Origin of the sequence: Shinella sp. HZN7, from assembly GCF_001652565.1 — a bacterium.
In the GTDB taxonomy this organism is placed as follows: Bacteria; Pseudomonadota; Alphaproteobacteria; order Rhizobiales; family Rhizobiaceae; genus Shinella; species Shinella granuli.
Map to the genome: position 1 here is coordinate 3542547 of NZ_CP015736.1, position 56054 is coordinate 3598600.

54 protein-coding genes and 1 pseudogene (1 of these 55 only partly in view) are annotated in these 56054 nt (G+C 65.8%); 30 read left to right on the top strand and 25 right to left on the bottom strand.

The window, feature by feature from the left end; translation table 11 throughout:
• Positions 1-206 carry the final stretch of an MFS transporter gene (locus shn_RS17040; protein ID WP_064331473.1) on the top strand. 1390 nt of this gene lie to the left of the window's left edge, so only the last 206 of its 1596 coding nucleotides appear in the window; its start codon lies off the left edge, out of view; its stop codon occupies positions 204-206.
• 53 nt (positions 207-259) lie between these two features.
• Here the strand turns inward: shn_RS17040 and shn_RS17045 are convergent, their stop codons facing one another.
• A complete protein-coding gene (locus tag shn_RS17045) occupies positions 260-1210 on the bottom strand; it encodes a LysR family transcriptional regulator (RefSeq protein WP_064331474.1) in 951 nt (316 codons plus the stop codon).
• 85 nt (positions 1211-1295) lie between these two features.
• Between shn_RS17045 and shn_RS17050 the strand changes: the two genes are divergently transcribed.
• The 9 genes from shn_RS17050 to shn_RS17090 are packed head-to-tail and all read left to right on the top strand — an operon-like array spanning position 1296 to position 10620.
• The gene (locus tag shn_RS17050) at positions 1296-2162 is read left to right on the top strand and encodes a dioxygenase (RefSeq protein WP_064331475.1); all 867 of its coding nucleotides are present in this window, start codon (positions 1296-1298) and stop codon (positions 2160-2162) included.
• A complete protein-coding gene (locus shn_RS17055; protein WP_064331476.1) occupies positions 2159-3217 on the top strand; it encodes a maleylacetate reductase in 1059 nt (352 codons plus the stop codon). The genes shn_RS17050 and shn_RS17055 overlap by 4 nt, the downstream gene beginning before the upstream one ends.
• A gap of 39 nt (positions 3218-3256) precedes the next feature.
• Positions 3257-4537, top strand: coding sequence for an ABC transporter substrate-binding protein (locus tag shn_RS17060; protein ID WP_064331477.1), 1281 nt, complete (start codon positions 3257-3259; stop codon positions 4535-4537).
• A 52-nt stretch (positions 4538-4589) separates the two neighbouring features.
• Positions 4590-5309, top strand: a complete 720-nt coding sequence (locus shn_RS17065; RefSeq protein WP_064331478.1) for an ABC transporter ATP-binding protein — start codon at positions 4590-4592, stop codon at positions 5307-5309.
• Positions 5306-6025, top strand: coding sequence for an ABC transporter ATP-binding protein (locus tag shn_RS17070; protein WP_064331479.1), 720 nt, complete (start codon positions 5306-5308; stop codon positions 6023-6025). The genes shn_RS17065 and shn_RS17070 overlap by 4 nt, the downstream gene beginning before the upstream one ends.
• Positions 6012-6875, top strand: a complete 864-nt coding sequence (locus shn_RS17075; RefSeq protein WP_064331480.1) for a branched-chain amino acid ABC transporter permease — start codon at positions 6012-6014, stop codon at positions 6873-6875. Before shn_RS17070 ends, shn_RS17075 begins: the two co-directional genes overlap by 14 nt.
• 10 nt (positions 6876-6885) lie before the next feature.
• Positions 6886-7965 carry a branched-chain amino acid ABC transporter permease gene (locus tag shn_RS17080; RefSeq protein ID WP_064331481.1) on the top strand — a complete coding sequence of 360 codons (1080 nt, stop codon included), beginning with the start codon at positions 6886-6888 and terminating at the stop codon, positions 7963-7965.
• Positions 7958-9721, top strand: a complete 1764-nt coding sequence (locus shn_RS17085; protein WP_064331482.1) for an FAD-dependent monooxygenase — start codon at positions 7958-7960, stop codon at positions 9719-9721. Before shn_RS17080 ends, shn_RS17085 begins: the two co-directional genes overlap by 8 nt.
• On the top strand, positions 9721-10620 hold the full coding sequence (locus shn_RS17090) for an intradiol ring-cleavage dioxygenase (RefSeq protein ID WP_064331483.1): 900 nt from the start codon (positions 9721-9723) through the stop codon (positions 10618-10620). The genes shn_RS17085 and shn_RS17090 overlap by 1 nt, the downstream gene beginning before the upstream one ends.
• A 97-nt stretch (positions 10621-10717) precedes the next feature.
• Here shn_RS17090 and shn_RS17095 read toward each other — a convergent pair whose 3' ends face one another.
• Positions 10718-11617, bottom strand: a complete 900-nt coding sequence (locus shn_RS17095) for a LysR family transcriptional regulator (RefSeq protein ID WP_064331484.1) — start codon at positions 11615-11617, stop codon at positions 10718-10720.
• Between the two features lie 150 nt (positions 11618-11767).
• Between shn_RS17095 and shn_RS17100 the strand changes: the two genes are divergently transcribed.
• Positions 11768-12457, top strand: coding sequence for a hydrolase (locus shn_RS17100; protein ID WP_064331485.1), 690 nt, complete (start codon positions 11768-11770; stop codon positions 12455-12457).
• A gap of 132 nt (positions 12458-12589) precedes the next feature.
• Here shn_RS17100 and shn_RS17105 read toward each other — a convergent pair whose 3' ends face one another.
• The 3 genes and pseudogenes from shn_RS17105 to shn_RS17115 form a co-directional block, all read right to left on the bottom strand.
• Positions 12590-13522, bottom strand: coding sequence for an MYG1 family protein (locus shn_RS17105; protein WP_064331486.1), 933 nt, complete (start codon positions 13520-13522; stop codon positions 12590-12592).
• A 164-nt stretch (positions 13523-13686) separates the two neighbouring features.
• Complete coding sequence (locus shn_RS17110; protein ID WP_064331487.1) at positions 13687-14889, bottom strand: NAD(P)/FAD-dependent oxidoreductase; 1203 nt, start codon at positions 14887-14889, stop codon at positions 13687-13689.
• Between the two features lie 22 nt (positions 14890-14911).
• A pseudogene (locus tag shn_RS17115) lies at positions 14912-15873 on the bottom strand (2-hydroxyacid dehydrogenase).
• A gap of 215 nt (positions 15874-16088) precedes the next feature.
• Between shn_RS17115 and shn_RS17120 the strand changes: the two are divergent.
• The 9 genes from shn_RS17120 to shn_RS17160 all read left to right on the top strand — a co-directional run bounded on the left by shn_RS17120 (position 16089) and on the right by shn_RS17160 (position 23637).
• Positions 16089-16889, top strand: coding sequence for a creatininase family protein (locus tag shn_RS17120; RefSeq protein WP_064331488.1), 801 nt, complete (start codon positions 16089-16091; stop codon positions 16887-16889).
• A gap of 1 nt (position 16890) precedes the next feature.
• Positions 16891-17715: an ABC transporter ATP-binding protein gene (locus shn_RS17125; RefSeq protein WP_064331489.1), complete on the top strand. Its 825-nt coding sequence runs from the start codon at positions 16891-16893 to the stop codon at positions 17713-17715.
• Positions 17696-18550 carry an ABC transporter permease gene (locus tag shn_RS17130; protein ID WP_064331490.1) on the top strand — a complete coding sequence of 285 codons (855 nt, stop codon included), beginning with the start codon at positions 17696-17698 and terminating at the stop codon, positions 18548-18550. The genes shn_RS17125 and shn_RS17130 overlap by 20 nt, the downstream gene beginning before the upstream one ends.
• Before the next feature lie 5 nt (positions 18551-18555).
• Positions 18556-19770: an amidohydrolase family protein gene (locus shn_RS17135; RefSeq protein ID WP_064331491.1), complete on the top strand. Its 1215-nt coding sequence runs from the start codon at positions 18556-18558 to the stop codon at positions 19768-19770.
• Entirely contained in the window at positions 19767-21134 is a 1368-nt protein-coding gene (locus shn_RS17140) for an FAD-binding oxidoreductase (RefSeq protein ID WP_064331492.1), read from the top strand. Before shn_RS17135 ends, shn_RS17140 begins: the two co-directional genes overlap by 4 nt.
• Before the next feature lie 23 nt (positions 21135-21157).
• Positions 21158-22168, top strand: a complete 1011-nt coding sequence (locus shn_RS17145) for an ABC transporter substrate-binding protein (RefSeq protein WP_064331493.1) — start codon at positions 21158-21160, stop codon at positions 22166-22168.
• A gap of 70 nt (positions 22169-22238) precedes the next feature.
• Entirely contained in the window at positions 22239-22862 is a 624-nt protein-coding gene (locus shn_RS17150; protein WP_064331494.1) for a TetR family transcriptional regulator C-terminal domain-containing protein, read from the top strand.
• A gap of 5 nt (positions 22863-22867) precedes the next feature.
• The gene (locus shn_RS17155) at positions 22868-23248 is read left to right on the top strand and encodes a RidA family protein (RefSeq protein ID WP_064331495.1); all 381 of its coding nucleotides are present in this window, start codon (positions 22868-22870) and stop codon (positions 23246-23248) included.
• Between the two features lie 65 nt (positions 23249-23313).
• Complete coding sequence (locus tag shn_RS17160) at positions 23314-23637, top strand: 2Fe-2S iron-sulfur cluster-binding protein (RefSeq protein ID WP_064331496.1); 324 nt, start codon at positions 23314-23316, stop codon at positions 23635-23637.
• A gap of 8 nt (positions 23638-23645) precedes the next feature.
• Here shn_RS17160 and fabI read toward each other — a convergent pair whose 3' ends face one another.
• The 8 genes from fabI to shn_RS17200 all read right to left on the bottom strand — a co-directional run bounded on the left by fabI (position 23646) and on the right by shn_RS17200 (position 31812).
• A complete protein-coding gene (gene fabI, locus shn_RS17165) occupies positions 23646-24392 on the bottom strand; it encodes an enoyl-ACP reductase FabI (protein WP_064331497.1) in 747 nt (248 codons plus the stop codon).
• Positions 24393-24519: 127 nt separating this feature from the next.
• A complete protein-coding gene (locus shn_RS17170; protein ID WP_064331498.1) occupies positions 24520-25449 on the bottom strand; it encodes a bifunctional enoyl-CoA hydratase/phosphate acetyltransferase in 930 nt (309 codons plus the stop codon).
• A gap of 39 nt (positions 25450-25488) precedes the next feature.
• Positions 25489-26586 (bottom strand): ABC transporter ATP-binding protein, encoded by a 1098-nt coding sequence (locus shn_RS17175; RefSeq protein ID WP_064331499.1) that lies wholly within the window; start codon positions 26584-26586, stop codon positions 25489-25491.
• A gap of 2 nt (positions 26587-26588) precedes the next feature.
• Entirely contained in the window at positions 26589-27632 is a 1044-nt protein-coding gene (locus shn_RS17180) for an NAD(P)-dependent alcohol dehydrogenase (RefSeq protein WP_064331500.1), read from the bottom strand.
• Positions 27633-27649: 17 nt separating this feature from the next.
• Positions 27650-28462 carry a carbohydrate ABC transporter permease gene (locus tag shn_RS17185; RefSeq protein ID WP_064331501.1) on the bottom strand — a complete coding sequence of 271 codons (813 nt, stop codon included), beginning with the start codon at positions 28460-28462 and terminating at the stop codon, positions 27650-27652.
• Positions 28459-29322 carry a carbohydrate ABC transporter permease gene (locus tag shn_RS17190; RefSeq protein ID WP_064331502.1) on the bottom strand — a complete coding sequence of 288 codons (864 nt, stop codon included), beginning with the start codon at positions 29320-29322 and terminating at the stop codon, positions 28459-28461. The genes shn_RS17185 and shn_RS17190 overlap by 4 nt, the downstream gene beginning before the upstream one ends.
• Before the next feature lie 66 nt (positions 29323-29388).
• Complete coding sequence (locus tag shn_RS17195; protein WP_084438110.1) at positions 29389-30666, bottom strand: sugar ABC transporter substrate-binding protein; 1278 nt, start codon at positions 30664-30666, stop codon at positions 29389-29391.
• A gap of 201 nt (positions 30667-30867) precedes the next feature.
• Positions 30868-31812, bottom strand: coding sequence for an AraC family transcriptional regulator (locus shn_RS17200; protein ID WP_064331503.1), 945 nt, complete (start codon positions 31810-31812; stop codon positions 30868-30870).
• A 410-nt stretch (positions 31813-32222) separates the two neighbouring features.
• Here shn_RS17200 and shn_RS17205 point away from each other — a divergent pair, with 410 nt between their 5' ends.
• From shn_RS17205 to shn_RS17240, 8 genes are all read left to right on the top strand, one after another.
• The gene (locus shn_RS17205; protein WP_064331504.1) at positions 32223-32915 is read left to right on the top strand and encodes a GntR family transcriptional regulator; all 693 of its coding nucleotides are present in this window, start codon (positions 32223-32225) and stop codon (positions 32913-32915) included.
• On the top strand, positions 32912-33772 hold the full coding sequence (locus shn_RS17210) for an ABC transporter permease (protein WP_084438112.1): 861 nt from the start codon (positions 32912-32914) through the stop codon (positions 33770-33772). Before shn_RS17205 ends, shn_RS17210 begins: the two co-directional genes overlap by 4 nt.
• On the top strand, positions 33769-34557 hold the full coding sequence (locus tag shn_RS17215; protein ID WP_064331505.1) for an ABC transporter permease: 789 nt from the start codon (positions 33769-33771) through the stop codon (positions 34555-34557). The genes shn_RS17210 and shn_RS17215 overlap by 4 nt, the downstream gene beginning before the upstream one ends.
• A 27-nt stretch (positions 34558-34584) precedes the next feature.
• A complete protein-coding gene (locus shn_RS17220; protein WP_064331506.1) occupies positions 34585-35613 on the top strand; it encodes a PotD/PotF family extracellular solute-binding protein in 1029 nt (342 codons plus the stop codon).
• Positions 35614-35679: 66 nt separating this feature from the next.
• Positions 35680-36804, top strand: coding sequence for an ABC transporter ATP-binding protein (locus shn_RS17225; RefSeq protein ID WP_064331507.1), 1125 nt, complete (start codon positions 35680-35682; stop codon positions 36802-36804).
• Between the two features lie 14 nt (positions 36805-36818).
• Positions 36819-37514, top strand: coding sequence for an RraA family protein (locus tag shn_RS17230; protein ID WP_064331508.1), 696 nt, complete (start codon positions 36819-36821; stop codon positions 37512-37514).
• On the top strand, positions 37507-38229 hold the full coding sequence (locus tag shn_RS17235; protein WP_245337314.1) for an HpcH/HpaI aldolase/citrate lyase family protein: 723 nt from the start codon (positions 37507-37509) through the stop codon (positions 38227-38229). The genes shn_RS17230 and shn_RS17235 overlap by 8 nt, the downstream gene beginning before the upstream one ends.
• Before the next feature lie 27 nt (positions 38230-38256).
• Positions 38257-39873, top strand: a complete 1617-nt coding sequence (locus shn_RS17240) for a 5-guanidino-2-oxopentanoate decarboxylase (protein ID WP_064331509.1) — start codon at positions 38257-38259, stop codon at positions 39871-39873.
• Between the two features lie 85 nt (positions 39874-39958).
• On the opposite strand, the gene shn_RS17245 is transcribed toward shn_RS17240, so the two are convergent.
• The 6 genes from shn_RS17245 to shn_RS17270 form a co-directional block, all read right to left on the bottom strand.
• The gene (locus shn_RS17245; RefSeq protein ID WP_064331510.1) at positions 39959-40816 is read right to left on the bottom strand and encodes an ABC transporter permease; all 858 of its coding nucleotides are present in this window, start codon (positions 40814-40816) and stop codon (positions 39959-39961) included.
• Positions 40817-40818: 2 nt separating this feature from the next.
• Entirely contained in the window at positions 40819-41688 is an 870-nt protein-coding gene (locus tag shn_RS17250) for an ABC transporter permease (protein WP_064331511.1), read from the bottom strand.
• Positions 41689-41693: 5 nt separating this feature from the next.
• Positions 41694-42767, bottom strand: coding sequence for an ABC transporter ATP-binding protein (locus shn_RS17255; RefSeq protein WP_064331512.1), 1074 nt, complete (start codon positions 42765-42767; stop codon positions 41694-41696).
• Positions 42768-42861: 94 nt separating this feature from the next.
• Positions 42862-43938 carry an extracellular solute-binding protein gene (locus shn_RS17260; RefSeq protein ID WP_064331513.1) on the bottom strand — a complete coding sequence of 359 codons (1077 nt, stop codon included), beginning with the start codon at positions 43936-43938 and terminating at the stop codon, positions 42862-42864.
• A 182-nt stretch (positions 43939-44120) separates the two neighbouring features.
• Entirely contained in the window at positions 44121-45608 is a 1488-nt protein-coding gene (locus shn_RS17265; RefSeq protein ID WP_064331514.1) for an aldehyde dehydrogenase family protein, read from the bottom strand.
• 1 nt (position 45609) lies between these two features.
• Positions 45610-46713, bottom strand: coding sequence for a mandelate racemase/muconate lactonizing enzyme family protein (locus tag shn_RS17270; protein WP_064331515.1), 1104 nt, complete (start codon positions 46711-46713; stop codon positions 45610-45612).
• A 160-nt stretch (positions 46714-46873) separates the two neighbouring features.
• Between shn_RS17270 and shn_RS17275 the strand changes: the two genes are divergently transcribed.
• On the top strand, positions 46874-48394 hold the full coding sequence (locus tag shn_RS17275) for a PLP-dependent aminotransferase family protein (protein ID WP_064331516.1): 1521 nt from the start codon (positions 46874-46876) through the stop codon (positions 48392-48394).
• A 14-nt stretch (positions 48395-48408) separates the two neighbouring features.
• On the opposite strand, the gene shn_RS17280 is transcribed toward shn_RS17275, so the two are convergent.
• The 6 genes from shn_RS17280 to psrA form a co-directional block, all read right to left on the bottom strand.
• Entirely contained in the window at positions 48409-50025 is a 1617-nt protein-coding gene (locus shn_RS17280; protein WP_064331517.1) for a GMC family oxidoreductase, read from the bottom strand.
• A 398-nt stretch (positions 50026-50423) separates the two neighbouring features.
• Positions 50424-51263, bottom strand: a complete 840-nt coding sequence (phnE, locus tag shn_RS17285; protein ID WP_064331518.1) for a phosphonate ABC transporter, permease protein PhnE — start codon at positions 51261-51263, stop codon at positions 50424-50426.
• 9 nt (positions 51264-51272) lie between these two features.
• Positions 51273-52100 carry a phosphonate ABC transporter, permease protein PhnE gene (gene phnE / locus shn_RS17290; protein WP_064331519.1) on the bottom strand — a complete coding sequence of 276 codons (828 nt, stop codon included), beginning with the start codon at positions 52098-52100 and terminating at the stop codon, positions 51273-51275.
• Positions 52100-52921, bottom strand: coding sequence for a phosphonate ABC transporter ATP-binding protein (phnC, locus tag shn_RS17295; RefSeq protein WP_245337315.1), 822 nt, complete (start codon positions 52919-52921; stop codon positions 52100-52102). The genes phnE (shn_RS17290) and phnC overlap by 1 nt, the downstream gene beginning before the upstream one ends.
• Complete coding sequence (locus tag shn_RS17300) at positions 52918-53832, bottom strand: phosphate/phosphite/phosphonate ABC transporter substrate-binding protein (RefSeq protein WP_064331520.1); 915 nt, start codon at positions 53830-53832, stop codon at positions 52918-52920. The genes phnC and shn_RS17300 overlap by 4 nt, the downstream gene beginning before the upstream one ends.
• Positions 53833-53898: 66 nt before the next feature.
• Positions 53899-55026 carry an iron-containing alcohol dehydrogenase PsrA gene (gene psrA / locus shn_RS17305; RefSeq protein ID WP_245337316.1) on the bottom strand — a complete coding sequence of 376 codons (1128 nt, stop codon included), beginning with the start codon at positions 55024-55026 and terminating at the stop codon, positions 53899-53901.
• 95 nt (positions 55027-55121) lie between these two features.
• On the opposite strand from psrA, the gene shn_RS17310 reads away from it, so the two are divergent.
• The gene (locus tag shn_RS17310; RefSeq protein ID WP_064331522.1) at positions 55122-55988 is read left to right on the top strand and encodes a LysR substrate-binding domain-containing protein; all 867 of its coding nucleotides are present in this window, start codon (positions 55122-55124) and stop codon (positions 55986-55988) included.
• Positions 55989-56054: the final 66 nt, after the last annotated feature.

The following is a 56054-nucleotide window of genomic DNA, read 5'->3' on the forward strand; positions in this document are numbered from 1 at the left end:
GCGCCTATGGCTGGGGCGTGACGGAGGACGCGGCCGATCCGAAAATCTTCCTCGAATGGTTCTTCGTCGAATCCTGGGCCGAGCACCTACGCCAGCACCGCCGCATCTCCAAGGCGGACGCCGATCTCCAGGAGGACGTGCGCCGGCACCATAGGGGCGAGGAACCGCCCCGCGTCCGGCATCTGCTGGCCGCCGGAAGGCACTGATCAGCACGGCCGTTCCCGCCCCGGCAGCCTCGCCGCCCGTGTCGCGGGATCCTTCAAACGCCCCAGACGACCGCTTCCTCGTGCCGCTTGATGAGGTGCTTGAGCATGTCGAAACCGACCTGCACATGGCGGGCGAAATGATCGACCGCCGGCATGCGCGGCGCATCGGCACGTTTCAGGAGGCCGAGCGCGCGTTCGGGGTGAGGCACGTTGACGGGCAGCGCGGTGATCGACTTTTCATTGCGCTGGGCGAAGACGACGCCGTGCGGCAGCACGGTGAGCGCGTCCGTGCCCTTGAGGTAATTGATGACGCTGAACAGCGAGCCCCCCGTGTAGCGGATGCGCAGTTCCGTTGCGCCGAAGGAAAGCAGCATGCTGCGCAGGTCCGCGAGCAGCGGGCTGCCGGGCGGCGGCGCGACCCAGGGATAGTCCAGGAGATGCGAGGGCTGCAGCCGGCGTTTCAGCAGAAGCGGGTGCGTGACGCGGCAGGCGATGACGTTGCGGCCGGGAAGGATCTGCTGGAATTCGAGGCCGGAGCCCTCGTCGAGGATGTCGATCGGGCAGATGGCGAGATCGATCTGGTCGGCCTTCAAGGCGGCCCTGAGATCGGGGAAATAGCCGTAGATCTGGTCGATGCGCACGTCCGGGTGCCGGGTCTGGAAGGTCGCGATCATGCCTGAGATCAGCGCGTCCATGAAGAAGGGCGTGCCACCGATGCGCACCGTGCCGCCTTTGCCCACGCGAAAACTCTCGATCGTATCCGACGCCTTGCGCGAGGCGGCGAGCATGACCTGACCATGATCGGCGAGCGCCCGGCCGAGCGGCGTTGGCTGCAGCGGGCGGCGGCCTTTGACGAACAGCGGTTCACCGAGCCGTTTTTCCAGCATGGAGAGGGTGCGCGAGACGGCGGGCTGGGCAAGGCCCAGCAGCGCCGCGCCCTCGGTGACGCCGCCCGTCTTGACGACGGCGGCGAGCTGGATCAGGTGGCGCTCGTCTATCTTCATAACGATCCGTTATATTGTTCGGGAATAAAATCATCAATGCCACTGCGGCGCTTTGCTACCGTCTTCCCATGTTGGAGGACGAAGCATGGCGGGACCGATGGCATCCCCTGTCGACACCCTCACCTCGTCGGAGGTGTTTTCGCGGCGGCTTGCGGCCGCCGGCGACGGGCCGTTGCGGCAGGCGCTGATCGGCGCGGTCACCCACCTCCACGCCCTCATCCGCGAACTGAAGCCGACGCCGGCCGAGTGGCGCAACCTCATCGCCTTCCTGACGGAGGTCGGCCACGCCTCGGACGACCGGCGTCAGGAATGGGTGCTGCTGTCGGACCTGCTCGGCGCGACGGCCCTTGTCGAAGAGGTCAACGCCCACCGCCCGAAACAGGCGACGCCGGGCACGCTGCGCGGTCCCTTCTTCCGCGCCGACGTGCCCGCCCGCGCCCTCGGCAGCGACATCTCGCTCGACGGCGTTGGTGAACGGCTTTCCGTCTCCGGCCGCGTGCAGGATCTCGACGGAAAAGCCATAGCGGACGCCGAAATCATCACCTGGCAGGCCAACGCCGCCGGCCTCTACGAGAATCAACAGCCCGACCTGCAGCCGGAATTCAACCTGCGCGGCCTTTTCCGCACGGATGACGAGGGCCGTTTCCATTACCTCACCGTGCGGCCTGCCGGCTACGGCGTGCCGGAGGACGGACCGGTCGGCGCGCTGCTGCTGAAGGCCGGCCTGCCGCTGCGCCGCCCGGCGCATCTGCAATTCATGGTCACGGCGGCGGGCTTCGAGACGCTCGTCACCCATCTCTATGACGGCAGCGACCCGCACCTTGGCGAAGACCCGCTCTTCGCCGTCAAGCCGGAACTCGTCTGCCGCTTCGAGCGCATGGGGGACAAACCCTGCTGGCGGCTCGATTTCACCTTCGTGCTGGCGCGCGCAAAACAGGGAGCCAGGACATGACCCGCGATTTCGTCTACTCGACCAGCCCGGCGCATATCGTCTTCGGGTCTGGCAAGGCCGGAACGGTCGGCGAATGGATCGACCGCATCGGCTGCCGCCGCGCCCTCGTTCTCTCGACGCCGCACCAGCGGGCCGACGCCGAAAAGCTGTCGGAAACACTCGGGAGCCGCGCGGCCGGCATCTTCGCCGGGGCGGTGATGCACACGCCCGTCGAGGTGACGGAAAGGGCGATGGAGATCGTGCGCCAGACGGGGGCCGATTGCGTGGTTTCGCTCGGCGGCGGCTCGACGACGGGGCTCGGCAAGGCGATCGCCTACCGCACCGACCTGCCGCAGATCGTCATTCCCACCACCTATGCCGGCTCGGAGGTGACCCCGATCCTCGGCCAGACGGAAGGCGGGCGCAAGACGACGGTGCGCAGCGCCGCCATCCTGCCGGAAGTGGTGATCTACGATCCGGCGCTGACCCTCGGCCTGCCGGTCGGCATGAGCGTGACGAGCGGGCTCAACGCCATGGCCCATGCCGTCGAGGCGCTCTATGCCGAAGATCGCAACCCCGTCTCCTCTCTGATGGCCGCCGAGGGCCTGCGCGCCTTCAAGAGGAGCCTGCCGGCGATCGTGGCGACGCCCGAGGACGGCGAAGCGCGGGCGGAGGCGCTTTACGGCGCCTGGCTCTGCGGCACAGTGCTCGGCACCGTCGGCATGGCGCTGCATCACAAGATCTGCCACACGCTCGGCGGCACGTTCGACACGCCGCATGCCGATACGCACGCGATCATGCTGCCGCACACCGCAGCCTTCAACGCCGTCGCCGTGCCGGACCTTACTGCCCCGGTGGCGGAGATTTTCGGCGGATCGGTCGGCGGCGGGCTGTGGGATTTCGCAAGGGCGGCGGGCGCGCCGCTGGCGTTGAAGGACCTCGGGCTTTCGGAGAAGGATCTCGACCTTACCGCCGAGATCGCCACGCAAAACCCCTATCGAAATCCGCGCCCGATCGACCGTCCGTCGATCCGCGCTCTGCTGCAGGATGCCTGGGAGGGCAGACGGCCGGACTGACAACACCCCTCGGGAGGAGGGGAAACGGGAGGAGGACCCATGCTGACGAGACGCGATTTCCTGAAGACGACGGCCGCAGGCAGCGCCGCCGCCCTGACATCCGGCCTTGCCATGCCGGCATTGGCGCAGAACGCGCCGGTCAAGCTCGGCTATGTGAGCCCGCAGACCGGCCCGCTCGCCGCCTTCGGCGAGGCCGACAGCTTCGTCATCGACAGCTTTCTGGCGGTCGCGAAATCGAAGGGGCTGAACTACGAGATCGTCGTCAAGGACAGCCAGTCGAACCCCAACCGCGCGGCGGAAGTCGCCAAGCAGCTCATCGTCGACGACGAGGTCAACCTGGTGCTCGTCGCCTCGACGCCGGAGACGACCAATCCCGTCGCAACGACCTGCGAGGCGGAGGGCATGCCCTGCATCTCCACCGTCGCGCCCTGGCAGCCGTGGTTCATCGGACAGCAGGGCAATCCCGGCGATCCGGCCGCCTGGAAGCCCTTCGATTATGCCTATCACTTCTTCTGGGGGCTGGAGGACGTCATCGCCGTCTTCACCAACATGTGGGCGCAGGTGGAGACCAACCGCAAGGTCGGCGGCCTCTTCCCCAACGACGGCGACGGCAATGCCTGGGGCGACAAGACCGTCGGCTTCCCGCCCGTGCTGGAGAAGATGGGCTATGCCCTCAACGACCCCGGCCGCTACCAGAACATGACCGACGATTTTTCCGCGCAGATCAACGCCTTCAAGGCCGGCGAATGCGAGATCGTCACCGGCGTCGTCATCCCGCCGGACTTCACCACCTTCTGGAACCAGGCGCGGCAGCAGGGTTTCCTGCCGAAGGTCGCCTCGATCGGCAAGGCGCTGCTCTTCCCGCAGGCGGTGGAGGCGCTCGGCGCGGCCGGGCACAACCTTTCCTCCGAAGTCTGGTGGTCGCCGAGCCATCCGTTCCAATCCTCGCTGACGGGTGAAAGCTCGGCCGAGGTCGCCGCCGCCTTCACCAGGGCGACCGGCCGGCCGTGGACGCAGCCGATCGGCTTCGCCCACGCGCTCTTCGAACTGGCGGTCGATGCGATCAATCGCGCCGAGGACCCGACGGACGGCGATGCGGTGGCCGCCGCCATCGCCACGACACGGCTCGACACGCTGGTCGGCACCATCGCCTGGGACGGCGCGGGCCTGCCGCCCTTCGCGGCGAAGAACGTGGCCAAGACGCCACTCGTCGGCGGCCAGTGGCGGCTGAAGGACGGCGGCGGCTACGACCTCGTCATCACCGACAACAAGACGGCGCCGGCCATTCCCGTCGGTGGTTCGATGGAAGCGATCGCCTGAACGTGAGGAATGCCGGCGGTGCCCGAAAAGCCCGCCGGCCGGAGGATCAACCATGTCCCTGTTGCAGCTCGATGGCGTTTCCAAACGGTTTGGCGCGCTCACCGTCGCCGATGCGATCGGCCTTTCCGTGGCGGAAGGCGAGGCGCTCGGCATCATCGGCCCGAACGGCGCCGGCAAGTCGACGCTCTTCAACCTAATCACCGGCACGATTTCGCCCGACAGCGGCACGATCCGCTTTGCCGGCGCCGACGTCACCCGCACGCCGCCGATGGCGCGCTGTCTTGCCGGCATGGGGCGCACGTTCCAGATCCCCCAGCCCTTCGAGAAGCTGACCGTCTTCGAAAACCTGCTGGTCGCCGGCAGTTTCGGCGCACGACGCAGCGAAGCGGACGCCTACGGCCGCTGCGCCGGAATCCTTGAGGAAACCGGCCTTCTCGACAAGGCCAACGTGCCGGCGGGCGGCCTCACCCTGTTGCAGCGGAAGCGGCTGGAACTCGCCCGGGCGCTTGCCACCGAACCGCGGCTGCTGCTGCTCGACGAGATCGCCGGAGGGCTGACGGAGGGCGAATGCCTCTCGCTCGTCGCCACCATCCGCGCCATCCATGCCAGGGGCGTCGCCGTGATCTGGATCGAGCATGTGCTGCACGCGCTGACCTCGGTGGTGGAGCGGCTGCTGGTGCTGAATTTCGGCCGGGTGATCGGCGTCGGCGCGCCGGCCGAGATCATGGCCTCGCGCGCGGTGCAGGACATCTATCTGGGGATCGAGATATGACTGCCCTCCTCGAAACCAGGGGCCTGACCGCCTTCTACGGCGATTTCCAGGCGCTGTTCGGCGTCGACATCACCATTGCCGAAGGGGAAACCATCGCCATCATCGGCGCGAACGGCGCGGGCAAGACGACGCTGATGCGCGCCATTTCCGGCGTGCTCGGGAGCGATCCCGAAAGCATCGTCTGCCGCGGCGAGGCGATCGGCGCGCTTGCCGCACCCGACATCCTTGCCCGCGGCATCGCCATGGTGCCGGAGGGGCGGCGGCTGTTTCCCTCGCTGACGGTCGAGGAGAACCTGCTCGTCGGCGCCTATGGCAAGCGGCGCGGCGCCTGGACGCTGGGCGGCGTCTACGATCTCTTCCCGATCCTGAAGGAGCGGCGCAACACCCCGGCGACGGCGCTGTCCGGCGGGCAGCAACAGATGGTGGCGATCGGCCGGGCGCTGATGGCCAATCCGGACGTGCTGCTCTGCGACGAGATCAGCCTCGGCCTCGCCCCGGTCGTCGTGCGCGACATCTACGCCGCCTTCCCGCGCATTCGCGCGAGCGGTGCCGCCATCGTCATCGTCGAGCAGGATATCGGCCAGGCGCTGAAGGTGGCGGACCGAGTCTATTGCATGATGGAGGGGCGCGTCACCCTCTCCGGCCGGCCGGAAGAATTGAGCCGCGACGACATCCACGCCGCCTATTTCGGAGCGCCAAGCCATGAACATGCTTGATACCATCGTCCAGGGCGTGCTGCTCGGCGGGCTCTATGCGCTGTTCGCCGCAGGGCTCAGCCTCGTCTTCGGCATCATGCGGCTCGTCAACCTCGCCCATGGCGACCTCATCGTGCTCGCCGCCTTCCTGCTGCTGGTGCTGGTGAGCACCCTTGGGCTCAACCCCTTCCTCGCCGCCCTCATCGTCGCGCCGGTGATGTTCGCGCTCGGCTATGGGTTGCAGGAGGTGCTGTTCAACCGCACGCTCGGCAAGGACGTGCTGCCGCCGCTGCTCGTCACCTTCGGCCTGTCGATCGTCATCCAGAACGGCCTGCTCGAAGGCTTTTCCGCAGACAGCCGCCGCATCTCCGCCGGCCCGCTGGAGACGGCCTCGATGGGCCTCGGCCCTATCACTGTCGGCCTCATGCCGCTGATGGCCCTGCTCTCGGCGGTCGCCGTCGTCGTCGGGCTCAACCTCCTGATCTACCGCACCGCGCTTGGCCGCGCCTTCCGCGCCACCTCCGACGACACCGTAACCGCCGGCCTGATGGGCATCCGCCCGCGAAAGATCTTCGCGGTGGCGACCGGTCTTGCCATGGTGGTGGTGACGATCGCCGCGCTTTATCTCGGCACCCGCGCCAATTTCGACCCGACCGCCGGCCCGGCCCGGCTGATCTATGCCTTCGAGGCGGTGATCATCGGTGGCCTCGGCTCGCTCTGGGGCACGCTCGCCGGCGGCGTCATCCTCGGCGTGGCGCAAACGGTCGGCGCGTCGATAAACCCCGAATGGCAGATCCTGTCCGGCCATCTCGCCTTCCTCGCCGTTCTCCTGATCAAGCCGCGCGGCCTTTTCCCGCGCGCCGTCGACTGAGGTGTTTTCGATGTCCATCGCCATGCCCACCCTCAAGGTCGAGACCGGCTCGAAAGTCTCTTCGCTCGCGCTGCTCGTCGCCTTCGCCGTGCTGGCGCTCGGCCTCGCCGCGCCCTTCCTCGTCTCGCGCGGGACGGTGCAGGATTTGTTCTTCATCCTCACCATGCTGGTGCTGGCGCAGAGCTGGAACCTGCTGGCGGGCTATGCGGGGCTGATCTCCGTCGGCCAGCAGGTCTTTGTCGGTTTCGGCGCCTATGCCATGTTCGGCGCGGTCATCCTCCTCGGCGTCGATCCGCTGCCGGCGATCCTCATCGCCGGGGTGTTGTCCATGCTGCTCGCCATCCCCACCGCTTTCTTCACCTTCCGTCTTTACGGCCCCTATTTCGCCATCGGCACCTGGGTGGTGGCGGAGGTCGTGCGCCTCCTCTTCGCCCAGTGGAAGGCGCTCGGCGGCGGCACAGGCACCTCGCTGCCGCGCGAGGCGGTGCGCGACATGGCGGGCGTCTCGCTGCTCCGCGATCTCTTCGGCATGAAGCCGGCCGAGGCGAGCGACGCCATCACCTACTGGCTGGCGCTCATCCTTGCCGCCACCACCATCGGCTTCATCTATCGCCTCCTGCGCAGCAAGCAGGGGCTCGGCCTTGCCGCCGTGCGCGACAACGAACAGGCCGCCCGCGCCGTCGGCGTCGATGCGCGGCGCATGAAGGCGCTGGTCTACCTCGCCACCGCCTTCCTCACCGGCCTTGCCGGCGCGCTGATCTACGTGCAGAAGGCCCGCATCTCGCCGGACGCCGCCTTCTCCGTCACCGACTGGACGGCCTATGTCATCTTCATCGTCGTCATCGGCGGCATCGGCACCATCGAGGGACCGATCCTCGGCGTCGTCCTGTTCTTCCTTCTGCAGAACCTCATGGCCGATTACGGCTCCTGGTATCTCCTGATGCTCGGTCTTTCCGGCATCCTCGTCATGCTTTTCGCGCCGCGCGGTCTCTGGGGGGCCTTTTCCGACCGCACCGGCATCCATCTCTTTCCGGTCCGCCGCAAGCTCACGGGCGGCCCATCCATCCACCAGGGAGGTTTTCATGGCTGACATCACAACCGACGTTCTCATCATCGGCACCGGCCCGGCCGGTTCCGCCACCGCCGCGCTGCTTGCGAGCTACGGCATCGAGAACATGGTTATCAACCGCTACCGCTGGCTGGCCAACACGCCGCGCGCCCACATCACCAACCAGCGCACCATGGAGGTGCTGCGCGATCTCGGCCGCGAGGTGGAGGACGAGGCCTACATGTTCGCCGCCGAACAGGAGTTGATGGGCGAGAACGTCTTCTGCACGGCGCTGGCCGGCGAGGAGATCGGCCGCATGAAGAGCTGGGGCATGCATCCCGCTTCCCGCGCAGAGCATCAGCTCTCCTCGCCGAGCAAGATGAACGACCTGCCGCAGACCTTCATGGAGCCGCTGCTCTTCAAGACCGCCTGTTCGCGCGGCACGCAGGCGCGCATGTCGACGGAATATGTCAGCCATGAGCAGGACGCCGACGGCGTCACCACCACCTGCCTCGACCGGCTGACCGGCAAGACCCTGACCGTGCGCTCGAAATATCTCGTCGGCGCGGACGGCGGCAATTCGAAGGTGGCCGAGCATGCGGGCCTTTCCTTCGAGGGCCGCATGGGTGTCGCCGGCTCGATGAACATCCTCTTCGAAGCCGATCTTTCCCGCTATGTCGCCCACCGCCCCTCGGTGCTCTACTGGGTCCTGCAGCCCGGCGCCGATGTCGGCGGCATCGGCATGGGGCTGGTGCGCATGGTGCGGCCCTGGCACGAATGGCTGATCGTCTGGGGCTACGACATCAACCAGCCGGCCCCGCAGGTGGACGAGGCGCATGCGAAAAAGGTCGTGCGCGACCTCGTCGGCGTCGCCGATCTCGACGTGACGATCAAGTCGGTCTCCACCTGGACCGTCAACAACATGTATGCGACGACGCTTTCGAACGGCCGCGTCTTCTGCATGGGCGATGCCATCCACCGCCATCCGCCGTCGAACGGGCTCGGCTCCAACACCTCCATCCAGGACGCCTTCAACCTCGCCTGGAAGCTCGCCTTTGTGCTGAAGGGGCAGGCCGGCGAAGGGCTGCTGGCAAGCTACGACGCCGAGCGCGCGCCCATCGCCAAGCAGATCGTCACCCGTGCCAACAGGTCGATCGAGGAATTCGGGCCGATCTTCAAGGCGCTCGGCCTGCTCGATTCCATCGACCCTGTGAAGATGCAGCAGAACATGGACGCCCGCTGCAACGACACGCCTGCCGCCGAGGAACAGCGCGCCGCCATCCGCAAGGCGATCGCGGCGAAGGTCTACGAATTCGACGCCCACGGCGTGGAGATGAATCAGCGCTACCGTTCGCAGGCCGTGGTGACCGATGGCGAAGCCGAGCCCGCCTTCGAGAAGGACCCGGAACTGCATTTCCAGCAGACGACCTGGCCGGGCGCCCGCCTGCCGCATGCCTGGCTCTTTGCCGAGGACGGCCGGAAGGTTTCGACGCTGGACCTGACGGGCCGCGGCCGCTTCACGCTGCTGACCGGCATCGGCGGGCAGGGCTGGGTCGAGGCGGCGAAGGTGGTCGGCCGCGAACGCGGCGTCGAGATCGCCGCCCACATCATCGGCCCGCGCCAGCAATGGCAGGATTTTTCCGGCGACTGGGCCGCTCTCAGCGAGGTGCGCGACGGCGGCGTCGTGCTGGTGCGGCCCGACCACCACGTCTGCTGGCGGCGGGCGGAAGGGACGGACGATCCGGCCGGCGACCTGCGCCGGGTGATGGCCGCCGTACTTGGAAAGGAAGACCGATGATGGACGAGCACGAAAAGGGTTTCTTCACCGAGGAAAACTCCGTCGAGGTCGTCGCCGGCCGCAACAGGAACGCGAAGGACGCGCGGCTGAAGGCGATCATGGAGGTCGTGACGCGCAAGCTGCACGAGGCGGTGAAGGAGATCGAGCCGACGCAGGAGGAGTGGATGGAGGCCATCCTCTTCCTCACCCGCACCGGCCAGATGTGCAACGAGTGGCGGCAGGAATTCATCCTGCTCTCCGATACGCTCGGCGTCTCGATGCTGGTCGACGCCATCAACAACCGCAAACCCTCCGGCGCCTCGGAAAGCACGGTGCTCGGGCCGTTCCATGTACAGGACGCGCCGGAACTGCCGATGGGCGCGAACATCTGCCTCGACCAGAAGGGCGAGGACATGGTGATCTCCGGCCGCATCCTCGACACGGCCGGCCGGCCGATCGACGGCGCGGTGCTGGATGTCTGGCAGGCCAACGACGAGGGCTTCTACGACGTGCAGCAGCTCGGCATCCAGCCGGAATTCAACCTGCGCGGCGTCTTCCGCACGGGGACGGACGGGCGCTACTGGTTCCGTGCCGTCAAGCCGAAATACTATCCGATCCCGCATGACGGGCCGGTCGGCCGGATGCTGAACCATCTCGGCCGGCATCCCTATCGCCCGGCGCACCTGCACTACATCCTCAAGGCCGAAGGCTTCGAGACGCTGATCACCCATATCTTCGACCCGCACGACCCCTATATCAACTCGGACGCCGTGTTCGGCGTGAAGCAGAGTCTCCTCGCCGATTTCCATCTCGTCGACGATCCCGCGCGGGCGAAGGGCTACGACTTCGCCGGGCCGTTCTGGGAGGTGGAGTACGACTTCGTGCTGGCGCGGAAGGGGGAGGCGCGCGGGGCAGCCTGAAGCATCAGGCCCCGTTGCAGAGGAATCCCGCTTCAGGCGTTCCGCTTCCCGGCACACCGGGGAGTAAGGCCGGCATCGGCGCGTCCGGTGGCCCGATCTACTGCAGTACGGACATGTAGGCCGGCACGTGCTGCTCGAAATATTTCGAGAAGGCCGCGATGCGGGGCGGCAGCGCCTGGTAGGGCGGGTAATAAAGGGTCAGCCACAGGTCGGGCGGCGACCAGCGCGGCAGCACATGCGCCAGCCGGCCGGCCTGCAGATGTGCCGCGACGTGGAAGCGCGGCAGCAGCGTGACGCCGGCACCCTCCGCCGCCATGTCGGCGAGGACGTCGCCATTGTTGGCGCTGAAGCTGCGGCCGGCGGAGATCTCGACGGTCGCGCTGCCGTCCGAAAGCACCCACGCCTCGCGGCGGCTTTCCCCGCTATAGGCAAGGCATTCGTCCGGCGCCAGTTCGCCGGGATGGTCCATGGCCGCAAACCGGCTTCCGGGCGCCGCCACGAGCACACGCGGAATCACGCAGACCTTGCGCCAGATGGTGAACTTGTCGGAAGGGGTCGAGGAGATGCGAATGGCGAGATCGAAATCCTGGTCGAGAATGTTGACGAAACCGTCCGCCAGCGAGATCTCGAAATTGATCTTCGGATAGAGTTTTCGAAAGCCGGTGAGGATCGGCGGCAGAACGGCCTTGCCGAACCATGTCGGCGCACTGATGCGAAGCCGTCCCTGGTCCGTCTTGTGGGCATCCATGATATCCTTGCGCGCCGTTTCGAGTGCCTGGAAGGCCGGCTGGATCTGGGCGGCGAAGATGGCGCCGTCCGTCGTCAGCGACACCTGCCGCGTCGTCCGCACGAAGAGCTGGAGGCCGAGTTCCTCCTCCAGCGCGGCAATGGTGCGCGTGATGGCGGCGGGCGCCATGTTGAGCTCCCGCGCCACCTGGGCGAAGTTCCGCTTTTCGGCGGCCAGCAGGAAGATGCGCAGGGCCTTGTAGTCGTTCACTTCGATTATTTCCGTAATCGCAATTCAGTGGACATTATTATTGTAATTCTCCAACGTAATCAACGCCGCTACATCTGTCTCCATCGAAATGCAGAAACGGCGAAGGCAGGGCAAGGGCCCTTCCTTCCCACATCAGAGAGGAGATAGACCATGTCCAGCAAACTCGAAGTCCTGACCCCGGAAAACAGCCAGATCATCTTCATCGACCAGCAGCCGCAGATGGCCTTCGGCGTCCAGTCGATCGACCGCCAGACGCTGAAGAACAATGTCGTGGGCCTCGCCAAGGCAGCCAGGGTCTTCGATATTCCGACAACCATCACGACCGTCGAGACGGACTCCTTCTCCGGGCATACCTATCCGGAACTTCTCGCCGTCTTCCCGGAAAACGACATCCTCGAGCGGACCTCGATGAACTCCTGGGACGACCAGAACGTTCGCGATGCACTCGCCAGGAACGCCGCGAACGGCCGCAAGAAGGTCATCGTCTCCGGTCTGTGGACGGAAGTCTGCAACACCACTTTCGCCCTCTCCTGCCTGCACGACACCGACTACGAGATCTACATGGTGGCCGATGCATCCGGCGGCACATCGGTGGATGCCCACAAATACGCGATGGACCGCATGGTCCAGGCCGGCGTCGTGCCCGTTACCTGGCAGCAGGTCCTCCTCGAATGGCAGCGCGACTGGGCCCACAAGAAGACCTATGACGCCGTCACCGCCATCGTGAAGGAACATTCCGGCGCCTACGGCATGGGCATCGACTATGCCGTCACCATGGTCCACAAGGGCGATGAACGCACCCGCCACGGCAAGCGCATCGGCCCCAACCCGGCACGATGACCATCGACCGCACCCCATCGAACAACGTGGCCGGCCCCTTGCGGGGCCGGCCTGCACATGTCTCGTCGGCGCGGATCGCCTCCCCCGGCCCGCCATACGGATCACATCGATGTCCCGAGGTCAGCCGGCCGCCTATGTTGCCGCTGCCGGCCCGGCATGCACGACCGCGATCCTCGCCATATCGAGCGCGGCATCGCGCGTTCTCGCCGCGGCGATGAAGCGGCCGTTATGGCAGAACGTTGCGTCGGCCACGCCGCAAACCGCTGCAAGATCCTCGCCGGACAGGCCGGCCCAACTCGCCGGAAGATCGGCCCGCAATTCGAATCCGTCGCTCGACCGCCTGATGCCGGTCAGGCACCAATCGTTCTCTCGCGGATGGACGACGAACAGAAGATGATCCGCACCCGCCTTCACGATTGCAGGCCGGAACGGCATCCCGATGGGAAGCTCCAGCACCGGATCGTCGCCAGCCGCCGTGATCGCCTGGAGCACGATCGCCTCCGCGCGCAGCTTCGCGGCGGCCTGCCTTATGCTCGCCTCTACGAAACTGCGCGCGATCGCAAGCGCATTCTGGAATGCCCGGCCGTCGGCATCCGGCTCCCTGTCATCGAAGACAGGCTTGAGCGTTTCCAGCAGGACAGGCAGCGTCAGCTTGGCCAGAGCGCCGGCAACCGACGGGCTCAAGGCTCCGTTGTCCATCAGATCGACCGGCAGCACGAAATCCATGTCGAAGCCTGCATGCAGGGCATCGATATCGGAAGCGGGAACGCCGACGGCCCTCAGGTAGTCCCGGCCGAACTGGCGCCAGATCAACCCGAAGGAGCTGAACGGCTGGCCATCCTCCCGCAACGGCGCCCCGCGCTGATGATGGTCGAATATCCCCATGGCCGGATCATAGGCGCCGCCGACATCATAGATGATCCTGTCGCTGCCGGGCGTAATCCACTGCGGCGCGCGGCTGCGCACGAGACGGGCAGCCGGAAACAGCCGCGTGAGGATCACGCTGGACAGCAGTTCATCCGCATGGAAGCCGCCGGAATGCGTTACAAGGAAGTCGGGGGCCATGCTGCTCAACCTGTCGATGGTTCTGTGTTTCCGATCACCGGCGTCGGATATCGATTGAGCCACCGGGTTTCAAGGAAAACATCAGCGGAAGCGCGGAAGGCATCCGGATGGACCTCCGCCGGGCACAGGCGCGATGCCGGCGGAAAAACGCGCCTCGGAGCCTGTCATATCAGGCTTTTCAGATCGAAACCCGCGTCGGCCACCTGGCCCGGCAAGGGTGAGCGCCCTGCCTCGATCAGACGTTTGCCCACCATGTAGCTGCGCGGCTCGTTCATGGCATCGACGGCGAGCAGCGCGCCTTGGCGGAAATACCAGTGCGAGCGCGCCCTCTCGTTCGCCCCCGGCCGCACCACCACCTGGTCGAATGCCATGTTCAGGCCGGCGATCTGCAGCTTCACATCATACTGATCGGACCAGAACCACGGCTTCGGCACGTAATCCGCCGCCGCGCCCAGCATGTTGGCGGCGACCGCCTCGGCCTGGTCGATGGCGTTCTGCACGCTTTCCAGCCGGATCATCTCGCCGCGATAGGGCAGGCGCGCGCAATCGCCGGCCGCCCAGATGGCCGGATCGCCGGTCCTGCCATGCGCATCGACGAGAATGCCGCCGTCGCAGGCAAGACCCGCCGCCGCCGCCAGCTCGTCATTGGCCGCCACACCGATGCCGACGATGACGAAATCCACTTCGCGGCGCGAACCGTCCGAAAGCGCCGCCGAGATCGCCTCCCTGCGCTCCAGCCCGGCAAGGCCCGTCCCTTCGAGGATTTCGACGCCGTTGCCGGCATGGAGGTTCCGGAAATAGTCCGAGGTCTGCGGCGCGGCGACGCGCTGGAGAATGCGTTCGGCCGCCTCGATCAGCGTTACCTTCAGGCCGAGCCTGGCCGCCACCGCCGCCGCCTCCAGCCCGATATAACCGCCGCCGACGACCAGCACCCGCCGCCCTTCGCGGAATTCCGGGGCCATGCGATCGACATCGGCCAGGTTGCGCACCACATAGACGCCCTGCAGGCCGCCCCCGAGCGCGGCCGGCAACGCACGCGGCGTCGCTCCCGTCGTCAGCGCCAGTTGGTCATAGGCCACCACGTCGTTGCCGAGACGGACCTGCCGCGCGGCACGATCGATGGCGGCGACCTTTTCACCGAGCAGCAGGGCAATGTCGTTGTCCGCGTAGAAGCGTTCGGGCCGCAGGTGCAGCTGCTCCAGCGTCATTTCCCCCATCAGGTACTTCTTGGAGAGCGGCGGGCGCTGGTAGGGCAGCGTGCCCTCCTCGCCGATGAGGGTGATGCGCCCGCCAAAACCGAGGCCCCGCAGCTTGGCCGCCAGTGACGAGCCGGCCTGCCCGGCCCCCAGGATCGCAATATGGTCCATGTCGTCCTCCCCTCCCTCGTGTTCACGCGACCCGGTTTTCCGGCGTATCGCCGCGGAAAAAGGCTTCCAGATTGTCGAGCGCCGTCATGCCCATCGCCGCGCGTGCCGCATGCGTCGCCGAGCCGAGATGGGGCAGCAGCACGACGTCGTCGCGTTCGCGCAGGGCGGCCGGCACGGCGGGCTCGAATTCGTAGACATCGAGCGCCGCCCCGGCGATCCGGCGATGGTCCAGCGCCCGGATCAGCGCCGCCTCGTCCACCACTTCACCGCGCGAGACATTGACGAGATGCGCCTCAGGCCGCATCAGCATGAAGGCACGCTCGTCGATCAGGTGGCGCGTCTCGTTGCCGCCCGGCACGGTCAGCACGACGAAGTCGGCGCGCCGCAGCAATTCATCCAGCGGCACCTGCATCGCCTCCACGCCGGGCACCGTCTTCGGTGAGCGGTTGTGGAACAGCACCCGCATGCCGAAACCGGCGGCGGCGCGCCGGGCGACCTCCTGCCCGATGCGCCCCATGCCGACGATACCGACCGTGCTGCCGGAAACGTCCTGGCCGAGAAGCTGCACCGGGTGCCAGCCCTTCCACTCCCCCGATCGCACGAGCCGCTCGCCCTCGCCCGCACGGCGCGCGCTCATCAGCAGAAGCAGCATGGCGAGATCGGCGGTCGGGCCGGTGACGGCCCCCGGCGTGTTGGTGACGGCGATGCCGGCGCCTGCGGCGGCAGCAAGGTCGATATGGCTGACCCCGGCCCGAAATTGGCAAGGATGCGGCAGCGCGGCGATACCACGCCCGCAAACACCGCCGGGGAAAAGACGTCGCCGAGCGAGGGCAGGATCGCGTCATGATCGAGGAGGGCGGCGGAGAGTTCCGCCGTTGTCGTGGGGCCCGTGTCCTTGCGGATCGTCAGGTCGAAGAGCGTGCCCGCACGCTCATGCACGGGCGCTGGCAGAGGGCGTGTGATCAACAGGCGCGGTCGTCTCATGAGTCCTCCCAGACGCCGTCCCGGCCATCCTCCCGATAGCTGGAACCACGAATAAACATGATGATAATCAAAAGCTTATCGTAACACTTGGAAAGAACATACCAAATAGTTTGACCATTTGCTATGAGTTTGTTTATCTAAACCCGGAGGAAGAGGAGAAGCAAGATGGAGTTTCTGTCAGCAACGGGTGTCTCTGACGGCACGGAGGCTTTTCGATGAAGCGTTTCTGGGCCGACTATTCCAGCCGCGATTTCACCGCGCTCGATCGCGGGCGCATCATCGCCGTCCTTCCCATCGGGGCCATCGAGCAGCACGGGCCGCACCTGCCCATGTCCGTCGACAGTTGTACGGTCGACGGGGTGACACGCCGCCTCGCAAAAGCCCTGCCGGAGGACAGCCCGGTGCTCTTCCTGCCCACGCAGGCCGTCTGCAAGAGCGACGAACACATCGACTATCCCGGCACGCTCACCCTTTCGGCCGAAACGCTGATCCGTGTGCTCACCGAGATCGGCGCCAGCGTGGCGCGCTCGGGCGTGCGCAAGTTCGTTCTCCTCAACGGCCATGGCGGCAACATCCCGATCATGGACGTCGTCACCCGCCAGTTGCGCATCGCGCACGACATGCTGGCCTTCTCGGTCAACTGGTTCGGCTTCGGCATGCCGGAGGGCATCTATTCCGATGTCGAGCGCACCCACGGCATCCATGCCGGCGACATGGAAACCTCCGTCCTGCTGGCGCTCGATCCCGACAATGTGGACATGACCGCCGCCCGCGACTTCCGCTCGCGCGGCCAGGATCTTGTCGAAAACTTCCGCCATCTCGGCCTCGGCCGCGGCGCGAAGCCCGGCTGGAAGACGCAGGACTTCAGCGCCGCCGGAGCCTGCGGCGAGGCGCATCTCGCCACCGCCGCAAAGGGCGAGGCGACCCTCGACCACGCCGTCGCGCGCCTCGTCGAAGCCATGGCGGAAATCGACAGCCTGCCGGCCGACTGGCTGGACAGAAAACCGGAGTGGTAGCATGAACGCGGCAAGCCCCCTCCCCAAGGCCGCCGGCCTCACCGGCGCCCCCGTCCTCATCGACATGAAGGACGTCTCCAAGCGCTTCGCCAACGGCACCGTGGCGCTGCGCGGCATGTCGCTACAAATCCGCAACGGCGAATTCGTCTCCTTCCTCGGCCCCTCCGGCTGCGGCAAGAGCACGGCGCTGAAGATGATCTCGGGCCTTCTGTCCTTCTCGTCGGGTTCGATCACCGTCAACGGCCATCCGGCCGGCGAAAGCCCCCATGGCAGCGATATCGGCTATGTCTTCCAGGAAGCGACGCTGATGCCCTGGGCGACGGTGTTCGAGAACGTCTTCCTGCCGCTGAAATTGCAGGGGCTCGGCAAGGGCGAGGCGAAGGCCCGCGTGGAAGAGGCCCTTTCCATGGTGGGCCTTGCCAATTTCGCCCGCTCCTATCCGCGCGAGCTTTCGGGCGGCATGAAGATGCGCGCCTCCATCGCCCGCGCCATGGTGACGAAGCCGAAGCTGCTTTTGATGGACGAGCCCTTCGCGGCACTCGACGAGATGACGCGCTCCAAGCTCAACGACGAAGTGCTGGGCCTCTGGCGCTCGCACGGGCTGACGGTGATCTTCGTCACCCACTCGGTCTTCGAATCCGTCTATCTCTCCAGCCGCGTCGTGGTCATGGCCGCGCGCCCCGGCCGCGTGGTGCACGATATCGCGCTGCCCGGCGCCGACACGCGCACGAGCGCCTACCGCATGACGTCGGAATACACCGATAACTGTCGTCTCGTCAGCAACGCACTCGAAGGGACCATGGACCATGTCGATCTCAACCATTGATCCCGCCGTTGCCGAAAGCGAAATCCTCGATCCGCGCACCCTTCTCGAACGCCGCGAGCGGCGCCTGCGCGTCATCATGCCCATCGTCTCGATCCTCGCGGTGCTGGGCCTGTGGGAATTCCTCGTCTGGTACAACGAGGTGCCGCATTACCTCATCCCCGCGCCGAGCCTGATCGCGAAAACGCTGGTGCAGGACTGGTCGTCGCTGATGCAAAGCGCAGCCTTCACGGTCAAGCTGACGCTGCTCTCGCTTGGCCTCGCCATCATCGGCGGCGTGCTGCTCGGCATGCTCTTCGCCCTGTCGCGCACGGTGGAGATGTGCCTCTTCCCCTTCGCCGTCATATTGCAGGTGACGCCGATCATCGCCATTGCGCCGCTGATCCTCATCTATGTCAGCAACACCTTCTTCGCGCTGCTCATCTGCGCCTGGATCGTCGCCTTCTTCCCGATCCTGTCGAACACGGCGATCGGCCTGCGCAGCGCCGACCATAACCTGCGCGACATGTTCCGGCTCTACCAGGCGACGCCCTGGCAGCGCCTGCGCCATCTCCTGATCCCCTCGGCGCTGCCCTATTTCATGGCAGCGCTGAAGATCGCCGGCGGCCTGTCGCTGATCGGCGCGGTCGTCGCCGAGTTCGTCGCGGGCACGGCGGGGCAGAACACCGGCCTTGCCTCGCGCATCCTCGAATCGAGCTTCCGCAACGAGATCCCGCGCATGTTCGCCGCGCTGTTCCTCGTCTCGGTGCTGGGCGTCGGCATCTTCCTCGTCACGTCCTGGCTGTCGCATCTCGTGCTCGGCCACTGGCACGAAAGCGAAATCAAGCGCGAGACGTGAACCCCATGCGGACCACCGAGACCACCAGCCCCGCCGATGCCGGCGCCGGCGGCCAGCGCCTTGCGGGCGTCAGCCTCGCCGGCCGGGAGGGGCACTGGGACATCGCCGTCAGCGGCGGCCGCATCGCGGCCATCGCCCCCTCGTCCAGCCGGGGCGGCGGCCTCGTCCTGCCGCTGATGGCCGACATCCATACCCATCTCGACAAGACCTTCACCGCGCCCCGCATGCCGGCCCGCGCCACCTCGCTGTTCCACGCCATCAAGATGATGCAGGCCGACGCCGCGCTCTGGGATCATGCCGATCTCCGGCAGCGGGCGAGCCGAGCCCTCGACCGCGCCTATCGCCACGGCACGGCGCTGATGCGCAGCCATGTCGACTGGTACGGCGCGTCGCCGCCGGCGGCCTGGACCGTGCTGCGCGACCTTGCCGACGAATGGCAGGGCCGCATCCACCTCGAATTCGCCTCGCTGACCCCGCTCGACCTCTTCGCCGAGATTGGCGAGGCCATCGCCCGCGAGGTCAAGGCGGCCGGCGGGGTGCTCGGGGCCTTCATCTATCGCAACGACACCCTCGACGCCCGGCTTGCGCAGGTCTTCGACCTCGCGGAAAAGCACGACCTCCTCCTCGATTTCCATGTCGACGAGGGGCTGGAGGTCGAGGCGCGCGGCATCGACGCCATCGTGGCGGAGACCGAACGGCGCGGCCTTGCCGGCCGGGTCCTGTGCGGGCATGGCTGCGCGCTCTCGGTGCGTGATCCCGCCGAGGTCGCGGACGTTCTCGCCCGGGCGGGCGCAGCGGACGTCGGGCTGACGGTGCTGCCCGGCTGCAACGCCTACCTGCAGGATGCGAAGGCTGGCCGCACGCCGCGCCTGCGCGGCCTTGCGCCCCTGCACGAGGCACGCGCCGCCGGGCTGAAGGTGATGATCGGCTCCGACAACGTGCGCGACGCCTTCTTCCCCTTCGGTGACTACGACCTCTTCGACGCCTTCCGCGGCGCGACCCTGCTCGGCCACCTCCAGCCCGAGGACTGGCTGGACGCGGTGAGCGAGACGCCCGCCCGCTGGATGGGCCTGAGCCTTGCGCTTGCCGAAGGCGGTCCCGCCGATTTCATCCGGCTCGACGCCGAGGACCTTATCGATGCCCTGAGCCGACCGCGTGCCGACCGCACTGTCTGGCGCAATGGCCGCATCCTGACAGACCATCAAGGAGAACAGACATGACCGGACACCGCGACTGGACGTCGATCAAGGCGGCGCTGAATGGGATCCGCGCCCATGACGACGAGAACTACATCGCCGCGCGCTCGCGCGACTACTTCTGGTACAGCCCGATCCTCAACGAGCAGCTCAAGGACAAGCTCGGCGAGCTGGTCGTCGTGCCGCAGACCGTCGAGGAGGTCATGCATGTCGCCTCCGTCGTCGCCCGCCACAAGGTTCCCCTCACGCTGCGCGGCGGCGGCACCGGCAATTACGGCCAGTGCGTGCCGCTGGAAGGCGGCATCGTCATGGACCTCACCCGCCTCGACAAGGTGATCGAGATCACCGACGGCCATGTGCGCGTGGAGGCGGGCGCCCGCATCTCGCGGCTCGACGACGCCGCGCACGAGACCGGGCAGGAACTGATGATGTATCCCTCGACCCGCCAGATGGCGACCATCGGCGGCTTCGTCGCCGGCGGCTCGGGCGGCATCGGCTCGCTGCGCCACGGCATGCTGCGCGATCCCGGCAACCTCACCTATGCCAAGGTCGTCACCGTCGAGCCGGAGCCGCAGGTCATCGAGCTTTTCGGCGAGGACGTGCAGAAGGTGCAGCACGCCTACGGCACCAACGGCATCGTGGTGGAGCTCGGCGTCGGCCTCACCCGCGCGACGGACTGGATCCACACCGCCGCGCTCTTCGACGGCTACGACGCGGCGCTGCGCTTCGCCTCCTCCGCCCAGGAGAAGGGCCTCGACTGCTATCTGCTGACCACCGTCGAGCGCCGCTTCGCGCCCTTCTACAACAAGCTCGGCGATCTCTTCCCGGCCGACCGGGACGCCGTCTTCGCCATGGTTGCGCCCGGGGAGATGGCGCGCTTCACCGCCGAGGCCGAGGCGCATGGCGGGCGCATCTCCTTTGCCATGCGCAAGCCGGAGATCCGCGCCGCCGGCCTGCAGCCGGCCTATGAATGCGGCTGGAACCACACAACGCTGCAGGCCCTCAAGGTGGACAAGAGCTGGACCTACCTGCAGGTCGCCTATCCGCGGCCCTTCGATCCAGACCTCGTGCTCCGCCAGATGGCCCGCTACGGCGAGGAGATCTACTGGCACCACGAAATGGCGCGCATGGATGGCGAGGTGCAGATCTTCGCCCTGCCGCTGGTGCGCTATCGCGGCGAGGAGGCCATGTACCGGCTCATCGCCGAGCTGGAAGAGACGGACGGCTGCACGATCTTCGACCCTCATGTCGTGACCATCGAGGACGGCGGCATGAAGCAGATCGACCAGACGCAGATCGAATTCAAGAAACGCGCCGATCCGTACGGCCTGATGAACCCCGGCAAGACCCGGGGCTGGACCGACGGCATGGCCCGCACCGATACCTGAGACAACCAAAGGGGAAAACGCGCATGAAACGCATGACAAGTCTTTTCGCCGCCGTGGGCCTGCTGCTCGCCGCCGGCTCCTCCTGGGCGGCCGACAAGGTCGTCTTCGGCACCAACTGGCTGGCGCAGGGCGGCCATGGCGGCTTCTACCAGGCCGTGGTGGACGGCACCTATGCCAAATACGGCCTCGACGTCGAGATCAAGATGGGCGGCCCGCAGGTCAACACACGGCCGATGCTGCCGGCCGGCCGGCTCGACTTCCTGATGGGCGGCAACCTGCTGCTCGCCTTCGACAACGTGCGCAACGGCATTCCCACCACCGTCGTCGCGGCGATCTTCCAGAAGGATCCGCAGGCCTTCATGGCGCACAAGGGCGAATATGCCGATTTCGCGGCGCTCACCAAGGCCCCCTCCATCCTCGTTTCCAAGGACGGCCAGTTCAGCTTCTGGCAGTGGATGGTCACCCGCCTCGGCTTCAAGGACGAGCAGTTGCGTCCCTACGGCTTCAACCTCGCGCAGTTCCTGAGCGACAAGTCGATGGTGCAGCAGGCCTATGGCACCGCCGAGCCGCTCTACGCGGCGAAGGAAGGCGCCAAGGTCGACGTGTTCCTGCTCGCCGACCAGGGCTGGAGCACCTACGGTTCGATCATCGAGACCCGCAGCGAGCTGGTCGAGAACAATCCCGACCTCGTGCAGCGCTTCCTCGACGCCTCGATCGAGGGCTGGAACAACTACCTTTACGGCGACCGCGCTGCCGCCTATGCGGCGATCATCGCCGCCAACCCGGAAATGACGGTCGAAAAGCTCGACGCCGAGATGGCGCAGTTCGACAAGCTTGAGATCATCGATTCCGGCGAGGCGGTGGAGAAGGGCATCGGCGCGATGAGCCCCGAGCGCATCAAGGCCTTCCATGACCTTGCCGTCGAAAGCAAGATCATCGAGGCTGGCGCCGTCGATCTCTCGAAGGTCGCCGACACGCGCTTCGTCAACAAGGGCAAGGGTCTCGACATCAAGACCAGGCTGACGGGCAAGTAACCGAAACCGCGGGCCGGCGCCGACCGTGCCGGTCCGCTCCCGACGCATCGCCAGGAAGGCCAGGATCGCCATGAGCACACTTCAGAAAAAGCGGCAGGAAATCCACGCCGCCATCCGCAACGCGGCCATCCAGGAGTTCGCACGCAACGGTTTGTCGGGTACCTCCACCCAGGCGATCGCGCTCACGGCCGGGATCACCAAGGCCCAGTTGCACTATTACATCTCCTCCAAGGAGGAACTCTACCAGCAGGTCCTCAGCGACATCGTCGGGGCCTACAAGGACATCTTCTTCCTCTCCGCCTCGCGCGACGATCCGGCGCTGGCGATCACCCAGTATATCAAGCGCAAGGTGCGCCACACGCTGGAATTTCCCGATCTCTCGCGCTTCTTCGCCAATGAGATCGCCCGTGGTGCACCGGAGATGACGCCCCACTGGGCGGCGCTCAAGGCCGCGGTCGAGGAGGCGAACGCCGTGATCCAGCAATGGATCGACAGTGGCAAGATCGCCCCCGTCGATCCGCTGCTCTTCCAGATGAACATCTGGGCGGTGACCCAGCACTATGCCGAATACGAGGCGCAAGCCCGCGTGCTGATGGACAGGCCGGGAAGCGAGGCGCTCGACGCGGACCGCATCATCGCCGAAGCGACCGAGCTCTTCCTGCGCCGCTGCGGGCTTTCCGGCAAGGAGGCGTGACAGCCATGAAGACGCTGCAACCCGCCATCCTGCCCGCGCCCTTCGGCCGCTATTCCCACGGCGTCGCTTCGGAAAAGCTTATCGTCACCTCCGGCCAGCTCGCCCTTGCCGGCGACGGCACGATCCCCGAGGGCGTCACCGCCCAGGCGGAACTATGCTTCGCCAATATCCGCGCCATCCTTGCCGAAGCCGGCGCAGACTTTTCCCATGTCCTGCGCTTCAACGCCTTCGTGACGGAGCGCGCGCACATGGCCGACTACATGGCCGTGCGCGACCGCCTCGTCGCCGACCTTCCGGTCAAGCCCGCCTCCACCCTCATGATCGTTTCCGGCTTCACCCGGCCGGAATTCCTGGTCGAGGTCGAGGCGACGGCGCTCCTGCCCTGAAGAGTTCCAGCAGACCGCCAAGCGGTTCTGCCCCCGGAAGTGCGCACGAAAAAGGAAAGACGAGGATGGTGCAGATCACCTTTGTGGAACATGACGGAAGCCGCCATGTCGTGGAGGCCGCTGCCGGCATGACGCTGATGGAGGCGGCCCGCGACGACGACGTGCGCGGCATCCTCGCCGAATGCGGCGGGGCCTGCTCCTGTTCCACCTGCCATGTCTATGTCGCACCCGAATGGGTGGACCGGCTGCCGGCCATCTCGGCGCTGGAACAGGACATGCTCGACTTCGCCCACGACCCGGACCCCGCCCGCTCGCGCCTTTCCTGTCAGATCAAGCTGACGGACACTCTCGACGGCCTGCTCGTCGACCTGCCGGAGCGGCAGGGATAGTTTCATCTCTAGCCTAGGATATTGTAGCCGGCATCGACATAGATCGTCTGCCCGGTGACGAAACGGGCCTTGTCCGACAGCAGGAACGATGCCGCCTCGCCGACCTGTTCGATGGTCACCAGTTGTTTGAGCGGCGTTTCGTCCGCGGCCCTCACCAACAGGTCGTCGAAATGCGAGAGCCCCGAAGCGGCGCGGGTCTTCACCGGCCCTGTGGAGAGTGCATTCACACGGATGGCCTTGCCGCCCAACTCCACCGCCAGATAGCGAACCGTGGATTCGAGGGCCGCCTTGACCGGCCCCATGATGCCATAGCCGGGAACCACCTTCTCGGACCCGTAGAAACTCATGGTGAGGATGGCGCCGCCATCGGGCATCAGTGGCTCCGCGCGCCGGGCAAGCCGGATGAGCGAATGGCAGGAAATGTCCATGGCGATCGAAAAACCTTCCGGCGAGCTGTCGACGACACGCCCCTGCAGGTCCGCCTTTGGCGCGAAGGCTATCGAATGCAGCAGGAAATCGAGCCGGTCCCAGCGTGCCTCGATGGCCTTGAAAACATCGTCCATCTGTTCCGGCCGGCATATGTCGAGCGGCAGGAAGATCGGCGCCCCGAGTTCGTCCGCAAGGGGCTCCACATGCGGCCTGGCCTTGTCGTTCTGGTAGGTGACGGCAATGTCAGCGCCGAGCGCCTTGAGCGCCACGGCGCAGCCCCAGGCCAGCGACTGGTCATTCGCGAGGCCGACAATCAGACCCTTCATCGCCCTTCCTCCAAGAGCGCGCGTGCATGGATCGCCATCGTCATCTCCTCGTCGGCCGGAATCACCAGGGCCTTGAATGGCGGCAGAAACGCAGGCCTTGCAACACCCGCCTCCCGGAGGACGTGGTTCACTTGATCTGCCCCTTATCGCGCGCCTCGGCAAGAAGCACCGCGAGCGCGCAGGACAACAGCCGCGCCCGCTCGTTGTCCGCCCGGCTTGTCAGGATAACGGGCACGCGGGCCCCGAGCACGATGCCGGCCGCCTCCGCACCGCCAAGAAAGGTCAATTGCTTGGCCAGCATGTTGCCGGCCTCGATATCGGGAACGACAAGGATATCCGCCTGACCGGCAACCTCGGAGACGATACCCTTCTCAATGGCCGCCTCCGCGCTGATCGCGTTGTCGAAGGCCAGCGGCCCGTCGATGACGCAATCCGTGATCTGGCCGCGATCCGCCATCTTGCAGAGCGCGGCGGCATCAAGCGTCGCCTGCATCTTCGGATTGACCGTCTCGACGGCGGCAAGGACAGCCACTTTGGGAAGCACCCTTTTCCCGAAGACCACGCGCCAGAGATCGGCGGCATTCTGCACGATGTCGGCCTTGGCCGGCAGGTCGGGAAGGATGTTCACCGCAGCATCGGTGATGATGAAAGGCTTGGGGTAGCTCGCGATGCTCATGAGATAGGCATGGCTGATCCTGCGCTCCGTCCTCAGCCCCGCATCCTGTCGCACGACGGCTGCGAGTAGTTCGTCGGTATGGAGCGATCCCTTCATGATCGCGTCGACCTGATGGCCGGCCGCCAGCTCCGCGGCCTTCGCCGCAGCGGCATGGCTGTGCTCCACGTCCACCAGCTCCCAGCCGGAAATATCGACCGAGGCGGCAGCGGCCGCCTCCTCGATTTTCGCCCTCGGCCCGATCAGAACCGGTACGATGAGCTTTTCGCGCACCGCCTCGTCGACGGCTTCGAGCACGTTCGGCTTGACCGGATGGACAACCGCTGTCCTGGTCGGCGACAGTGCCTTGCACAGCGCCAGGATCGCATCAGTCGCCTCGGTCATGCAGGAACCTCTCTCACCAGGATGAATCGCCAGCGGACTTTACGATTCCTCCCGTAACATCGAAAGGCCCGTCGCGCGATCGAAGACGTGCAGGCTTTCGCCACCGACGGAAAAGGCCACGGGAGCGCCGGTCGTCGGCCGGCTGCTTGCGGGAACGAGGGCGCCGATCTCCTTGCCACCCACACGGAAGGAAACGAGGGCACTGTCGCCGTGGAATTCGACGAGATCGGCGATGCCGGCGAGGGTGTTCTCCCTGTTGCCTTCGAGAGAAGCGGCCGAAAGCGACGATGGCCTCACGCCGAGGGTGAGGGCCTGCCCCTCCTTGATCTCGAAGCGCCCGCGGTCGGCCCTGAAGCGCACGCCATCGCCTTCGAGCAGCCAGGCCTGGCCGTCGGAACGCGCCGTGACGTCGAGGAAGTTCATGTTCGGCGTGCCGATGAAGCCGGCAACGAAGAGTGTGCGGGGACGCTCGTAGATCTCCGCGGGCGTGCCGACCTGCTCGATCGCGCCACCCTTCATGAGCACGATACGGTCGGCCAACGTCATCGCTTCGAGCTGGTCGTGCGTGACATAGATCGTCGTGGTCTTCAGCTTCTGGTGCAGCCGGGCGATTTCCACGCGCATATGGTTGCGCAGCTTGGCATCGAGGTTGGAGAGCGGTTCGTCGAAGAGGAAGACGCGCGGCGTCTTGATCATGGCGCGGGCGATCGCCACGCGCTGCTGCTGGCCGCCGGAGAGCTCCGTCGGCTTGCGGCCGAGATAGGGCTCCAGCCCGAGCGTGCCGGCGACGGCCTTTATGCGGCTGTCGATCTCGGCCCTGTCGACCTTCATGCGCTTCAGGCCGAAGGCGATGTTGTCGTAGATCGTCATGTGCGGATAGAGCGCGTAGTTCTGGAAGACCATCGCAACGCCGCGGTCGCGCGGTTCGAGATCGTTGACGGTGCGGCCGGCAATGGAGACCGCACCGCCGGAGATTTCCTCCAGCCCCGCGATCATGCGCAGCAGCGTCGATTTCCCGCAACCGGAGGGGCCGAGGAAGACGACGAATTCGTGGTCCTCGATCTCCAGATTGAAGTCCCGGATGACGCTGACGGCGCCGTAGGCCTTGTCGACACGGCTGCAGACGATGTTTGCCATGCTCAGTTCTCCCCCTGCACGCGGATTTGCAGCTTCACGTCGGTCGGCCGCGCTTCGGCCGCCCGTTCGAAGGCCGCGACGCTTTCGCCAAAGGCATAGGTGCCCGTGATCAAGGGCTTCAGGTCGACCTTGCCGGACGCTATGAGTTCAAGGGCGCGGTCGAAGACATTGGCGTAGCGGAAGACCGTTTCGACGCGCACCTCCTTGGAGATGGCACCCGGGACGTCGAAACGCACCGCATCGACCGGCAGGCCGACCAGCACGACGGCGCCGCCCGGCCGCACGAGATCGAAGAGCCCCTCGAAGGCCCTGGCGCTGCCGCTGGCCTCGAAGACGACGTCGGCGCCCCATCCCCCTGTTGCCGCGGCTATGGCTCCAGCAAAGGTGGCCTCGCCGACATTGACCGGCTCGATGCCCGGATAGGCGGCCGCGATCGCCAGCTTCTCGGCGGAAAAATCCGAGATGAGGACCCGGCTGCACCCGCCGGCGAGCGCTGCAAGCGCCACCATGATGCCGATGGGGCCGGCGCCGATGACCGCGGCGACATCGCCCGGCACGATGCGGGCGCGGGCGGCCGCCTGCATGCCGATGGCAAACGGCTCGACCATCGCGCCTTCCGCGAAGGAGACATTGTCCGGCAGGCGATAGGTGAAGGCGGCGGGGTGTACGACATAGGGGGCAAGAACCCCATGCACCGGCGGCGTCGCCCAGAAGCGCACGGCCGGATCGACATTGTAGAGGCCGAGCTTGGACGCGCGGGAGGAAAGGTCGGGGACGCCGGGCTCCATGCAGACCCGGTCGCCGACCGAGAGGGAGCGGACATTCTCGCCGACCGCGACGATGGTGCCCGCAGCCTCATGGCCCAGCACCATGGGCGCGCGCACCACATAGGCACCGATCGCGCCATGGGTATAGTAATGCACGTCGCTGCCGCAGACGCCGACCGTATGGATGGCGATCTTCACATCCTCAGGCCCGACGGAAAGCGGGAGATCGATGTCGCGAAGGGCAAGCACGCCCTTCTCTTCGAGAACCAAGGCTTGCATGGGAGAATGTCCTGTCATCAATTGCTCTTGCGCCGGAACGCATTGTTGAGGAGGCCGCTGAGGATCCCGATAAGCAGGAGCGGCGGAATGGAGAGCAGCACGACCGAGGCATTGAGGATGCCCCAGGGCACGTCACGGCCGAGCTGGGTGAGCTCCGAGGCGACGATCGGCAACGTCTTGGCGTCCGAGGTCGTCAGCATCAGCGCGATCAGAAACTCGTTCCAGACCAGCACGAAGGCAAAGGCGACGGCGCCGATGAGCGAGCGCGAGGCGATCGGAAGGGCGACGCGCAGGAAGACCGCATAGGGGCCGTAGCCATCGACACGCGCCGCTTCCTCGACCTCCTTCGGAACACGGGCGAAGGCCGGCACGCCGAGCCAGATGATGGTCGCCAGCGTCAACAAGGTATAGGTGACGATCAACGAAAACCGCGTGTCGTAGAAACCGAGGTCGAGCCAGATCACCATGAGCGGGATCGCGACCGCGACCGGCGGCAGGAAGCGCAGCGACAGCACGAAGAACTGGATGTCGGCGGACCAGCGGTTCGGGTAGCGCGCGATCGCATAGGCCGCCGGCAGGCCGAGCAGCGCGCCGATCAGCACCGATCCGCCGGCAGCGAGCAGCGAATTGACGAGACCCGCCGCAACGCTCTCCCGTCCCAGCACATAGGCGAAATTGTCGAGCGTCGGCGTGAAGAGGAAGAGCGGCGTGGGGGTGACGATATCCACCCGGTTCTTGAAGGCATTGATCGCCGTCCAGACCATGGGGAAGACCGCGGAAAAGGCCGCAAGATAGAGAATGGACTTGCCGAGGAAACGGGAGACAGTCATGGCTTCACCCTCTTCCAGATCACCGTGAAGATCACGGTCGTCGCCAGCATCATCAGAACCGCCATGCTGGAAGCGTAGGAGATGCGGCCCGACTCGATGAAGCCCTGAGAGAAGGCGTACATGTCGAGCGTTTCCGTCGCGATGCCCGGCCCCCCGCGGGTCATGACATAGATGAGGTCGAAAGCGCGCAGGGACTCGATCATCTTGATGAAGGTGAGCGAGATCAGCGGGGCCTTCAGCATGGGCAGGGCGACATAGGCGTAGATCTCCCAGCGGCGCGCATGGTCGAGCCGTGCGGCCTCGAAGGGCTGTGGCGGCAGGGTTTCGAGCAGTTTGAGCACGATGACCGCGAAGAACAGGCCCCATTGCCAGACATCGACCAGCGCGACCGTCATCAGCGCCGTGGCGGGACTCGACAGCACGTCGAGCGGCTGGCCGGTGATCATCTTGTAGGGATAGGTGATGATCCCGTAGAGTGGATGGAAGGCGAATTTCCAGACGAAGGCGGCCGACACGCGCGGCAGGATGACCGGCACCAGGAAGACCAGCGTCAGCACCGCCCGCTGGCGCATCGAGGCGAATTCGAAGAGCAGGATGCCGAGCACGATCGCAACGAGGAGCGTCAAGGTGACCGTTATGACCTCCCATGTCAGCGACACGCCCACCGCATTGATGAAGCGGCGGTCGGAGAAGAGGTCGATATAGTTGGCCAGGCCGACGAAGCTGCCGTCGGGGCGGCTGAGCTCGCGGTTGCGGAAGGAAATGTAGATGGCATAGGCGGTCGGCACGAAGGCGAGCACCGCCAGGATGGCGAGCGGCGGCGCCAGGAAGACGGCCGGCAGGCTGGTTCTTGGTTTCATGGATGTTTCCCCGGGATCGCGCGGCCGCCGTCTCGGAAGGCGAAATCGGCCGCGCGGCTCAAAGGTTTACTGGCTGCGGGCGACGAGGTCCTTGGCGAAGCCTTCGAGTTCGGCAAGGCCTTCCTTGATGTCGGAGCGCGAGCCGGTGATCAGTTCTTCCAGGATGATGCCCCAGCGGTCGCCGAGATCCGGCCAGAGCGCGCTCTGCCAGAAATTGACCGCCGTGACCTTGCCGGTGTCGGCAAGCGCCTGACCGAGGTCCGGACCATAGAGCTTGGCGAAAGCATCGCTCGCCATGATGCTGGTGCGGTTCAGCTCACCGAACTGATTGGCTTCAAGGCGCCGCTGCTCATTCTCCTTCGACGTCGCCCAGGCGATGAAAAGGCCGGCGCAGGCCTTGGATGCCTCGTCCGGATTGGCCTTGGTGCCGATGGCAAGGCCATGGCCGTAGCCGCCGCCCGTCAGCGGCGTCGGGGGCGGCAGGTAACCGACCTTGCCGACGACCTGCGAGGTCTTCGGATCGATCGCGAGGCCAGCGAGCGGCGTCGATTCGATCAGGATGGCGACCTGGCCGGAGAGGAATGCGCCCGTCGATTCATCCCAGCTGCCGGTCTGCGTGCCGGGCGCGGAATATTTGAAGAGATCGAGATAGGTCTCCGTCGCCTTGACGGACGCCTCGCCGTTGAAGACGGGCGTATTGCCGTCGAACCATTCCCCGCCAAGGCCCTTGAAGTAGGGCATCCAGCGCCAGACATTGGCGCCCGAACCGCGCTGGCCGCGCAGCGCAATGCCGTAAACGCCCTTGTCCGGCTGGTGCAGCTTCTGGACGGCATCCTTCAGTTCATCGAGCGTCGTCGGGGGCTTGATACCCGCAGCGTCCAGGAGGTCCTTGCGGTAGACCATCAGGTCGCCGCCGCCCGTGACGGGCGCGAACCAGGCCTTGCCGTCATAGGTCGCGACCTTCTGGCGACCGGGATCGAAGTCGGCATAGTCGTATTCGGCGGGATAATAGTCGGAAAGCGGCGCCACCCAGCCGGAGGAAGCAAAGAGCGCCACGTTCGCTTCGTCGACATAGTACACGTTGTATTTGCCGATGGTGGAGGCATCGGCCTTGGTCTTGGCGCGCCGGTCGTTCTCGTTGAGATAGTCGATCTCGAAGGATGCGCCGCCGGAGAGTTTCTTGAACTCGTCCTTGTGCCCTTCCAGAAGCGTCAGGCCGTCGCGCGGCTGGGCGAGAACGCGGATCGTGCCGGAGCACTCCGCAGCCAGCGCGATCGACGAGACCGAGCCGGCAAGAAGGCATGCATAGGCGATGCTCGAAGCGAGCGTCTTCACGGATTTCATGGATGAACCTCCCCTAAGGATCCGGTGGTCGGCGCGGCTCGACCTCCTCGTGCCGGCGCCAATCTGTCAGCGAATATCTTCGCTGGTGCTGATACTAGCGAAGGGAGACGGGGGAACTAGCGCGCCTGATGCAGCGATTCTATACTTTAATGCGGAATATTATGCTGCAGTGCGAAAATTCTGCATGGTTTTCGCAAGGTTTCATCGGCTTGCAGCAGGATCGTCACGCATGGCCCGGCGATGGGGAGCCAAGCGCCGATAGGCCGAGGGCGTCATGCGGTGCTGGCGCAGAAAGGTGCGGTTGAAATTGGAAATGTTCATGTAGCCGACCTCGAAGCAGATGTCGGTGATCGGCATGTCGCTTTCCGCCAGAAGCTTGCAGGCCTGCCAGATGCGCAGCTTGTTGACGTGATCGGTGAAGGTATTTCCGGTGTTCTTCTTGAAGAAACGGGAAAAGGCGCTCTCGCTCATGCCGGCAAGGTCCGCGACATCCGCAAGCCGGATATCGGTTGCGAAGTTGCGGTAGATGAAGACGAGGGCGCGCTGGAGGGCGTCGAGCGTTTCGGCATCGAGCTTCGGCGAATATTCCGGTGAGGAGAGAATGTCGTATTCACTGGACGCGCCGAGCAGGTCGAGCAGTTGAAGGAAGAGGGCAAAACGCGCGACGCCTTTCTCCGTCCCCATGCGCTCGACGAGCTCGGCGCCTTTGACCAGCGTCTCGCCATGGAAGACGAGGCCGCGCTGGGCGCGGGAGAAGAAATCCTCCAGTTGGGCGAATTCCGGGATCAGCCGCGTCGCCTCGCGAATCCGGTCGGGGTGGAACTGGAGCACGATATCCCGCCCTTCGATCACCTCGCCCGGCGCCGTCATCGTCACCCAGTCATGCGGCAGGTCGCTGCCGATAACCGTGAGATAGGTCGCCGAAAAGGCGCCGATATAGTCGCCGACAAAGGCAATGCCTGCCCCCTTGCGGATCAGGTGGATCTCGAACTCCGGATGAAAATTCCAGACATTGCGTTCCCAGGGATAGTCATCGAGCCGCCAGAGAAAGCTCTCGTCGATGCCCGTGATGATGTGCTCGAAGGTTGGCGGGCTTGAGGAAAACGGGCCGGGTCTTGGATCTGCGCCGCTCTTGGGTTCGCGCATCCTGGTGAGAGTGGCCACGTTCTGCTCCGGCGGTGTTGGGCTCCATGGAGAGCACGAGCGGGCTGCCGTCTGGACCCAGACGCCCCGGCCGCGCTTTCCACTCCCATTGTGACGTCAAACAGGAGCCGGGACAATCGGCGCCAGCCGGTCGATGGCTCTTCGATCGCGCGGAAGCCCAGTCGTCGCCGGCACCGAAAACCAGCCTACGCGACGACACCTCGGCTGCTGGACGCCGAAGGACCAGGCCCTCAGCCGATGCCCGATGGACGCCATCCCGAAATCCCGGCCATCCCGAGTTCTCCGGGGCGATCCAGCTTGCCGCTTTTTCACGGTCGACGCGCTTCGTGAAGATCCGTTGACAGAAAATATTTAGTCGATATCTTAAAAATATATTTTTGGAGTACCAAGCCTTGCAGCCCTTCTCCGCCAAGAAAATGCGCCTCAGCGACGTCGCCTATCACGGGCTGCGCACCGCCATCATCAAGGCGGAACTCTTGCCGGGTTCGCCGATCGACGAGAAGGAATGCATGGAGCGGCTCTCGGTCGGCCGCACGCCGCTGCGCGAAGCCCTGCAGCGGCTGGCGCAGGAGGACCTGCTGCTCGCGGTGCCCCAGCGCGGCTATTTCGTCTCCTCCACCTCGGCCACCGATTTCTTCCAGCTCCAGGAATTCCGCCTCCAGGCCGAAGTCTGGGCCGCGCGCCTCGCGGCAACGCGCATCAGCGACGCCCAGCTCGACCGCCTCGCCGCGCTGATCGAGGAGGCACGCGCCGGCGTCGAAGCGAAGCGCATGGAGATCGAATGGCATCTCGGCATCGACGAGGAGATGCACAAGCTGATCGCCGAGGCCTCCGGCAACACCTATCTCGCGCAGGCGCTGACCCGCCTCTATGCCCTTTCGGTGCGCAGCCTCTATGTCTCGCGCATGCCGGTGGCGCTGCTCTTCGAGGACCTGAAGGACATGGTCGTCATCCACGAGGCCCTGGCAAGCCGCGACCCCGACAAGGCCGAGGCCGCGATGCAGGCGCACCTTTCCGTCAGCGCGACGAACCTCATCCGGCCGGTGGAGCCAGCGCGCCACGCGCGCGTGGAGACACGCAAATGACCGCCGCGCGCCGGGGCAACCTCGTGACGCTGGCGCTTCTCGCCCCGTCCCTCCTCAGCGCGATCCTTCTCCTGGTCATCCCGATCCTGATCGTCATCGCCTTCTCCTTCGCCGAGCAGGACACCTATGGCAGCGCGAAATTCGGCTTCACGCTGACGAGCTACCGCGAACTCTTCCAGTCGATCTATCTGCCGATCTTCGTCAATTCGCTCCAGCTCGCCGCCGTCTCCACGCTCGTCTGCCTGCTGGTCGGCTACCCCATCGCCTATTTCATCGCGCTGAGAGCCGGCCGCTACGCCGGTATCCTGCTCGCGCTGCTCCTCATTCCCTTCTGGATCGACTTCATCGTGCGCATGTCGGCCTGGATGGTGCTGCTCGGCCGCAACGGCACGATCAACAGCGCGCTGCTCGGCCTCGGCTTCATCGAACAGCCGATCCGCATGATCGGCACCTATCCGGCCGTGCTCGTCGGCATGCTCTACGCCTTCCTGCCGACGACGGTGCTGCCGATCCACGCCGCGCTGAACGGCCTCGACAGGCGCCTTCTGGAAGCGGCCGACGACCTCGGCGCGACGCCGCTGCAATCCTTCTGGCGGGTGACCTTCCCGCTCTCGCTGCCCGGCGTCATGGCGGCGATCCTCTTCGTCTTCGTGCCGGCCATGGGCGTCTATGCCATCCCGGTGCTGCTCGGCGGCGGCAAGAGCATCATTCTCGGCAACCTCATCGTCCAGCTCTTCCTCGATTTCCGCAACATCCCGCTCGGCGCCGCCGTCTCCGTCGTGCTGCTCGCCATCTCCTCGGTCATCATCGTCTGCTACATGCGCGTATTGCGCTCGGTCGAGGAGGCGCGGGCATGAGGAAGGTTCTTTCGCTCTACGTGCCCGTCGCCGCGCTTGTCGGCTACATCTTCCTCTTTGCCCCGCTGCTGGTGCTGGTGATCTACGCCTTCAATGCCGGCCGCTCGACGGTGATCTGGGAGGGGTTTTCGCTCGCCTGGTTCGCCGAGGCATTCCGGGACCGCGGCCTTCGCGCCGGCCTGCAGGTCAGCGTCATCGTCGCGTTCGCCTCGGCGGCGCTTGCAACCGCCGTCGGCACCAGCGCGGCGCTCGCCGTGGTCAAGCGTCCCTTCGCAGGCAAGAACCTGTTCTCGACGCTGGTCATCGCCCCGCTCGTGCTGCCGGAAATCGTGCTTGCTGTCGGCCTGCTCGTCGCGACGGTCTGGACCGGCGTTCCGCTCGGCTATGGCACGCTGATCGCCGGGCATGTCCTCGTGTCGATCCCGTTCAGCTTCCTCATCGTGCGCGCCGCCGCCTCGGGCCTCGATCCGCGCCTCGACGAGGCGGCCGCCGATCTCGGCGCGAACGGGCGGCAGGTTTTCCTGCGCGTGACGCTACCGCTGCTGGCACCCGCCATTCTCTCCGCCTTCCTGCTCTGCGCGGTGATTTCCTTCGACAATTTCGTCGTCTCGACCTTCGTCTCCGGCGTTGGCTCCACGCCGCTGCCGATCCAGATCTACGCCATGCTGAAGACCGGCCTCACGCCGAAGATCAACGCGCTCGGCGCGATGCTGATCGCCGTCAACGTGCTCGTCATCCTGATCGTCATGGGACGCTATCTCAAGACGGTCCGCAAACCATCATAACCACCAACCAAAATGGGGAATGCGACAATGAAAAACTGGAGAACCCTTTTCACCTCGGTCAGCCTGATCGCCTTCGCATCGGGCGCCTCGGCCGCCGAACTCAACATCTATGCCTGGTCCGGCGAAGTGCCGCAGGAGATCGTCGACGATTTTGCGAAGGAGACCGGCATCACCGTGACCTTCGACACCTACGATTCCAACGAAACGATGATGGCCAAGCTTTCGGCCGGCGCCAGCGGCTACGACCTGATCGAGCCGAGCCAGTACACCGTGCAGGTGCTCGCCAAGCAGGGCCTGCTGAAGGAACTCGACCACACGAAAATCCCCAATCTCGGCAATCTCGGCGCCCCGTTCAGGGAGGTCTCCTTCGACCCCGGCCAGAAATGGTCCGTACCCTATATCTGGGGCACAACCGGCTTTGCCTATAACGAAGACTGCGTGAAGACGCCGCCGACGAGCTGGAAGGCGCTGTGGGACCCGCAGTACGAAGGCCGCATCTACATGCTCGACAACATGCTGGCCGCCTACATTGCCGGCCTGCAGGTCAACGGCTTCAAGGCCGGCACCACCAACGCGGAAGAGATCGAGAAGGCGACCCAGTCGCTGATCGAGCAGAAGAAGGTGCTCGGCGGCTACAACAGCACGAATTTCGGCGACCTCGTCGCCTCGGGCGAAGCCTGCATCGTGCAGGGCTGGAACGGCTCGATCGCCCAGGTGATGGCGACGAACCCGAACGTCAAATACGTCATTCCGGATGAAGGCGGCTCGATGTGGATCGATGGCTTCGCCATTCCGGCATCGGCGAAGAACGTCGAGGAAGCCTACAAGTTCATCGACTATATCATGCGGCCGGAGGTCGCCGCCAAGGCGGCGGACCTGTCGAAATCGGCGACCGTCATCGACGAGGCCAAGGCGCTGCTGCCGAAGGAGGTGGCGGAGAACGCCGCGATCTATCCGCCGGAGGACAAGCTGATGAAGGCCGACTTCATCCTCGACGTGGGGGATGCGACGAAACTCTACCAGGACGGCTGGACCAAGGTGAAGACCGCCCAGTAACGCGCTTTCGGCGGCCGGAAGCCGATCTCCGGCCGCCCCTCCTTTCCATCGCGAGTTTCGAACGATATGCCGCCTGACACCACGACAGGGACGGCCGGCGCGAGCCGTGCCGCCATCGAACTGATCGATATCCGAAAAGCCTTCGGCGCCGCCGGCGGCGAGACGACCTATGCCGTCGACCGGATGAACCTCACCATCAAGGCGGGCGAGTTCTTCACCTTCCTCGGCCCCTCCGGCTGCGGCAAGACGACGACGCTGCGCATGATCGCCGGCTTCGAGGAGCCGACCTCCGGCCGCCTGCTGCTCGACGGCAAGGAGGTGACCGGCGTTCCCGCCCACCAGCGCAACGTCAACACCGTGTTCCAGAGCTATGCGCTCTTCCCGCATCTTACCGTCAGCGAGAATGTCGGCTTCGGCCTTTCGGTGAAGGGCGTTGCAAAGGACGAGATCCGCCAGCGCGTGCAGGCCGCGCTCGAAAGCGTGCACATGGGCCACGCCGTCGACCGCAAGCCCTCGGCTCTGTCAGGCGGCCAGCAACAGCGCGTGGCGCTCGCCCGCGCGCTGATCAACCGCCCCTCCGTCCTGCTGCTCGACGAACCCTTCGGTGCGCTCGATCTCAAGCTTCGGCGGGAGATGCAGATGGAGGTGAAGGAGATGCAGCGCAAGCTCGGCATCACCTTCATCTTCGTCACCCATGACCAGGAGGAGGCGTTGACCATGTCGGACCGCATCGCGGTGATGAACAACGGCACCGTCCAGCAGGTCGGCGGCCCGGCCGATATCTATGAGCGCCCCGCCAACCGTTTCACCGCCGGCTTCATCGGCGACATGAACCTCATCGATGCGCGTGTTCTCGGCCGCAGCGACGATCGCCTCACCGTGGAGGCCGCTGGCGGCCGGTTCGAGATGCCCTGCACCCTGCCCGTGCAAGCCGGCGATCCCTGCACGCTCGCCATCCGCCCGGAGGCGCTGCACTTCGTCGAGGGCGAGGCCGGCGGGACGATCCGCTTTGCCGGCACGGTCAGCGGGGCTGTCTATATCGGCACCGACACCGTCTACGGCCTGACGCTTGCCGACGGCACCCGCCTGCACGCCCGCCTTCGCAACGGCGACGGCCGCCCGACCCCGCAGACCGGAGAGCCCGGCACGCTCGCCTGCGAGCCGGCCGCCATCAGACTTCTCACGCAATAGGACATTTCCATATCATGTCGATCAAATCCTACCGGATCGCCGATCCCGCGCCGCAACTCGACGCCAACCTGCTCGCCCGCTTCGCCCGCGTCGAGGCGGCGACCGTCGGCCACTATCTGCACGACCGTTTCATGCGCAACGACCTGCGCCCGCTGATCGACGGCGTGCGCGTCGCCGGCACCGCCCAGACCGTCTCGATCCCCGGCCCCGATTCCACCCTGCTCTACCACGCGATGGACCGGGTGCGGCCGGGCGACATCCTCGTCATCGACCGGGCCGGCGACGAGCGTCATGCCGCCTGGGGCGGGTTCATGGCGGCGGTCGCCAGGGAACGCGGCCTTGCCGGCGTCATCGTCGACGGCATGATCACCGATCCCGCCGCCATCCGCGAGGCGGGCGTGCCGACCTGGGCGCGCGGCGTCTCGCCCATCACCACGAAGCTGCTCAATCTCGGCGGGGGCTGCAACATCCCCGTCTCCTGCGGCGGCGTCACCGTCAATCCGGGCGATGCGATCCTCGCCGACGATTGCGGCATCCTCGTCCTGCCGCCCGCCGAAGTGGCGGGCATCTCCGACATCGCGCTCGCCGACCAGGAGGACGAGGGAAGCTGGGTGGCGCGCATCCGCACTGGGGCAAAATTACAGGATCTCGTCGATATCGCCGCCATGATCGCCGAGCGGCAGAAGAAGGATGGAGCCGCCCATGGCTGATACGCTGAACAACCTCGCCGTCTGGCTCTCCACCCCGCACCAGGCGATGATCGAGATCGCCCATGACATCGGCTATCGCCATGTCGTGCTGGATATCGAGCACGGCCTGTTCGACCTCGAAGCGCTGGATCGCATCATCGCGCTCGGCAAGGCGCTCGGCATGACCATGCACGCCAAGGTGCTGGGGCCGGAGGCGATCCCGATCCAGCAGGCGCTCGACATGGGCGCCGACAGCGTCATCATCCCCCATATCGGCGATGTCGCGCACGCCCTCCGCGTCACCGCCTCGGCCAAGTACCCGACGCTCGGCACGCGCAGTTTCTCCGGCACGCGCCCTGCCCGCTACGGCGGCGTGAAGCCCGACTACTACGACAACGAAAACGCCAAGACGCGCTGCTACCCGATGATCGAATCCGCCGCCGCGCTGAAAGACGTCGAGGCGATCCTCGCGCTGCCGACCGTCGACGGCCTCTTCGTCGGCCCGAGCGACCTCTCGCTCGATTCCGGCCGCGGCGCCTATCGCAACACGGATGCCGACAAGGCGGACCTCAAGAAGATCGCCGGGGCCGCCGCGAAAGCCGGCAAACCCTGGATCATGCCCGCCTGGTCGCGCACCGAGCGGGCCTTCGCGCAAGATCTCGGCGCGAGCCTGATGGTCGTCGCCGACGAATACGGCTCGATCTGGATGGGCCTCGAAGACGCCGCCAAACCCTGACACCGATTTTTCCGAACGGATCCTTCCATGAACGAGACCATTTCCTGCGGCAGCCGCCTGATGCAGATTTTGAAGGCCTACGGCGTCGACACCGTCTTCGGCATGCCTGGCGTGCACACGCTCGAAGCCTATCGCGGCATGGACGCTGCCGGCATCCGGCATGTCGGCGTGCGCCACGAACAGGGCGCCGGCTTCATGGCAGACGGCTATGCCCGCATGTCCGGCAAGCCGGGCGTCTGCGTGCTGATATCGGGCCCCGGCGTCACCAATGCCGCAACGCCCATCGGCCAGGCCTATTCCGACAGCGTGCCGATGCTGGTCATCACATCGGTCGCCGCCAACAAGGACCTCGGCATGGGCCGTGGCATGCTGCACGAGATCACCGACCAGTCCGCCGTCACCCGTCCCCTCACCGCCTTCTCCGAGACGGCCACCAGCCCCGACCAGGTGCGCGAATACATCGCCCGCGCCTTCGCCCTCTTCGAAAGCGGCCGCCCGCGTCCCGTCCACCTCTCCATCCCGCTCGACGTCTTCAAGGCGCCCGACGACAAGCCGGCGAACCGGCGCAGCACCGCCCGCCGCCGCGCGCCGGACGTGGCACAGGTCGAGGCCGCCGCCGCGATCCTCAACGCCGCCAGGCGGCCGGTGATCCTTGCCGGCGGCGGCGCGGTCCCGGCCGCCGCCGAAGTCAAGGCGCTCGCGGAAACGATCGGCGCGGCCGTCATTCCGACCATCGCGGCCAAGGGCATCCTGCCCGACGACCACCCGCTCGCCCTTGAGGTGACGGTCGACCGCGGCGCCACCCAGGCCTTCGTGCACGATGCGGACGCCGTGCTGCTCGTCGGCACCGAGCTGGCCGAACCCGATATCTGGCTCGACGGCCCGCTGCCGATGCGCGGAAAAATCATCCGCATCGACATCGACCCGGCAACCCTGGTGCGCGACTACGACGTCGATGTCGCCATGGAGGCGGATTCGAGACTCGCGCTCTCGGCGATCGCCGAAAGGCTCGCCCAGGCCGAAGGCTTCAGGAGTTCCAACGCCATCGCCGAACTGCGCGCCGCCGAACGCAGCGCCCTAACGCCGCTCGAACAGAAACACGTCCGCGTGCTCGACAGCCTGCGCAACGCCATCCCCGACGACGGCGTGGTCTATACCGACATGACGCAGCTCGCCTATACCGGCTATGCCTTCTACCGCAGCGCCCTGCCCCGCACCTGGCATTTCCCGGCCGGCTTCGGTACGCTCGGTTATGCGCTCCCGGCGGCGATCGGCGGCAAGATCGCAAGCCCCGAGACGCCGGTCGCCGTCATCGTCGGCGACGGCGGGTTCCAGTTCACGCTCCAGGAACTCGGCACCGCAGTGGAGAACAAGCTGCCGCTCGCCATCATCCTGTGGAACAACGACAGCCTCGCCCAGATCCGCGACGGCATGATCGCCCGCGACATCCCGACAATCGGCGTCAACCAGCACAATCCGGATTTCGTCAAGCTCGCCGAAGCCTATGGCTGCCGCACCGCCCAGCCGGGCAGTTTTGCCGAGCTGGAAGCCGCGGTAAAGGCCGCCTTCGCCGCGGATGGCCCAACGGTCATCCATCTCCGCGAAAACGCACCGTTCCTGGAGGCCGGCCAATCCGTCGAGTGACAGGACGGCGCTTTGCAAACAAACCAGGAATCAGGGCTGCAGCATAACCGACCCTGCGCCGCAAATGGGTGGCCCGGGGTGCGGCTCACTCCTTCCCGCGCTGAACCACCACGCTGAGCAGTGCCAGCGCTCCGGAGCCCACCATCAGGAAGAACGAGACGGCGTTCAGCACCGGCGTCGAGCCGACCTTCACCATGCGGTCGTACATGGTGATGGTCAGCGGCGCGTCGGAGCCGACCAGCATCAGCGTCGTGTTGAAGTTCTCGAAGGAGACGAGGAAGGCGACGACGAAGGCGGAGAAGAGCGCGGGCATCAGATAGGGCAGCGTCACCGTCATCAGCACGCGCAGCCGCGTCGCGCCGAGATTGAGCGCGGCTTCCTCCAGCGAGATGTCGAATTTGCGCAGGCGCGCGGCGATGACCAGCGAGGTGATGGTCGTCAGGAACGAGAACTGGCCGAGGATGACGAGGAAGAGACCGGGACGCAGGAAGTCCCATTCGATGCCGAAGGTTTCTTCGAGGCCGTTGGCGATCATGCTGGCGAAGACGAGGATCGAGATGCCGAGGATGACGCCGGGAATGACCAGCGGCACGATCATCAGGATGTAGAAGAAATTCTTCGCCGGGAACTGCTTGCGCTCGAAGAGGAAGGCGTTGCAGGTGCCCGCGGCGACGGCGAGCGCCGAGACGATGACGCCGATATAGAGCGAATTCTGCAGGCCGCGCAGCAGGCGCCGATCATGGAACATGCCGATCTTCGGCTCGGTGCTGCTGAAGAACCAGTCGAGCGTGAAGCCGTTCCAGGGCAGCGCCGGGAACATGGAATCGTTGAAGGCGAACATGCCGGCGGCAAAGAGCGGGGCGGCGAGATACAACAGGAACGCCAGCATGTAGCCGCGATAGAGCCATTGCAGGAAAGGCGATTGCGGGGCCGCGACGTTCATGGTCAGTCCTTTGCGACGGTGGAGGCGAGGCTCTGGCCGGTGAGCCGCAGGCCGAACCAGACGACGAACGAGGTGAAGACGAGCAGCAGCACGCCGAAGGTCGCACCCGATTCCCAGTTGTAGCGCGTCACGAACTGTTCGTAGATCTGCTCGGTGAACCACATGCTGTTCTTGCCGCCGAGCAGGATGGGCGTGAGGTAGCTGCCCGCCGTCAGCATGAAGACGATGATGCAGCCGGCGACGATGCCCGGCATGGCATAGGGCACGACGATGCGGCGGAAGACGGTGAAGCGGCTGCCGCCGAGATTGTAGCCCGCCTCGATCAGCGAATTGTCCATGCCGTCAAGCGTGGAGACGAGCGGCACGATCATGAAGAGCACGACCGTGTAGACGAGGCCCATGACGACGGTGGCGTCATTGTAGAGCAGTTCGACCGGGCCGCTGACGAGGCCGATCTTCTGCAGAAAGCTGGAGACGAGACCGGTTTCGCGCAGGATGACGATCCAGCCGAAGGCCCGCACGAGATCGCTCACCCAGAGCGGGATGAGGCACATCAGGAAGAGCGCGGCGCGCGAGCGGCGATGGGCGATCTTGGCGATGTAATAGGCGACGGGAAAACCGACAGCGAGCGCCATGGCCGTCACCAGGATCGACATCCAGGCGGTGCGCAGCAGCGTGTTCCAGTAGATCGGCTCCGAGAGGAAGGCGATGTAGTTCGCAAAGCCGAACGTATATTCACCCGGCCCCACCTTCTCGCGTAGCGAGATATAGCCGATACCGAGCTGCGGCAGGATGATCAGCAGCGCGATCCACAGCGCGAAGGGGGCGAAGAGCAGGATGAGCGAAAGTTTTCCGATATCGGTGCGCGCCATCGCCCTCACCCCGCAATGGAGAGGGCGCGGCCGTGGCTCCGGCTCCAGCCGATCTCGACCGTTTCGCCGGGCGCAATGCTGACCGAACCGTCCATCACCGCCTGGCCGACCTCGACGAGGTGGCCATTCGCCATGCGCACGAGGATGCGGCTGCTCGCGCCGTTGAACAGCAGGCTTTCGACGGTGCCGCCGAGCGTGTTCTCGCTGCCGGCGCCGATCGAGATGACCTCCGGGCGCACGAAAAGCTCGACCGGCCCGCCGGCCGCGATGCGCTCGTCCCCGGCGAGCGCGATCGCCTCGCCGCCGCCGTCGATCGCCACGCGCACCTTGCCGTCCGAGACCGAGAGGACGCGGCCGGGCCAGCGGTTGCTGTCGCCGACGAAGCCGGCGACGAAACCGGTCTTCGGATTGTTGTAGAGGTCCTGCGGCGCGCCGATCTGCTCGAATTCGCCGGCATTCATGACCGCCACATTGTCGGACATCAAAAGCGCCTCCGACTGGTCGTGTGTGATGTAGAGGAAGGTCGTCTCGAACTGATGCTGGAGCTGCTTGAGCTCGATCTTCATGCGCTCGCGCAGTTTCAGGTCGAGCGCGCCGAGCGGCTCGTCGAGCAGCAGCACGTCCGGTTCGAGCACCATGCAGCGGGCGATCGCGATGCGCTGCTTCTGACCGCCGGAGAGCTGGGAGACCTGCTTTTCCGCCGTGCCGGGCAGGCCGACGCGGTCGAGCACCGTCGCCACCTTGCGGGCGATGTCAGCCCTGTTCTCGCCGCGGCAGCGCAGGCCATAGGCGATGTTCTCGCCGACATTCATCATCGGGAAGAGCGCGAGATGCTGGAACACCATCTTGACGGGGCGCTTGTTCGGCGGCGTCGAAAGCACGGACCGGCCCTTGATGCGGATGTCGCCGCTCGTCGGCGTCTCGAAGCCGGCGATCATGCGCATCAGCGTGGTCTTGCCGCAGCCGGAAGGGCCGAGGATCGAGAAGAAGGATCCGCGCGGGACATCGAAGGACACGCTGTCGACGGCAGTATAGGCGCCGAACCGCTTGCTCAGGCTTTCGCATTGAAGATCGTGCATGGAGTGCTCATTGCTCGCGGCGCGCTTTTGCGGCCATCTGGAAAGCAGCCGGCCAAGGACGCCCTCGGCCGGCCGGAACTGCCCTGGAGGGCGATCAGTTGGACGTCGCGGCCTTGATGCGCTCCAGCGCCTTGCCTTCCATGTCCTCCAGCCCCGCCGGGATATTGGCGAAGAACTTGAGGTTGGCGAGGTCCTGCTCGTCGAAGGCGGCCTTGACGGCGGCCTTCTTGTCGTCCGGCAGGAGATCGATGCCGTTGCTGACCGCGGCGATGGCGCCGGTGGAATCCGACATCAGCTTGACGATCTCGGGCTTCATGACGAAGTTGATCCACTTGTAGGCCGCATCGTCCGCCTCGCCCTTGCGCGGGATGACGAAGGTGTCGATCCAGGCGAGCGCACCGGTTTCCGGCGGCACATAGACGAGGTTCCTGTTCTCGCCATAGAGCTTGAAGGCCGTGGAATCCCAGGCCTCCGAGACGACCACCTCACCGGAGAGCAGCAGCGTCGAAAGGTCGTCGCCGCCGTTCCAGTAGGTCTTGACGTTGTCCTTGCAGGCGATCAGCTTTTCCGTCACCTCGTCGAGCATCGTCTGGTAGGCCGCCTTGTCGCCATAGAGCGCGAACGGGTCCTTGCCGAGCGAGAAGGCCGTGCCGAGCAGGATGGTGCGGCGCAGGCGCATCGAGGTGCGGCCCTTGTAGTCCGGATTGCAGAGGTCGCCCCAGCCCTTGACGTTCGGCGCCTTGGAAATGTCGGCGACGATGCCGGACGTACCCCACTGATGCGGCACGGCATAGAGGTTGCCATCGATGGTCGCATTGGCCTTCACGCCGTCGAGCAGGTTCGGCGCCAGGTTCGCCGTCTCGATCTTCGAGAGGTCGAGCGGCTTGTAGATGTTGTATTCCTGTTGGGCCGCGAAGATGCGGTCATGGCTCGGCTGGGCGAGGTCGTAGCCCGCGCCGCCGGTCGCCCGGAGCTTTGCGACCATCTCCTCGTTGTTGGACAGCGTCACCTCGACGGTGATGTCGGGATTCGCCTCCTCGAAGAGCTTGATGACGTTGTCCGGCGCATAACCGCCCCAGGTGAGCAGGCGCAGGGTCTCGGCCTGCGCCGCATTGCCTGCCATGAACAGGGCAAGCGCCGTCGTCGCGGCGAGCGCGAATGTCGTTTTCATGCTGTTCTCCTCTTCCGTTTGGCTGTTGCAAGTCGCCGTTTTTCCGGCGTTCTTTCCCATGGAGGGCCATCTCGCTCCCGTCGATGACGCTCTGTTCCCGATTTCTAGCCGCTGGCATCAAAGGACGAGATTGGCTTCCCCGAAAGGTCCATTATCTCCTTGCCGTAAGACCATTATGACGATCAGCCGATCTTCGCCGTCAGGCTTTTCGTGCGCGTGTAGCTGCACAGCGCCGCAAAGCCCTTCTCGCGGCCGAAGCCGGACAGCTTGTTGCCGCCGAAGGGAACCTCGATGCCGCCGGCGAAATATTCGTTGATGTAGACCTGGCCGGCGTCGATATCGCGCGCCATGCGGTGGGCACGGCCGAAATCGCTTGTGTAGATGCCGGCGACGAGGCCGAAATCGGTGCCGTTCGCCACCGCCACGGCCTCCTCCTCGCCGTCGACGACCTGCACGGAGAGAACGGGGCCGAAAATCTCCTCCTGGATGACGGGATCGTCCGCCGTCACCGCGTCGAGGATCGTCGGCTGGAAGAACCAGCCGGCGCCGCTCTGCGGGTCCGTCGCCCTTCGGCCGCCGGCGGCGATGGTGACGCCGCGCGCACGCGCGCCCTCGACATAGCCGGCCACCTTGTCGAGATGCGCGGCGGAGGAGAGCGCGCCGACCTGCGGGCGGCGCAGACCATGGCCGAGCCTGAGGCTGGCCGCACGTTTGGCGAGACGCTCGACCAGTTCGGCATGCACCCCGCGCTCGACGACGAGGCGCGAACCGGCGGAGCAGATCTGCCCGGCATTCTCGTAGATCGCACCGAGCACGCCCTCCACGGCGGCGTCCATGTCCGCATCGGCCATGACGACGACCGGCGACTTGCCGCCGAGTTCGAGCACGACGCTGGTGACGTTCGCAGCGGCCGACTGCATTACGCGGATGCCCGTCGGCACGGAGCCGGTGAAGGTGACGTGGCGGACATCCGGATGCGCGACCAGCGGCCCGCCCGCTTCCGCGCCCGTGCCGGTGACGACATTGCAGACACCGGCCGGAAGGCCCGCGCGGGCGAGAATATCGGCCAGCATCAACGCCGTCAGCGGCGTCTGCTCGGCGGGCTTGGCGACCACGGTGCAGCCGGCGGCGAGCGCCGGCGCGATGCTGCGGGCGGCCGTCGAGAGCGGGTAGTTCCAGGGAATGACATGGGCGGTGACGCCGACCGGTTCCTCGATGGAATAGCCGATGTAGTCGACACCAAGCGGAAAGGTGTCGCCCTGGATCTTGTCGGCGGCGCCGGCGTAATATTCGAAGCAGCGCGCGGCGCCCGCAACGTCGCCTTCCGCCTCCTGCAGGGCCTTGCCGCTGTCGAGGCTTTCCACCACGGCAAGCCGCGCCGCCTCCGCCCGGATGAGTTCGGCCACGCGCAGGAGGATCGCGCCGCGGGCGCTCGCCTTGGTGCGCCCCCAGGCGCGCTGGGCTTGGCGGGCGGCGGCGACCGCCCGGTCCACATCGCCGGCATCGCCGGCGGCGAAGGCGTGGTAGGAGCGGGCGGCGCCGGGGTCAAACGTCTCCATCGTGCGGCCGCCCGAAGCAGCAACGAACGTGCCGTCGATGAAATGTCCCGACGGCAGGCCGGAAAGCGTGCCGCTGGCAAAATATTCGCCGACGAGGGTTTCGGTGCTCATCTCAATTCGCCTCGCTCATCTGGTAGCTGGAACGCGCCAGCCATTCCGGATCGATCTCCACGCCCCAGCCGGGTTCCTCGGTCACGGTCGCCTTGCCATCGACGATGGCATAGGGCGACTTGCGGAAGAGGCCGTCCTGCCATGGATAGTAATCCTCGCCCTCGATCGAGAATTCGAGGTATTTGCCGCCGTTCGGGATGGCGCGCAGCAGATGCATGGTGAAAAGCGTCACCATGGAGAGATTGGCGGCGTGCGGCGTCACCGGCAGGCCGGCGGCCTCGGCCATGCGCACCACGCGCAGCGTCCGGCTGATGCCGCCGAGATAGCAGATGTCGGGCTGCACGATGTCGACGGCCCGCATCTCGATCATGCGCCGCCAGGTGGCGAGATCACAATCCTGCTCGCCGCCGGTGACGTCGATGTCGAGCGCCTCGGTCACCTGCTTCGTCTGTTCGAGCTGCCAATAGGGGCACGGCTCTTCATAGTGCACGAGGCCGTTGTCCTGCATGATACGGCCGACCTCGATGGCGCGGGCCGGGGAATAGCAGGAATTGGCATCGGCCAGCAGATCGGCCCCCTCCCCGACGGCCCGGGCGATCGTCGGGATGATCTCTTCCGTCCGGCCCGGCCATTCGTCTTCATTGCGCCCGCATTCCGCGCCGACGCGGAACTTGAAGGCATCGAAACCGTATTCGCCGCGCAGCCGCCTGAACCGCTCGGCCTCGTCGGCCGGCGTGATGTCGCGCTTCATCGAGGAGGCGTAGGCGCGCAGCGGACCCGCCGAGCCGCCGAGCAGTGCGGCAACCGGCTTGCCGGCCTTCTTGCCGCGCAGGTCCCAGATCGCCGTGTCGAGGCCGCACATCGCTCGGTAGAGGTAGGAGCCCGGAAACTTGTGCTCGCGCTCGAAGATGCGGTCGAGATGGTCATCGAGATCGACGATCTCGGTTCCGAGCGAATAGGGCGCGACCTGGCGGTGCAGCACCTCGGACGTGATGTCGGAATGGTAGGCCGAGACCTGGCCCCAGCCGGTCGCGCCGGTCTCGTCGGTGATGCGGACGAAGCCGACATGGCGATTGCAGAAGGTCTCGATGCGTTTGATCTTCATGGCGGTCCGGTCTGTCCTCTGGCGAAGGCGTCTGGCGAGCAATGAGCCCTTGACGCCGCGAACTGGTCCGACAATCATCGGAAAATCTTCGAGCGAGAAGGTCCACTTTGCTTTTCGTAGCGGACCACTATTGCGGCGGGACGACAGGCCGGAGGGCGAGATGGTAAAATATCCGGGCGGCGCGCTGCTGCCCACGCTGCAGTTCGACCGCAGTTCCCGTACGCCGATCAGCGCCCAGCTCTGCTCGGCGCTGCGCGACATGATTCTTTCCGGAAGGCTCCAGCCCGGCGAGCGCCTGCCTTCCAGCCGCACGCTGGCGAAGGATCACAGCGTCTCGCGCACCACGGCCATCAGCGTCTACGAGCAGCTCGCCGCCGAAGGGCTGATCCGCTCCAGCATCGGCGCCGGGGCCTATGTCACGGACACCCTGCGCGACGGTCGGCCAGCCAGGACCCCGGAAAGCCCGGCCGGAGACGAGATCCGCAGCCCGCCGCGCCTTGCCCAGCTCAGCGCGGACGCCTCCGAGCACTATTTTCCCCGCCTCGCCCATCCGGAAAACCCGCGGCCCTTCATCACCGGTATCCCGGCCTTCGACGAGTTCCCGATGGCGCTTTGGGCGAGCATGGTCGCGCGCTACTGGCGCCAGCCGCGCAACCTCCTGCTCGGCTATCCGCCGGCCGAGGGCCTGACGGAGCTGCGCCGCGCCGTCGCGATGCATCTGCGCGCCAACCGGGGCATCATCTGCGAGCCGGAGCAGGTCTTCATCTTCAATGGCGCTCAGGACGCCTTCAACCGCATCGGCAATACCCTGCTCGATCCCGGCGATGCGGTCTGGATCGAGAACCCCGGCGCGATCGGCGCGCGCAACAGCCTTATTTCCTCGGGCGCGCGGCTGGTGCCGCTCAGCATCGACGAGGAGGGCATCAATGTCGCCGAGGGGCTGGAGATCGCACCGGATTTCCGCCTCGCCTTCGTGACGCCCGCCCACCAGCATCCGCTCGGCGTGACGATGAGCCTGCAGCGCCGCTTCGAGCTGCTGCGCGCCGCCGAACGGGCCGGCGCCTGGATCATCGAGGACGACTATGTCGGCGAGTTCCACTATGCCGGCCACCCGCCACCGACGCTGAAAAGCGTCGATACGTCCGGCCGCGTCATCTATGTCGGCAGTTTCTCGAAAACGCTGTTCGCGGCGCTGCGCCTCGGCTATGTCGTCGCGCCGCCTGGCCTGGTCGATATCTTCTACCGCATCGCCGGGGCGACCCTGCAGGGCTCGCCCGCGAGCCTCCAATCGGTCGTCGCGAGCTTCATCGAATGTGGCCATTTCGCCAGTCATATCCGGCGCATGCGGCGCGTCTACGCCGAGCGGCTTCAGGCGCTGCTGGACGGAGCCTCCCGCCATATGGCCGGCCTGCTGGATGTCGCCCCCACCGAAACGGGCTTCCACACGGTCGGCAGCCTCGCCGAGGGTCTTGACGAACTTGCCGTCGCCCGTCGCGCGGCCGAGCGGAATGTGCTCGTCTCGCCGATCGGCCGCTTCGCCATCACGCCGGTGCGCCAGCGCGGCCTCGTCCTCGGCTTCAGCTCCGCCCCGCCGCGCATGATCGCAAGCGCGGCGGAAACGCTCGGCACGGTCCTGAAGGACATGCGCAAGGCGGAAGGCCGGAGTCGCATCAGCGCCTGAAACGCGCCCGCGTCTCAGCGCGTATCGGCAAGGATGAGGTCGGCCCCCTTTTCGCCCACCATGATGGTCGGTGCGTTGAGGTTTCCCGCGGTGATGCGCGGGAAGACCGAGGCATCGACGACGCGCAGCGCCTCCAGGCCGTGGACGCGCAGGCGCGGATCGACCACGGATGTCGTCGCATCCGGCCCCATGGCGCAGGTGCCGCAGGGGTGGAACACCGAGCCGGAGCGCGAGCGGATGTCGGCGATCAGGTCCTCGTCATCAAGAATCGCGGGGCCTGGGCGAATCTCCTCCTCGATGATCTCGCGCATCGGACCGGTGCGCGAAAGGCGCCGCAGGAAATGCGCGGCTTCCAGCAGTTCCTGCACGTCCTCTTCCGTCGAAAGGTAGTTGGGCTGGATTTCCGGCGCGGCGAAGGGATCGGCGGAGCGGATGGCGAGCTGCCCGCGGCTCGTCGGATGGCAATTGGACACGCCGACCAGGAAGCCGGGAAAGGGATCCGGGCTCATCAGCGCCCGCCGGCCGGGAAGGGCGCGGGTATAGCTGACCGGGGAGAAATAGAGCTGCATGTTCGGGCGCGCGCGCTCCGGGCTGGTGCGGAAGAAGCCGCCGCCCTGGTTCACGCTGAGCGAGAGCGGGCCGCTCCTCGTCAGCACGTAACGCAGCCCTACCCGCAGCCGCCCCAACCAGGGCCGCAGCACGTCGTTGAGCGTCGGCTGCCGACTCCTGTAGAGATGATCGAAGCCGATATGGTCCTGCAGGTTTCGCCCGACAGCCGGCGCGGCATGCACGACATCGATGCCGTGGCGCTTCAAGAGGGCCGGATCGCCGACGCCGGAAAGCTGGAGCAACTGGGGCGTGTTGACCGCCCCCGCGGCCAGGATGACCGCGCACCGCGCGCGAACCTGCCGGGCCTCTCCACCCTGCCTGTATTCGACGCCGACCGCCCGCTTGCCGTCGAACAGCACGCGGGTCGCATGTGCGGCCGTGATCACGCGCAGGTTCGCCCGCCTGCGGGCGGGGGCGAGATAGGCGGTCGCCGTCGAGCAGCGGAAGCCGTTGCGCGTCGTGATCTGGTAGATGCCGATGCCCTCCTGCGTCGCGCCGTTGAAATCCGGATTGCGCGACAGGCCCGCCTCGGCGCCGCCGGCGAGATAGTTCCGGCAGAGCGGATGCACGACCCCCTCGATATTGGTGACGGTCAGCGGCCCGCCTTTCCCGCGCCATTCATCGGCACCGGCGACATTGTTCTCCATGCGCCGGAAGAGCGGCAGGACGTCCTCATAACCCCATCCCGGATTGCCAAGCGCGCGCCAGCCGTCGAAATCCTCGGCCTGCCCGCGGATGAACACCATGGCGTTGATCGAGCTGGACCCGCCGATCACCTTGCCGCGCGGCCAATAGGACTGGCGGCCGTCGAAACCCGGCACCGGCTCCGTCAGGTACTTCCAGTTCAGCCTGTCGTGATAGAAGGCCTTGCCATAGCCGATCGGCATGCGCACCCAGAAGTTCAGGTCGCTGCCGCCGGCCTCCAGCAGCGCCACGCGATGCCGCCCGCCGTCGGAAAGGCGGTTCGCCAGCACGCAGCCCGCCGAGCCCGCACCGACGATCACATAGTCGAATTCATCCATCTGCCGATTCACTCCCCGGGCCCTTCGAGGCTCCCCGTGCCTTGGGGACCCTTCCTATCGTGAACCGGATTCAAGGGCAGTGTCCATTTCGATCAGATTGTCATACCAGTCCGCTCCCCGGCCCGGCCGGTGGTCCACCGCTCCAGCCCTGCACCTGCCCAAAGGCAGCGCAGACCGGCGGATCGAGGCCTGAAAGGCCGGCAGGCAGGCGGCAGACGGGTTCGTGGAGGATGTCGCTTCCCGCATCACGCAAAGGCTGAATGGCAAATCCTGGCCAAGCGCCGCCGATTACAAGCCATCCCCACCGTATACCTGGAGCAGCCAGTCGTTGCTTTCGATCGGGATCACGGCGTGTTCTCGGCTGGATCGGTGTCCTGGTCGCCGAACGGCCACCCCCGTTAGCGCATTCTGGAAATCCGTCGCCGCAGCCATCCGGATCCGATTTCCGCGATCAGAACGAGAGCGATGATCACCAGCAGTATCGCCGCGACGCGGGTAGACTCGAGCTGCTGAGTGGTGCGTTTCAGGTACCAGCCCATGCCGCCGCCGCCGAAGAAGCCGACGACGGTCGCCGCGCGGAAGGCAACGTCCCAAGTGTAGATCGCGATGCCGGTGAAGGCGACACGCACCTGTGGCAAGACCGCATACTGGAAGACCTGCAGCGGACTGGCGCCGACCGAGCGCATCGCATCCACCGGTCCCATGTCGATCGCCTCCAGCTCGTCGGAGAAGAGTTTTCCGGCAAAGCCGATGCAGAAGACGGTGAGCGCGAGCGTGCCGGCCAGCATGCCGAAGCCGAGCACGGTGACGAAGAGGATGGTCCAGATCGTCTCGTGGATCGAGCGGCTGCCCATGATGGCGAAGCGGCCCAAGGGATAGGCGACGCGCCGGCTGATCGTGATGTTGCGCGCGGCAAGCCAGGCGAGCGGGATGGAGAAGACCACGCCGAAGAAACCGCCGAGCAGCGACATTTCCAGCGTGCGGATGACCGATCGGATGAAATCCGCGTCGGAAACATAGTTCAGATCCGGCGGGAAATAGCGGGTGGCGAGGATCTCCGCCAGCCGCGGGAAGGCACCGAGGATGCGCAGGAGATCGACGTTGAGGAAGGCGACGGACCAGGCGAGGAACGTCAGGACGGCCAGCAGCACGGCGAAACGGATAGTCGATTGCGGGTGGCGATAGCGCGACCAGCGGCGCGGCGCGGCGGGGATGGATTGTAGAGATGCGAGTGCCATTGCCGCCTCCTAGATGACTGCCTTGCGCGCGAAATGGGATACCACCTCGCCGAGCGCGATCAGCGCGAGGACCGCAAGGACCACAAGCGTCACGCCGCCATAGTTGAACATCGCCATCTGGCGGAAGAAGACGAGGCCGAGGCCACCGGCGCCGACCAGGCCCATGATCGCGGAGCGGCGGATGTTGATGTCCCACTCGAAGATGATAGTGCCGATGATGACCGGCAGGATCTGCGGCACGATGCCGTAATACATGACCTGGAACTGGTTGCCGCCGACGGCCCTGATCGCCTCGACGGGCTTCGGATCGATGTTCTCGATCGCTTCCGCGGTGATCTTCGAGATGAAACCGATGGAGCGCATCGCGACGGCCAGAATGCCGGGCAAGGCGCCGAGACCGACGGCGCCGACGAACAGCAGCGCCCAGATGATCTCGTGGATCGAGCGGGACAGCACCATCAGGAAGCGGCCCAGCGGATAGAGGATGAAGCGGCTTGGCGTGACATTCGCCGCACCGAACCAGGCGACGGGCAAGGACAGGATGCAGCCGAGAATGGTGCCGAGCGTCGCCATCATCAGCGTTTCGAGCGCCGGCACGAGAAGCTTCGGCGCGAGCGACCAGTCGACCCAGAAGAAGCGTTCGAGCGTGCCGCCAATGCCGAGCGCACCGCCCATGCGCGCCCAGTCGGTGTCGAACAGGATCGTATCGCGGACGCACCAGGCCAGCACGGCGGCGCCTGCCGCCACGATCAGCCAGTTCTTGATGCGGCGGCTGCGCTTGTGGGCGAGCCAGGCGTCGAAGCCGTGCTCAGAAACAGAGGTTGCCGCCAGGCTCATCACAGCACCTCCATGGCGTAGATCTCGTCGAGGTCCTGCTTGCGCATCCCCTTCGACGGCCCGTCGAACTTCTTGTAGCCGTCCTGCATGCCGATGATGCGGTTGCAGCTTTCGAGCGCCAACTGGACATCGTGGATGTTGCACAGGACCGGAACCTTGAACTCCATCGCAAGCTCCCGGATCAACCGCATCACGTCGCGCGATATCTTCGGGTCGAGCGCCGAGGTCGGCTCGTCGAGCAGCAGGATTTCCGGCTTCTGCATCAATGCGCGGGCGATGCCGACGCGCTGGCGCTGGCCACCGGAAAGCGCATCCGCGCGCTTGTCTACGTGATCCTGCAGGCCGACGCGTTCGAGCAGGTGCAGCGCCCTGTCGATATCCTCGCGCGGGAAGGCCTTGAAGAAGCTGCGGAAGGCGCCGGTATAGCCGAGGCGGCCCGAGAGCACATTGTCCATGACCGACATGCGGTTCACCAGGTTGAATTCCTGGAAGATCATGCCGATGCGCCGGCGCAGATGCCGCAACTCGCTTCCCCGCAACGGCCGCACCGACTGGCCAAACAGGACGATATCGCCCTCCGTCGGCTCGACGAGCCGGTTGATACAGCGGATCAGCGTCGACTTGCCCGCGCCGCTCGGTCCGATGACGGCGCAGAAATCCTCGCCGTCGACGGCGAAATCGATGCCCTTGAGGATCTGCGGGCCGCTGGCCGCATAGCTGACCTTGAGGTTGCGCACTTGCAGGATCGACATGGACGCCACCGTGTCAGCCGTGGAGCCGCGCGTCGCGCGGCTCTCGGCGATGTTCTTTTCGTGTCTCACTGGCTTGCCGCCTTTTCCGCTGCGACGAGCTTGCGGATGATATCGTAGTCGCTGTCGTTCATGGCGACGAACTTCGTCGAGGCGATGCCGTCGAAGAACGGCTTTGCCGCCGGATCCTCGTGCAGCGTCAGGAACGCCTCGCGAATGGAGGCCTTCAGCGGCTCGCAGAGATCGCCCCGGTAGACCATCGGATCCTGCGGAATGATGTCGGACTGCCAGAGCACCCGGAAATCCTCCTTGGCCGCGAGGCCGCGGTCGATGACGTTGTCGAGCCGGTGCGTCGCGACGAAGGCATCATCGACACGGCCCTCCTTGACGGCGAGCGCCGACTGGTCATGACCGCCGGTATAGACGACCTTGGAGAAATACTTCTCCAGCTCCGGCCCGGTGCCGATCGTCTCGCCGAACACCATGCGCGGCAGGAGGTTGCCGGAGGTGCTGGCCGGATCGGCAAGGCCGACGACCGAGCCCTTGAGGGATTCGATGCTGTCGAACTTCGAATCCGCCTTGACGACGAGCACCGCGCGATAGCCCGGGCCCTCCTCCTGGAAATGTCCCTTGGTCTTGGTATAGGTGGCGAAGACTTCGAGGTTCGGGTCCTTCTCCTTGGCAAGCACATAGGAGTTCGGCCCGTGAACGCCGATCTGGACCCAGCCGTTGACCATGCCTTCGATGACCGAGGCATAGGAGGTCGGCATGAAGAACTCGACGGACTTGCCGGTCTTCTCCTTCAGCTTGTCCAGCAGGGGCTTGTAAATGTCGAGCTCCTGCGTCGTCTCCTCCGTCGGGATGATGGAGAAGACCAGCGTGTCGGGGTTCTTGCACTCCTCCGCAAGGGCCCCGGAAGCCGTGTAGGCGATCATCGCTCCCAGCGTTGCCAGGCCGGCCACGGTACGTTTCAAAGTAGTCATTCATTCCTCCCAAAATAAATGCAATCGATCGGCCGGAGCCTTCCGCTCGCGGCAATTAGAAATCGGTCATGCCACTGCCATCTGCCTGCTTCCCCCGTCACCGGCGATCGCCAGAAGCACGTCCCGCTTGCCGATGAAATTCTGTCCGCGCTCCCCGTCGAAGGCGAGTGTGATCAGGTCGCGCCACTCGGCGTCATCCATGCCGTAGTGGCGATGGTCCGTCGCAACGCCAAGTCCGTTCAGGAAGGCCTCCAGCTGGTTGGCGGCCTTGTGTGCATCCGCCCCGAAGATCGCCTGCAGGCCCTCCGCGCAGATGCCGCCCTCCCCGGCGACGCTGCGGATGATCATCGGGAGCGAGAAGGAGCAGGCGATGCCGTGCGGCACCCCATGGCGCAACGTGATCGGGTAGGACAGCGAATGGGCGATCGCCGTCTTGGTGTTGGAAAAGGCGAAGCCGGCGAGCGTTGCGGCCCGCGCCATGCGTGCGCGCAGCTCGACATTCGCAAGGTCGCCGGCGAGCTGCGGCAGGGTGGAGAGCACGCCGCGGGCCGCGGCAATGGCATGCGCCATCGATACGGGATTGGCGCTGCGGTTCCAAAGGCTTTCGAGCGAGTGCGACAGGGCATCGAGCCCGGTCTGGATCGTCAGGTCGCGGGGTTTTCCGGCCATGAGCTCGGGATCGACGATCGAATATTCCGGATAGAGGCCGGGGTGGGCGAGCGAGTATTTCACGCCGCCGGCATTGTCCCAGACCGTGCCCCAGCAGGTGACTTCGCTGCCCGTGCCTGCCGTCGTCGGCACGGCGATCAGCGGCCAGGGGGAGAGCGTCTCAGCACCCGCACGCTTCTTCAGGTAGGCGTCCATGGCGGCGAAATCGCCGCGGGCGGCGGCAAAAACCTTCGCCGAGTCGATGACGGAGCCGCCGCCGAGGGCCACGATGACTTCCGGCTGCCGGGCAAGCCCGGCGAAGCGGGCGGTCTGCACTTCCAGAAGCGCGATGTCCGGGTTCGGAGCGATGTCGTCCACCACGAGCAGGGGCGCACCGGCCGCCTGTTCGAGACGTGCGGCAAGCCCTCGGAAGAAGGCATCGCCGTAGGTGACCAGGGCATAGGGGCGGCCAGCGATGGCATCGGCAAGACGGTTGAAGCTGCCGGAGCCAAAACGGACATCAACGGGGTTTCGATAGGACCACACGGACGACTTCCTGTTCTGCAAATTGATTGGCAGACACACTGTGACAAAGCCACCATCCATTGACTAATACAAATCTTTGCGGATTATCATAGATTATGGCTATAGTATTCACGCATCTCCGCTCCTTCCACGCCGTGGCTGAAAACCGCGGCTTCACCGCGGCCGCAGACGCCCTCAACATCAGCCAACCGACTGTTACCACACAGGTAAAGGAGTTGGAGGAGCGTTACGGCGTCGAGCTGATCGTGCGCCGCGGACGGCGCATCGAACTCTCCGAGACGGGGGCGGCGCTCTTCGACGTGACGAAACGCATCATGACGCTGCATGAGGAGGCAGAGGAGCTTCTGTTGAGCAGCGGCAAGCTCGAAACCGGGATGTTGCGCCTTGCCGCCGTGGGGCCGTTCCATGCGACGGAGATGGTCGCGCGGTTTCTTGCAAAATATCCCTCGATCAAGGTCAGCATGCTGCTCGGCAACTCCGACCAGACCCTGCAGAGGGTTCTCGATCTGGAATCCGACGTCGCCATCCTGGCGCATGCCGTGGACGATCCGCGGATCGCATCCGTGCCGTTCAGCACCCACGACGTCGTCGTCTTCGTCAATGTCGAGCATCCCTGGTACGGGCGCGACGAGGTCTCCATCACGGAACTCGCCGGCCAACCGCTGATCCTGCGGGAAGTGGGATCGACGACGCGACGCGCTTTGGAGCAGGCGGCCCTGAAAGCGAATGTCCCGGTCAGGCCCTTCCTCGAAATCGGCAGCCGCGAAGGCGTCTGGAAGGCGGTCGAGCGGGGGCTCGGCATCGGCGTCGTCGCCGATTTCGAATTCGTGGCGCATCCGCGCCTCGGCACGATCCGCTTTTCCGATGCCGTGGTGCAGACCGAATATCGCCTCTCCTGCCTCTTGGAACGGCGCCATTCGCCGAAGATCGAGGCCTTCATGAAGTCGGTTCTCACCCCGTAAGCCGCGACCACCTCGCAGCGGATAGTCATAGCCTGGATCTATCGACGCAATACATAATTGCAATTT

Excerpts from the sequence above, each read along its gene's own strand:
- shn_RS17310 (WP_064331522.1), top strand. The coding sequence starts at position 55,122 with ATGGCTATAGTATTCACGCATCTCCGCTCCTTCCACGCCGTGGCTGAA.
- shn_RS17175 (WP_064331499.1), bottom strand. The coding sequence starts at position 26,586 with ATGGCAAACATCGTCTGCAGCCGTGTCGACAAGGCCTACGGCGCCGTC.
- shn_RS17180 (WP_064331500.1), bottom strand. The coding sequence starts at position 27,632 with ATGCAAGCCTTGGTTCTCGAAGAGAAGGGCGTGCTTGCCCTTCGCGAC.
- shn_RS17230 (WP_064331508.1), top strand. The coding sequence starts at position 36,819 with ATGTCGATCAAATCCTACCGGATCGCCGATCCCGCGCCGCAACTCGAC.
- shn_RS17255 (WP_064331512.1), bottom strand. The coding sequence starts at position 42,767 with ATGCACGATCTTCAATGCGAAAGCCTGAGCAAGCGGTTCGGCGCCTAT.
- shn_RS17265 (WP_064331514.1), bottom strand. The coding sequence starts at position 45,608 with ATGAGCACCGAAACCCTCGTCGGCGAATATTTTGCCAGCGGCACGCTT.
- shn_RS17190 (WP_064331502.1), bottom strand. The coding sequence starts at position 29,322 with ATGAAACCAAGAACCAGCCTGCCGGCCGTCTTCCTGGCGCCGCCGCTC.
- shn_RS17135 (WP_064331491.1), top strand. The coding sequence starts at position 18,556 with ATGCGGACCACCGAGACCACCAGCCCCGCCGATGCCGGCGCCGGCGGC.
- shn_RS17200 (WP_064331503.1), bottom strand. The coding sequence starts at position 31,812 with ATGCGCGAACCCAAGAGCGGCGCAGATCCAAGACCCGGCCCGTTTTCC.
- shn_RS17120 (WP_064331488.1), top strand. The coding sequence starts at position 16,089 with ATGAAGCGTTTCTGGGCCGACTATTCCAGCCGCGATTTCACCGCGCTC.
- shn_RS17085 (WP_064331482.1), top strand. The coding sequence starts at position 7,958 with ATGGCTGACATCACAACCGACGTTCTCATCATCGGCACCGGCCCGGCC.
- shn_RS17170 (WP_064331498.1), bottom strand. The coding sequence starts at position 25,449 with ATGACCGAGGCGACTGATGCGATCCTGGCGCTGTGCAAGGCACTGTCG.
- shn_RS17240 (WP_064331509.1), top strand. The coding sequence starts at position 38,257 with ATGAACGAGACCATTTCCTGCGGCAGCCGCCTGATGCAGATTTTGAAG.
- shn_RS17155 (WP_064331495.1), top strand. The coding sequence starts at position 22,868 with ATGAAGACGCTGCAACCCGCCATCCTGCCCGCGCCCTTCGGCCGCTAT.
- shn_RS17195 (WP_084438110.1), bottom strand. The coding sequence starts at position 30,666 with ATGAAATCCGTGAAGACGCTCGCTTCGAGCATCGCCTATGCATGCCTT.
- shn_RS17065 (WP_064331478.1), top strand. The coding sequence starts at position 4,590 with ATGTCCCTGTTGCAGCTCGATGGCGTTTCCAAACGGTTTGGCGCGCTC.
- shn_RS17140 (WP_064331492.1), top strand. The coding sequence starts at position 19,767 with ATGACCGGACACCGCGACTGGACGTCGATCAAGGCGGCGCTGAATGGG.
- shn_RS17280 (WP_064331517.1), bottom strand. The coding sequence starts at position 50,025 with ATGGATGAATTCGACTATGTGATCGTCGGTGCGGGCTCGGCGGGCTGC.
- shn_RS17235 (WP_245337314.1), top strand. The coding sequence starts at position 37,507 with ATGGCTGATACGCTGAACAACCTCGCCGTCTGGCTCTCCACCCCGCAC.
- shn_RS17050 (WP_064331475.1), top strand. The coding sequence starts at position 1,296 with ATGGCGGGACCGATGGCATCCCCTGTCGACACCCTCACCTCGTCGGAG.
- phnE (WP_064331518.1), bottom strand. The coding sequence starts at position 51,263 with ATGGCACTCGCATCTCTACAATCCATCCCCGCCGCGCCGCGCCGCTGG.
- shn_RS17220 (WP_064331506.1), top strand. The coding sequence starts at position 34,585 with ATGAAAAACTGGAGAACCCTTTTCACCTCGGTCAGCCTGATCGCCTTC.
- shn_RS17110 (WP_064331487.1), bottom strand. The coding sequence starts at position 14,889 with ATGGACCATATTGCGATCCTGGGGGCCGGGCAGGCCGGCTCGTCACTG.
- phnE (WP_064331519.1), bottom strand. The coding sequence starts at position 52,100 with ATGAGCCTGGCGGCAACCTCTGTTTCTGAGCACGGCTTCGACGCCTGG.
- shn_RS17270 (WP_064331515.1), bottom strand. The coding sequence starts at position 46,713 with ATGAAGATCAAACGCATCGAGACCTTCTGCAATCGCCATGTCGGCTTC.
- shn_RS17215 (WP_064331505.1), top strand. The coding sequence starts at position 33,769 with ATGAGGAAGGTTCTTTCGCTCTACGTGCCCGTCGCCGCGCTTGTCGGC.
- shn_RS17300 (WP_064331520.1), bottom strand. The coding sequence starts at position 53,832 with ATGACTACTTTGAAACGTACCGTGGCCGGCCTGGCAACGCTGGGAGCG.
- shn_RS17070 (WP_064331479.1), top strand. The coding sequence starts at position 5,306 with ATGACTGCCCTCCTCGAAACCAGGGGCCTGACCGCCTTCTACGGCGAT.
- shn_RS17275 (WP_064331516.1), top strand. The coding sequence starts at position 46,874 with ATGGTAAAATATCCGGGCGGCGCGCTGCTGCCCACGCTGCAGTTCGAC.
- shn_RS17145 (WP_064331493.1), top strand. The coding sequence starts at position 21,158 with ATGAAACGCATGACAAGTCTTTTCGCCGCCGTGGGCCTGCTGCTCGCC.
- shn_RS17075 (WP_064331480.1), top strand. The coding sequence starts at position 6,012 with ATGAACATGCTTGATACCATCGTCCAGGGCGTGCTGCTCGGCGGGCTC.
- shn_RS17130 (WP_064331490.1), top strand. The coding sequence starts at position 17,696 with ATGTCGATCTCAACCATTGATCCCGCCGTTGCCGAAAGCGAAATCCTC.
- fabI (WP_064331497.1), bottom strand. The coding sequence starts at position 24,392 with ATGAAGGGTCTGATTGTCGGCCTCGCGAATGACCAGTCGCTGGCCTGG.
- shn_RS17160 (WP_064331496.1), top strand. The coding sequence starts at position 23,314 with ATGGTGCAGATCACCTTTGTGGAACATGACGGAAGCCGCCATGTCGTG.
- shn_RS17105 (WP_064331486.1), bottom strand. The coding sequence starts at position 13,522 with ATGGCCCCCGACTTCCTTGTAACGCATTCCGGCGGCTTCCATGCGGAT.
- shn_RS17210 (WP_084438112.1), top strand. The coding sequence starts at position 32,912 with ATGACCGCCGCGCGCCGGGGCAACCTCGTGACGCTGGCGCTTCTCGCC.
- shn_RS17090 (WP_064331483.1), top strand. The coding sequence starts at position 9,721 with ATGGACGAGCACGAAAAGGGTTTCTTCACCGAGGAAAACTCCGTCGAG.
- shn_RS17245 (WP_064331510.1), bottom strand. The coding sequence starts at position 40,816 with ATGAACGTCGCGGCCCCGCAATCGCCTTTCCTGCAATGGCTCTATCGC.
- shn_RS17150 (WP_064331494.1), top strand. The coding sequence starts at position 22,239 with ATGAGCACACTTCAGAAAAAGCGGCAGGAAATCCACGCCGCCATCCGC.
- shn_RS17185 (WP_064331501.1), bottom strand. The coding sequence starts at position 28,462 with ATGACTGTCTCCCGTTTCCTCGGCAAGTCCATTCTCTATCTTGCGGCC.
- shn_RS17225 (WP_064331507.1), top strand. The coding sequence starts at position 35,680 with ATGCCGCCTGACACCACGACAGGGACGGCCGGCGCGAGCCGTGCCGCC.
- shn_RS17055 (WP_064331476.1), top strand. The coding sequence starts at position 2,159 with ATGACCCGCGATTTCGTCTACTCGACCAGCCCGGCGCATATCGTCTTC.
- shn_RS17100 (WP_064331485.1), top strand. The coding sequence starts at position 11,768 with ATGTCCAGCAAACTCGAAGTCCTGACCCCGGAAAACAGCCAGATCATC.
- shn_RS17125 (WP_064331489.1), top strand. The coding sequence starts at position 16,891 with ATGAACGCGGCAAGCCCCCTCCCCAAGGCCGCCGGCCTCACCGGCGCC.
- shn_RS17250 (WP_064331511.1), bottom strand. The coding sequence starts at position 41,688 with ATGGCGCGCACCGATATCGGAAAACTTTCGCTCATCCTGCTCTTCGCC.
- shn_RS17045 (WP_064331474.1), bottom strand. The coding sequence starts at position 1,210 with ATGAAGATAGACGAGCGCCACCTGATCCAGCTCGCCGCCGTCGTCAAG.
- shn_RS17260 (WP_064331513.1), bottom strand. The coding sequence starts at position 43,938 with ATGAAAACGACATTCGCGCTCGCCGCGACGACGGCGCTTGCCCTGTTC.
- shn_RS17080 (WP_064331481.1), top strand. The coding sequence starts at position 6,886 with ATGTCCATCGCCATGCCCACCCTCAAGGTCGAGACCGGCTCGAAAGTC.
- shn_RS17060 (WP_064331477.1), top strand. The coding sequence starts at position 3,257 with ATGCTGACGAGACGCGATTTCCTGAAGACGACGGCCGCAGGCAGCGCC.